Genomic DNA, 57,671 nt, shown 5'->3' with positions numbered 1-57,671 from the left:
AATGGTGCGGTTAGAATTGAACAGAGGTTTTCTATTCGATTCACTCATACGCGTTCGTATACCCTAAGCTTTGCAGAGCGAGCCCTGCTGTTCTTTGCAATTTCTTCGTTAGAGGGCAGAATCGGCTTGCGATTCACCTTCTTCAGGCGCTGGTGATTGCCTCCGCACGTGCACACGGGCAAGTGTTCGGGGCAAATGCAGGCCTTTTCAAATTCAGCGGCCGTTTCCTTGACGCAGCGGTCTTCCACGGAGTGGTAGCTCATAACCACCAGTCGACCGCCCACCTTGAGGCAATCCACGGCAGCGCGCAGGCTATCTTCGATTTCCTTAAGTTCGCCATTCACTTCCATGCGAATCGCCTGGAACACGCGAGCCAAAAGGCCATTTACTTCGCGACGCTTATCGGGGAACACAGATTCCACCACCATCTTCACGTCAGAAGGCAAAATTTCCTGGTCACCCTTGGCTGCAGCCATTTCAACAAGGCGAGTCGCCAGTTTGAAGCCGCGATCCATATCGGCATTCTTGCGGAGTGCAGCGGCAAGCGTATCGGCATCTACCGTCTTGAGCCATTCCTGTGCCGAAACACCTTCGCGGCGGTCCATACGCAAATCCAGCGGATTATTGCCCACAAAGGTAAAGCCGCGGTCAGAAGCGTCTACCTGATGGCTGCTAATGCCCAAATCGTAGAGAATGCCGTCCAGGGTATTCGGCGCAATTTCATTCTTCAGTTCACCGAAGCGAACCGGGTGCACAATAAACTTGGGCTTCACGCCTGCAAGGCGCTTGGTCGCAAAGGCAACGGCTTCTTCATCGCGGTCAAAAGCGTGAAGCGTCCCGTTTTCATCTAGTTTGTTCGCAATAGCGTAGGAATGTCCGCCACCGCCCAGCGTGCAATCGCCGTAAGTACCGTTCGGCTTAATGTTCAAGCCTTCAAGGCATTCCTGAAGCATCACCGGATCGTGATAGAACACGCCGTTTTCGACACCGGCAAGGGCTGCTTCGGAATGAGCCGCCGTAGCACGGCTGTTCAAAATTTCATTTGTATGTAATTCGTTCTTGCGGAGGCTATTTGTTGCCATCGGACCCCTCCGTCAAGCTTTCACCATAGAACGCGGCATCGAAGGCGGCAATTGCATCTTCAGTCTGCAAGCCGAACTTTTCATTGAAGCGTTCAGGATTCCATAGTTCAAGAGTTTTTCCGCTAGCTTGTACGTAAAGGACTTCACCCTTAAGACCAGTATACTCCAACAAAATCTTTGGAAGTAAAATGCGGTTCTGACCATCGAGCTCCACTACCGTAGGAGCGAGGCCTCTCCGAACTAGGTCAGCTTGACGGCGGTCGGACCTCGAGTCCAAGTCCGCCATGAACTTTTCGTATTCCGGCAAGGTAAACAACCGAAGCGTTTGATTCGGACCACGCGTGATCACGAATTCTTCGCCCTCGGTTGGCCCGAGCTGACGACGGAATTCCCTGGGGAAGGAAGACCTTCCCTTTCCATCGATAGCCGTTTGGGCTTGACCTATGAAAGACGTAAAGTTCATACTAGTTTGACACATTTTACCACAACACAGTACAAATCTACCATTTTCTACCACTTTGGCAAGATAGAGCCGACATTTTCAACCCGAAAGCATACAAAAAGCATACCTCGGATCCAGGTCCGAGGTAAAATAAGTGAACAAAGGTTCACTAACGATTTTTAGGAATAAATAGTTGTGCTAACGTAGCACTACTTCACATTCACTTTCTGCAAGTACCTACCCTGACGCACAATATAGGCGCCAGAGTTTCTGAATTTAGCACGGAGCACTTCGGCTACGGAGCCGAAACGAAGCTGCTCGGCCTGCAAGATTCCCAGGTATCGGCCCTGCATGTCGAACACGAATGCAGTACCAGAAAATTCCACAGGATTAGCGCGGGTCATCACGATCGAAGGCTCGCCATATTCGAATGCACCCAAGCCTAATTCTAAGGCGCGGCTTCCCTTCTTGAGTTTCAAGAAGTCCACGTTCGGCAAACTGCCGTCCGCGTTGCGCGGGCCAAGTATTCCCGGAAGCGTTGAGAGATCTTCGCCGGTCACGGTCATGCTCGGGTCATCAAGACTTACAAAGTCATCTTCCGTCAAATCAAGATTCAAATTCCACGTATTATTTTCGCCAGCTGGGCATTCCACATAATGGTCGATGTTCTGGCTCGAAATTTTTTCCCAGCATTCCCCGATTTGCGAATTCTTGTTCGGGAAGGCAATGTTATTCTTGAGCACGTGCGCGTTGTCGCCCGTCAATGGCACCACTTCGGCCAGGCGGGTCTTTCCATCTTCGGCATAGAGCGCCGATGCCATGCTGAAGGAACGGTCGCCATTCATGTAGGCCGTGTTGTTGAGCCACGTGCTTCCGGCATTGGTATAGTTTGCATAAAAGCCCGACGCCTTATTTTTCCAAGCGGCACAAAACTTAATGAGGTGATGCCCGGTGCCAAACGTACTTTGGCCCATCTTGATGCCGTATCCGTTGCCGTTTTTCGGGCTACCTCGCCCAAAATCGCTGTAGCCGTTCCCCATGGCGTAGCAATTTTCCAGCACCACGGGGAATTCCTGGTTAATGAAATCGAAGCCGTCGTCACTGTTCCACCACGAGCGACACCCGATGAACTTGGTGGTATCGCCCTGGCCGGATTCCTGATAGTGCGCGCCGAAACCGTCGGCATTCTCGCCATCGCCCTGCCAATCCGTGGGGTCATAATTGTCGTGCGCATCGCAGTTCAAAAAGAGGTGCCCACCGCCGCCTGACGCTCCGTCGTGCGCAAAGAATCCCGGTCCCGCGTTGTGGTGACTGTCAATCTGTTCCAAGAAAATATGCTTACTCGCGTACAGGAAAACGCCTGAATTGGAATTGTGTATCATGGGCGTATTGCGAACATCAAAGCCTTTCAAGTGCAGGTATTTTGCCGCAATCACGATAGGCGAGGTGTACATTGCTCCTTCGGGAGTGCCGTCGCCATGCTCTTCGCCCGCGGCCACGGGGAGGTTGGCTGCGTCAAAAATCGGGCGCTCGCCCGGATAGGCAAGATAATGGATACGGTTATCGTCACTTTCGCCGCTTGCTGTGAGGAGAATGCCCGCCGTCATCTTGTATCGTGTGTAAAAGACTGTATCGTGCAGGTCGTAAATGCCGCCGCGAATCCAAACGGTATCGCCCGCAGTCACCACGGTATTCGCCTTGTTGAGCGATGCGAAGGGTTTCTCCTTTGTGCCCGCCGCATTGTCGCTGCCATCAGGCGCCACATAATACACAGCACCAAACGCTTGTATCGCTGAAAGGGCAAGCCCCAATGTCAATAAAATCTTTGCTCCCATATACACCTCAAGTAAGTACTTTTAATATACTCTTTTTTGAGGCAAATGGGAAAAAACTGAATTATTCAGCCCAATGATTGCCGTTGTAATTGCGGGCGGTATCGGCGTCCATGCCAATCTGGCGCACCAAATCGTCCAAGCTCGGGAACTTCTGTTCGGGGCGCAGGTACGCCATCAAGTCAAGCGCCATCGGGCGACCGTAAATGTCTTCGTTAAAGTCGAGCAGATATGCTTCGATAGCGAGACGCTGGTTGCCGGTAGAAGGCTGCGTACCAATGTTCACCACCGCACGGAAACAGCGTTCGTCGTGTGCACCGTCTGCATCAACACCACCCGGGAGGCGAGCGGTTGCCACATACACGCCGTGCTTAGGCAAGAACTTGTACTTTTCCACCTGAAGGTTCGCGGTCGGGAATCCGATGGTATGGCCGAGGCGTTTGCCTTCGACAATCGTTCCTGACAAACGGTACGGGCGGCCCAGATAAGTCTGCGCGCGCGACACATCGCCATTCAGCAAGGCATTTCGCACAGCAGAAGAACTCACACGTTCACCCTTGTGAAGCACAATCGAAAGCATGGCCGTCGAAAGTTCCGGGAAAGCAGCGGTAATGGTTTCGTAGTTGCCCTTGCCGCCAGCGCCAAAGCAATGGTCGTGTCCAAAGAACATGGAACACACGCCGCGCTTTTCAATCAGTTCCTGACGGACAAAAACATCGAACGGAAGCTTCGCCACCTCGGGCGTAAATGGAAGCACCAAAAACTCAAGACCCAGGCTTTCAATAAATTCGCGCTTTTCTTCGGTAGTCGTGAGGAGCAGCGGATCGCCAGGAGTGCGCAGCACATAGTTGGAATGCGGTTCAAAGCTAATGACGGTAGGCTTCAAGCCGTTCACTTCAGCAACAGCCTTGAGCGTGCGGAAAAGCGCCTGGTGTCCCAGGTGGCATCCGTCAAAATTACCCATCGTCACAGCACGCTTCATTTTTCATCCTCACCCAAATAAAATTTCGGCTTAATACGCCCCGGCTCATAAAAACACAAGCTCAAGACTTCGCCTTGCATATTTGCAGCAAACACATGGCCATCAGGACCCACGCCCTCGACTTTCTCTTTCCACGGGAGCCAATTGCCCTGTCGAATCACGGCCACCTGTTCGTCGGTAAGGCGCACCACCGGAAAGTCGAGCACCGCATCGACCGGCAACAGATTTTCACGAGTCAAGTTCTCGCCACGCACCGCCTTATCGAGCGTCACATTGCCGATGCGGTGTCTGCGTATCTGCGATACGCACGCGTAGGTTCCAAGCGCACGACCAATATCGCGACCGAGCGCACGAATGTAAGTTCCCTTGGAGCATTCGCAAATCAAGTCGAAGGTCGCAAATTCCTTGCCGGAGCAGCCTTCGGTCACTTCGCCCTCGCCAATCACCTTGAGTTCGCCAATGTGAATCTTGCGGGGTTTCAATTCAATGTTGCGGCCACGTTCCATCAAGTCGCTGGCACGCACGCCGTTGATTTTCACGGCGCAGTACTTGGGCGGAACCTGTTCAATATCGCCCGTAAATTGCGGGAGAACGGCTTCGAGCTTTTCGCGGGAAATCGCGAGCGTTCTCTCATCTTGTTCTACGACCTCGCCGTCCCACTCCAAGGTGTCGGTTTCGTAGCCCAAATGCAGCCTAAAGCTATAGCACTTGTCCTTGGCTTCGATAAAGGGCAACAGTCGCGTGCAGCGGCCGGTGGCAGCAATAATCAAGCCCGAGGCACGCAAATCCAGCGTGCCCGCGTGGCCTACTCGCTTTGTAGAAAAGACCCTTTTCAGTGGGAAAAGGGCCTTAAAAGAAGTTTCGCCAGCAATCTTGTCCAAAAGAACGAAGCCGGAATTGCTCAATTACAAGTCCCCTTTCTGCTTCAGTTCGGCCAGAATGCTTTCGATATGCATGGCGTGTTCCAAGTTTTCATCCAGAACAAAATTCAGTTCCGGAATCTTGCGGATCTTAAGCGCCTTGCCTAAAACAGTACGGATATAACCCGCCGAATTCTTGAGGCCAATCAGCGAATCACGCTTTTCCTTATCGGTACCCATCACGGACACCATGACCTTGGCGTAGCTCAGGTCATCGGTAATCGTGACGCGCGTGATGCTTGCGAGGCTGCTCACACGAGGATCCTTCAAGCCCTTCTGCAAGAGCTTGCCGATTTCCTCGCGGAACTGTTCGTCCAATCTGTCAGTTCTACGACTCATTGGACTCCTCAGCCTTCTTGGCCTTTTCTTCGGCTTCTTCGCGGGCCACATCCTTCAGGGTACGGGCAACCTTGACTTCCTTGAAGAAGATCAAGCTATCGCCTTCCTTGATGTCTTCGTAACCCTTAAGACCGATACCGCATTCAAAGCCACGAGCGACAGACTTGACGTCGTCCTTCATGCGCTTCAAGGACTGGACCACGGTCGTACCGAGTTCCACACCGTTGCGGTACACGCGCACATGGCTGGTACGGTCGACTTCGCCGTCGGTAACCATACAGCCTGCGATGAGACCGATCTTCGGAATCTTGAACACCTGGCGGATTTCGGCTTCGCCGGAGAGTTCTTCGCGCATGGTCGGCTTGAGGAGGCCTTCCACAGCGTTGGTGATATCTTCAATGCAGTCGTAAATCACGCGGTAGTTGCGGATTTCGATGCCTTCCTTCTGGGCCATTTCGCGGATAGAGAGCGACGGCATCAAGTGGAAGGAAATAATGATTGCCTGTGCGGTCGTAGCGAGCAAGATATCGGATTCCGTAATGGTACCCACACCCTTGCGGATAATGTTGACGCGCACTTCCTTGTTGGTAAGCTTTTCGAGGCTTGCTGCAAGAGCTTCTGCAGAACCGCCCACGTCGGCCTTAACAATAAGGTTGAGTTCGGAGAGCTTACCTTCCTTACGATCGTTGAAGGTATCTTCCAAAGTCTTCACGTTACGAGAACGCAGGTCGCGTTCACGAGCAGCCATACGGCGCTTGGAGGCAATTTCACGTGCGGTCTTTTCGTCTTCGACCACAATAAGATCGTCACCGGCCTGCGGAGTACCGTCAAAGCCGAGCACCTGACACGGAGCAGACGGAGGAGCTTCCTTCATCTGTTCGCCACGTTCGTTAAACATAGCACGGACACGACCAGCGTAAATACCGCAGACAAACGGGTCACCCACATGGAGCGTACCGTTCTGCACGAGGATCGTGGCCATAGAACCCTTACCCACGTCGAGCTTAGATTCCACCACGGCGCCGCGAGCGTGAGCATCGGGGTTAGCCTTGAGTTCGAGCACTTCGGCTTCGAGGGCGAGCGTTTCCAAGAGGTCGTCCATGCCCTGGCCCGTACGTGCAGAAACTTCGATACAGCTGGTAGAACCACCCCACTGTTCCACTTCCACGCCGCGTTCAGCGAGCTGGGCGCGAATCTTGTCGGGGTTAGCGGTCGGCAAGTCGATCTTCGTGATAGCCACGACCATCGGCACCTTTTCGCGCTTGGCAAGTTCAATAGATTCAACCGTCTGCGGCATCACCATGGAGTCGGCAGCCACCACGAGCACGATCACGTCGGTCACCTGAGAACCGCGAGCACGCATAGCACTGAATGCTTCGTGACCCGGAGTATCGAGGAAGGTCACCTTACCCTGCTTGGTCGTGACTTCGTATGCACCGATATGCTGCGTAATGCCACCCGATTCGCCGGACACCACATGGGTCTTACGAATCCAGTCGAGCAAAGAAGTTTTACCGTGGTCAACGTGGCCCATCACCGTCACCACCGGGTGACGCGGCTTCAGGTTTTCAGAAGATTCTTCTTCCACGCCGAGCACTTCTTCTTCGTATTCTTCCATCAGCTGGGCTTCGTAACCGAATTCGTCAGCCAAGAGCTGGATGGTTTCAAAATCGAGGCGGGCGTTGATGGTCACCATCATGCCCATTTCCATGCACTTCGCGATCACGCGGGCCGGCATCTGGTCCATAAGGCCAGCGAGTTCGCCCACGGTAATAAAGTCGGAAGTCTTGAGGATTTTCTTTTCTTCGCCCGGAGTATTGTCGTTATGCTCCTTGCGGTAAACTTTCTTGACAGGCTTCTTGGACAGGTCAGCCATCACGCGGGAAACGTTCTGACGAACGACTTCCTGCTGGATTTCCTTCTGCTGGTCCTGACGGTCCTTGCCATTGCCGCGACGGTTCTTGTCGTTCTGGCCGTGGCGACCGTTCTGCTGCTTGCCACCCTTGCCGCCCTGATTCTGGCCGCCAAATCCCTGGGCGCCACCATTGCTAGCATTGAAGGCATCTTGCATAGAACTGCCGGTAAAGCCACCGGTGCGACCAGTAAAGGTACGGCCACCGTTATTGTTCGGGCCACCGTTTCCGTTACGGTTGTCGTTACGGCGGTTTCCGTTACGGTTGTCGCCATTGTTCGAAAGGCGACCGAATGTACCCGTATAACCCTGCTGGTTACCGTTGTTGTTACGGTGACCGCCGCGGGATGCCTGAGCCTGTTGCTGAGACTTCTTGATACGGGCGAGAATAGCTTCATCAGGTTTGAACACCTGAGCCTTCATCGGGGGCTGCTTAAGTTCCATACCCGGGGTCACCATGGCAGGCTTGGCAGCGGCCGGTGCGGCAGCAGCGGGCGCTGCGGGGGCTGCCGGTGCGGCAGGCTTTACAGCAGCCGGAGCAGGCTTCGATTCCACCGGAGCGGGCTTCGGTTCAACCTTAGGTGCTGCAGGCTTTTCTGCGGCAGCAGCTGCGGGAGCAGCTTCAACCTTCGGAGCAGCAGGTGCTGCGGCGGGCTTCACCTCGGGAGCCTTCGGAGCTTCAACGGCAGCCGGTGCGGGAGCAGCGGCAGGCGTTTCGACCTTCGGTTCGACCTTAGGAGCAGCAGGCTTTACCACTGCGGCAGGCTTTGCAGCAGGTGCTGCGGCGGCAGCGGGAGCGGCGGCCGGTTTTGCAGCCGGCTTCTTCGTCCTGATCAACTTGGCCTTCAACTTGCCGTCGCCAGCCGAAGAAGATTCCTTCTTCTTGTCGGAAGAGGCATTGGAAGTTTCGGCGGTAGACGCCTTTTTCAGGTTTTTACTGCGGGCTTCAGCCTTCTGGCGTTCAGCATCAACAGCGGCTTCGATCTTTTCGTATTCGGAGGCGTTCACCTTCGAAACCTGGGTCAAAACCTTGACACCGTTCTCGCGCAAAAGCTTGATCACGAGGTCACTCTTGACTCCGTGTTCCTTCGCCCAATCTACTGGTTTAATTTGTTCTTCATTAGCCATGAATAGCTTCCAATGTTCCTTTTTTAAAATTAGCGAGCAGCCTTACGGTTCTGGTTCAAATCGGCAGCGGACGGAGAAGTAATCTTGGCCTTCGTTTCGTCGTCCTTCTGGTTCCATTCGTTTTCACCGAACACATCGAGGTTGCGCTGCACGAGTTCTGCAGCAAGCTTCACGTTCTGGCCGTTCTTGCCAATTGCCAGAGCGAGGTTTTCATCACTGATAATCACCACCGTGCGGCGAGTATCGGGCACGTGAATCAGCTTGATCACGTTAGCCGGAGTAAGAGCACGGGTAATGAAGGTATCCAGATCCGGGTTCCACTGAACGATGTCGATACGTTCGTTGCCGAGTTCGCGCACAATCGTCTGCACGCGGGCACCCTTCATACCGACGCATGCGCCGACCGGGTCAATCTTTTCGTCACGGGAGTACACGGCAATCTTGGCGCGGAAACCCGGTTCACGGGCAACGCCCTTGATTTCGACAGTACCTTCGTAAATTTCCGGAACTTCCTGACGGAAGAGTTCCTTGAGGAAGTCGCCATTGGCGCGGGAAAGCACTACCTGGGCACCGTTCTTGGAGGATTCTTCCACGCGGGCGATCACGGCCTTGATGGAGTTGCCCTGAGCCCAGCGTTCGCGACGGATCTGTTCACGAGCCGGAATCATAGCTTCGGTCTGCTTGCCGAGCTTCACGATGATATTACTTTGTTCAAGGCGGAGCACTTCGCCGCTCACCATGGTACCGATACGGCTACGGTAGGTGTCCATGATCTTCTGGCGTTCGGCATCGCGGATCTGCTGGTTCAAGAGCTGCTTTGCAGTCTGGATGGCCTGGCGACCGAATGCAGAAATAGGAATTTCCATTTCGAGGAAGTCACCCGGCTGAGCGTCTTCGTTGAAGTCGCGGGCTTCTTCGACCAGCATGTAACCCTTGTCGAGTTCTTCCACTTCGGAAGCGGTCATGTTCGGGTCGTAATCCGGATAGTCATCCACAACGGCCACGCGCAAGAACACATGGACTTCGTTGGTTTCAGTATCGAAATCCACATCGATTTTCTTTTCGATGTGCAAGTACTTGCGTGCTGCCGTCACCAAGGCTTCCTTCAAAGCGTTGATGACAATGGAATCATCCATATCCTTGGCTTCGACCACTTCTTTCAGCACATCGAGCAAGTTAACTTTCGGTTCGTTCTTCATAAAATGACCTTCCTATTATATTTGTACATCCACTTTCGCCACCAGCACTTCGCTGCGGGGCACGACCACGTCACCGGCATTGCCTTTAAGGGTGAGCGTCAAATTTTCTTCGTCAGCAGAAACCAGCTTGCCAACAACAGGCTTACCGGTACTGCGAGTCACCCGCAGGAATCGTCCAATATTGCGGGTAAAATCGGCAACCGACTTCAGGGGGCGGTCTAACCCCGGCGACGACACTTCCAAAGTGTAGGCACCTTCGATAATTTCAGGATCCAGGTCCAAGGCATCGGACAAGTGACGGCTCACGTTAGAGCAGTCGTCGATTGTCACCCCTTCGGGCTTGTCTATGTAAAGGCGCAGAGTCTTACGTTTGCCTGCGCGGAACATGTCCTGTTCCACCAATGTCACGCCAGCAGCTTCGCATGCCTGGGCGATAAGTGTATCCAATTTCTGGGCTACCAAATAGACCTCGTATAATAAACGGCGTTCGCATACGGCCCCGAAATCTGCTCATTTAAGCCTAAATCGGGTCCACGAACGTCAAGACAGAACAAATAGAGAAATTTTTTAGGGTCTAGGCAACCGGATTTTCAAGAAATGAGGGCGAAAACAGACGATTATGGATGTGGGATGACTAATGTTTATCCCACCGCCTACATCCAACTTCCTACTGTCTACTTCTTACTGCCTACTGTTCCATAATTGCTACATTTACACCATGGCTTACGTACTTTTGATTCTCGCTTCACTTATCGGTCTTGCTGGCTGCGCTTATTTTCTGCGCAAGAACATCCTTATCATTCGCGAAAAGAACAAGAATGAACCCAAGGCCTACAAGCGCAAGCTCAACTACGTGCTTACGGGACTCTGGTACGGCTACCTGACGGTTTTCTTCCTAGGCCTGACGATAAATAATATCGGGAACTGGTAACGAGCAATCAGCTCATTCCTCAGAGGCGCCTTGCGCCGAGCTCACACCTCGTTTCTCTTGAGCCAGCGTTCGTACAAGAAGAGCGCAATCAGATTTTTTCCATCGATAAATTCGTGGGCGGCCTCTTCGTAAGGCATCACCACGGTCTTAATCCACTCGATTTCTTCGGTATATTCCTGGTCCTTGCCGTCCATCGCCTTAAGCTGTTCCGGCGTCACGTCGCGTTCAATGGCGTACAGGCGAATGCGTTCATCCAAGAGCCCGCAGCTGGCGGCAAAGCCGTCACTTTTGCCCTTGTACCAGAAATCCATCAAGTCAATCAGTTCAGAATCATCGGCCTTGATTTGGGCTTCTTCTTCGAGTTCGCTAAGAGCTACCTTGCGGTAATCGCCCGTCCAGTCTAAAATTCCCGCCGGAATTTCGAGAGATGCCTGTTCGCTAATCGCAAATCGCGGCTGCTTTACCAGCAGCAAATACTTCTTGCCTTCACAGCGGAGTACCACCAAGACACCCACGGCATTGCCACGCACCAGCACGATTCCATGCACCGGGCGGCCATCCGGAAGTGTTGCCGTCGCGATAAGTTTAATGAATAGCGGCTGGCGGCCTTTACGCAAAAAATCCACCGACGAAAAGTGGACTTTGGTAACGATAAATTTCTTTTGAACGTTTTCGAGCCATTCCTTGTAAATGCGAGATTCAAGGATAATCGGGCGGTCCGCCTCGGCAATTTCAGGAGAATAGGTATATTCGATCATTTTTCTATCAGCGTATCAGGCGCAACGGTTGCGTCATTCCAAATTTTAGACAAAGTATCCAGCACCGTAACGCTATCGGAATCCGTTACCATTCCACCTGCCGACAAACTGTAGACCATCCAATCTTTCTTGGAATTCGGTCCGCAGAAAGTTTCTTCATCGTCTGGTGTAAACAGTTCTCGAATAAAGCGCGCACGGTTACCTACCGTAAAGTTGCTAATCGCAAAAGAGCTATAAGTTCCGCATTCCGGGATTTTCTCGGTATAGTAAGTGCTGTAATGCCAAATGGTATCAGGGCGATCCTGAACCTTTCCCAACGCCGTCGAATCGTTTTCCCACTTGGAATTAATGCAGTACGTCAGTTCGGAATCGGCACAGGAGTAATGCACCGGCACCAAGTTGGTATCGTTAATTTTCCAACTCGTCGGGTAAATGGTGTCGGCATTCGTTTCATCGCACACATCCACACGGTGCGTACAGGTCGACTTCATGGTACGCCAGTAGAACACTCGAGGCGTGAGCGAATCCAGCACGCGAAGGATCGTAGGAACGTCCTTGCCGTTCTTCTGGTCTTTTGTACGCAGGGGATATGCATGCGGATCAGCAAAAGAGGAATCCAGATACACGTAGAAGGTATCCTTCTTGATGTTTCCGCGGCGAAGAATAATGGAATCCAGCGCCGTATCCGCATCGTTTTTCACCTTGATGACGCCAACACCTTTCATCTGTTCCGACGTTAGCTGCATTTTAAGAGTCGTGTCGGGGCGGTAAAAAGGTGCGGCACAATCTTCGGCCGTTGCATGAATCGAAAGCGTCGGCGCAATCCACAGCACCGAATCGACCTTGTTGAAGGACAAATTTATGTCCTTCAGCGCACAGTTCGAAAACGTATACATCTTTCCCATGTCCAAATACAGAGTATCCTTGGACAAGTGAATCGTCTTGCCAGAATCTAGACGCGCATACGCAAAGAAACCATCACCATCGTAAGAAAAATCGTCTTCAGATACTTTCAAGGGACCGTCGGTACCTTTTTCGCAGCCCACAAAAAACAGGACGGCGCACAAGATCCACAGCAATCCAAAAAACATGTATTTAGAACGAAGACGGTTCATGAGACCAAAGGTATTAAAAACCGTTCAACTTTTCAAATGCCGCAATGGAATCTGGAGAGACCGGATGGGTCGAAGTGTAGAATTCATTCCAGCGAACGAATTGTCCATTCAGGCGGACAGACAAAAAGAAGGTGGCACTGTCTTTCGGCGAAAGCCTGCCGAGTACCGATTGAACGCCAACGGTATCGCCCACCGACAAGGAGTCATTCAAGGCGCCCATACCCGACGTTTTGCTGGTCACATTGTATCCGTGATCAATTTCAACAAAGTAACCTAAAGAATCTTTGCCCGATTCAAGAATACGGCCGGAAAGTACCGGATAAATCGGAGCCTCTCCAATACCGCTAAAGACATCCATAGCCAACAGGGATTCCTGGCCTTCGAAGTCAAAGCCTTCATCAATGGAAAGCGCAGACCATTCCAACGGAAGACGCGGGCATACCCCCGGGAACTTGCAACCCGTCGTCTTGGACACCCACATATAGGTGGAGTCTGGTTTCATATAACGTAAATAGACAGAGGTTACGCTGTCTTCGTGCATCACCAACAAGGGGCTTTCAATATTTTGCACCGGGGCAATCCAATGGAGTTTGGACTTTTCGGACTTGCGAAGCCCAGCCACGTAACGCAGGAAGGGGTTCGGCAAACGATGCACCGGAACAGAATCCACCACGATCCAGGAACACTGGGCAAGGCCCAGTTTTAACTGGAAGGGAGTTCCTCCGTAAGCCGCACAACGAGTCTCCCAAGTTTCAACGGGAATTTCTTCCTTGTTGCCCGGAAGCGGAAGTGCATCGGCGATTTTAGAAACAAGACCCGACCAATACGCCATAAAGGCGGCTACGGCTACGAGCACCAGTCGGATTAAAGGAAACTTATGTTGGTTATTGAAAGATTTACGCTTTCTTTTGTATTCTTGAAACTCAACAGGCATCGGACTAGATGCAGAAGAACGCGAGAATTCCGCCCACCGCTGCAAGCAACAAGAGTACTACAATAATAACAGTCTTTGCCGAAGACGGTTCGTCATCGAACGGAACGTCGAGACCCTTCTTATTGGAAGTATTTTCCTCGGGTTCTTCTTTAGCAATAGCGTTGAAGCTCTTGGTAAAGCGACGATGTGCGCCTGTATGACGATCCAAGTGTGCAGACGGAGCGCCTTCGATAGAACCCATGGTGCTACCCATATTCTGGGAGGCAACCGGAGCCGGTTCTTCAGGAACCACTTCGACTTCGGGCTTGCTTTCGGCGGGAGCGCTAGCCTGCAGCGAGAACGACATCATGTCTGCTTCATAAGCAAAAACCTTGATGTTCTTGTCGAGGCCGGCCTTCTTGAGGCCATCCAGAATCGTCTGGTTGTTTGTCAAAATGGCAAACATACCCTTACGATCGTCCATTTCCTGCTGGAACTGGATAAATGCATTATAAGCATCGCTATAGACAAAGTCAAGACCAGTCAAATCGACTGCCAAAAACTTTTCATCGGTCTTTTCAGCGAGTAAAGCGCGAACGTCTTTCTTAAACTGTTCTGCGTCAAAAGCCCCAATCGGATTCAGGGGGGCAGACAACAAATCAAAAATTCCAACTTCGCGATAATTCTTTAATTGGGGCATGCTAAAAATATAGACTAATATTGACTAGGGTTCAAGGACTTCATCGTCCGTTTCGACGATATTTGGCTTTTCTGGCCGATTTTGCACCTGTTCCGGCGCCGGGACGAGTTCTTCCACGGCGCTCTCAGAAGGCGCAGAGGACTCTGTAGCGGCAGGAGTTTCAGCCGCGGCCGGCGATTCGTAGGATTCCCGTTCCATGGCCTCGTAGGCGGCGTCGCTTTCTTCGGGTTCCTCGGCCACGACGGCCTTGGAACTTGCCTTAACTTCGGGCGTACCCTGCCTCGGGGCATGAGAGAACAAGTAAGGACTGATGCTCACGCTCACGCGATGCACCGGCGAAAGCACCGGATGGGATTCAAACGCGTAATCGACTTTTACAAATTTTGCAATAACTAGACCCGCACCCGCGGTCACGCTCTGGAGCGTGGTAAAGCTAGAGAGGCCTGCGCGCAGAGAAAGGCCGAAGTCAAAGGTGTATTCAAGACCCCCGCGACCGCCCGAAAGCCAGTCCAGCGGATCTTCCCAAACACGCTTACCGCGGCTTTCGTCCGTTTCGAAATCCAAATCACGGGCTTCACGGTGGAACAGGCCTGCACCCTGCCAGTAAACATTCAGCTTACCGTACAAGTAAGGCACCGGAAGTCCATAGCTGGCAGCAAGATAAAACTCCGGCGAAGTGTATTCAAACTCCCCCGACTCCCAGCTGGTCGCCGAAGAAGTCCAACCCTTCAAGAGGCCCGATACATAAAGTTCATCTACGGCGCGGAAACGAAGTCCGGCATCGCCACGGAAGCCCCAACCGGTCTGGTCCATATCGCGGTAAAGGCCATGGAAGCCAACACCCAATTCCAAGCGGTCAGTCAGCTTGCGGCCAAAGGTTGCCGAGAACACCCAGTCTGCAATAGAAAGGGTATTGTAGTTGGAACCTTCAGGCAGGGGCTCACCTTCTTTAATGTAAGGGATATCGTCTGCACCGAACCTGGAAAAAGAAATACCCAAGCCCTGACCTGCACCTAGCGGCACCACCGCCGAGGCGTAGTCATACTTTGTATCTTCATAGTATTCGGTATGTGAGAAAGAAGCCCACGCGTAATTGACATTTGCAAGCTGGTAGGGGTTAGACATGAGCCCCAGGTAATCGCCATCAACAGCCATTGTCGCAGAACCCAAAGCGGCAGAGCGCGCACCCGGTTCAATATCCAAGGTCGCATTCGCACCTACCACACGGTCGGCGGCAAAAGAACTAGCAACAGCAATTAAAGCAATACAAACAGAATTTTTCGCAAATGTCATACTTTGACCATCAAGATAGATTATTTTTGTTCCGTAGACCACATAAGAAGCGCTATAAATGAATCTTTCTGAACACATCGCAGGCTATTTGCAGTATATCGCGGATAGGCGCCGCTTTTCGCCACGCACGGTAGACACCTATCGCAAGTCGCTTACGAAGTTCATCGAGCATCTCGGCGAAGGCGCCGCTGAATTTCCACTCAACGCTTTCTCGGAATCCAGCGTCAAGACATTCGTATGGGACTTGAAGATGAAGCAGAAGCTTGCACCTACAAGCATTTGCGAACACCTGGCCGCCTTGAAAAGTTTCGGCAAGTACCTGGTCAAGAGTAAAATCGTCGAAAAGAATCCGGCCGAAAACGTTCCCATGCCCAAGCGCCCCAAGCGCTTGGTAAATGTTCTTGGGCAAAAGGACCTAGCCGAAGAAAAATTTCCGGAGCTCCCTGAAAAGCCGACGCTGCAACAAGTGCGCGCCCGCATTCTGCTAGAACTGATTTACGGTTCCGGACTACGTATTTCGGAATGCCAGAACCTTACTTGGGACCGCATTAACGAACATGATTTCCTAGTCCGCGTTCTCGGCAAAGGCAACAAGGAACGCATCGTTCCGCTGACCGAAAGTTTTATCGCACGCATCGCAAATTACAAGCAAATGCAACTAGAGGCAGGACACCTGCCGACTGCCACGGGCTACGTATTCTTGAGCGACGACGGCAAGCCTTTCGGCCTGCGCACGCTACGCAACGACATCCAGCACTTGCTTCGAGAAATCGGCTGGGAAGGCAAGGCTAGCCCGCACGTGCTCCGCCATAGCTTTGCTACGCACCTGCTCGAAAACGGCGCCGAAATCATGAGCGTCAAAGAGATGCTCGGTCATTCGAACATCTCCACCACTCAGGTTTACACTCATGTAAATGCAGAACGCCTGCGCGCCGCCTTCAAGAAGACGCACCCTAGGGCGTAATTAGAAGAAACTTCCCTTGATGCCGACGGCGATGGTCCACTGCTGGCCAAAGTCGCTCCAGTCCGGAGCATCCCACTTGCGCATCGGGGATTCGTCGTATTCATCCTTCGGATCAGCGGCGTTGCTCTTGTCATGCAGCGGCACCGAAAGGGCGAGGAACACCGGGAAGTCGGCATTCGAAAATTCAATACCGTAGGCAAACGCCACGGACCACGCCTGATGATCAGGGTCCGGGCGGGGGTCGTAGGTCCCAGCCTTTTCGGAGTTAATCCAAGCGACACCGAGCGGTATGGAGAAATTCACACCGAAACTCTGAACGATTCCCGGACGACCGCGGTAGCCGTAAGCAATGGAGCCACCTACGGAAGGCGGCGTATAAGCGCCCAAGTCGTTTTCGCCATAAGGCTTGAAGCGGTACTCGAAGCGTTTGCCATCGTGGTCCATGTCCTTCCAGTAAGAATCGTTGAATTCATTTTCACCCGAAATCAAGTGCATCGCAAACGGATGCGTGTAGCTTAAGCCGTAAAGCCAAATGCCCTTATCGGTATCGCGGCTGTAATCCCAGCCGAGCGTGAGCGAATACAGACCCGAGCCCTTCTGGAAGCTACTCGGCAAGATTTCTTCGGCAGCGTCGGTTCCGCGCTTGATATCGTACTGACCCGTCGGAATGGTGAGGCTTGCCGAAAGCGATGCGGCTCCCCCGCTACCGATGGTCTTGCTAAAGTCAATGCTGACATCGCCCAAGCCGCCCGTCGTGCGGTCGGTCGGAATCTGGTTGCTGCGGTACTGCACTTCGCCGCTGTGGCTCATCCACGGAATGGACACGCCAAGCTTGGTGGACCAAGTAGGCTTAATCGACAGATGCGGCGTAAACGACACGCCCGTAAAGTTTTGGCCTACGTTATACTTGGTAAAGACTTCGGCCTCAAGATAACCGCCAGAAACACCCTGGCCAATCCACTTGATTCCATCGCCAGAACCACCGCCGGAACCACCTGCACCGCAACCACCGATAGACTCCCACGGCGTTGCAACTTCTACAGGCGAATTAAAGCCAACATAAAAGGCTCCCGCCACAGCTGCAACCGCAGCAAAGCCCGACAAAATCCCGCTAAATAAATTCTTCTTCATCGTTTACCTCACGGGAGTTCCAGCAAAAATCCATTGTTTGTACCGGTCGCCAAATAACGGCCGTCGGGCGAACGCCCACCAATCATCGGTATCGGAGCAAGTTCAACGACATCGCCCACCCACGCAAAAGCAAGGTCAGACGGAGCTCCTGCCGCAAGCGAAACTTCGCGCATGGCAGTACGGCCGGCGCTACCGTTTTGCACAGACGCTTCGGACAAATCGTTCTTGTTCACGAACTGAGAGCCCTGCGGAAACTCAGTCCATTCCACGAACAGGCGACCGGCAAAGCTAAACCAATGGGGTTGCACCGGTTCCGAAATCATGCCCGTCGTTTTTTCAATTTCAATAGGCTTAGCGTTTCCTGACAATTCCTGGACAAAGGACTTCCAGCCGGTCATCGCGGAATTGATCATGTTGTAGACCACAAAATTTCCATCCGGAGAAATCAGCGGGCTATCCATCATCCAGCCATCTACGCCAGACGGTTTCTTGAGCGTCTTAGCACTCTTGGTTCCGCCGTTTGCGTAATCCACAAATACAATTTCATCTTTCTTGTTCACATAGACAAGGCGAACTTGATTCGTGCCAAAGAAGCCTTCTACCTTGGAATCGTCAGCCGAGGTATCACGCACCGCTTCCGGATCCACCCAAAGGTGCGGTGTAGCAAATTCGCTTATGTCTTTATCATAGAAGGAGAACTTCTTCTTGTCTGACACACGAACGGCAAACACGCCGTAATCCAGATTTTCACATGCGGCATTTCCCTTGGTGTCAAACGCGCGGAGAGCCACGATGTAGTTCGGGTGCGTACTCCATTCGGGATCCTGGAACTGGCAATCGCCCGCCTTGGTGTCGCGCATCAAGTACCAACGAACCTTGCCCGACGTATCAGACACCGAAAGACGGTCATGCTGCACCACCTTTGAAGTGGTGTACACCGAATCGGGAGCGGTTACATTCAGCTTGCCGCCAAAGTTCAACCAAAGCATAGATGCCGGATAATTCACCGTATCTTGCGACACCGACGGATTACAAATCTGCTTGCCGCCATTTACGGCAAAAAGAGCGCCCATTTCGGTAGTCGAAGAATTTTCTTTGGATTCTTCTTGGGCAACAAACTGTTCCGGCTCGTAAACGCAAGCCGAAAGCGCAAACAATAAAGACAATGAGGCGAATTTTAAATAACGCATTGTCCGAAATATACTAAAACTTGGTACGCCTCACGTGGTAGAAATAGATTCCCATAATCACAGAAATCGTAAGAATCCAGCTTATCGGGTAAACCACCATGAGCGAAGCGAAGGATTTGTACTTCGGGAACACGAAAATCACCCAAAGAATGCGTATTCCGCAGACGCCCACCATGCAGGTAAGGGCCGGAGCCAAGGACTTGCCCATTCCCGAAAGCGCCCCCGAAAACACGTCCAGGAACACGTTAATCGCCAAAAGACCCACCACCACATACATGCGGATAGAACCGATTTCAATGATTTCGGCATTAGACGTAAACACGCTCAGCATGGGTTTGGCAAAAATGCAGCAAAGGGCACTCAGCACGATCGTAGAAGAGCAACCCAACAGGAGCGTCCAGCGGACCGTACGGCGGCAGCGTTCCATATTCTTTGCTCCATAGTTTTGCCCGACAAAGGTAACACACGCCTGGGAAAAAGAACTCAGCCAGTAATACACCACAAATTCATAGTTGAGTGCCACAGCCGAAGCCGCCACTGTAGCAGAACCGAGGCTATTGATAGCCGACTGCAGGCACACATTGCTAAACGAGAATACGACGCCGCGAAGCCCCGTCGGGATTCCCACCCGCAGAATACGACTCAAGAAGAAAGGCGTTACGCGAAGTTTCCAGAATTCAAGTTTGAAAGGTCCCACCTCGTTTAACAGGAGATAGAACAAAGTAACGCCACTGATGATGTTGGCAAACACCGTCGCAATCGCCACGCCCGACACGCCCATGTCAAAGCCTGCCACCAAAATCAGGTTCAGCACCACATTCACCGCACCCGCCACCATAAGTACGTAAAGCGGGCGTTTGGTATCGCCCTTGCTACGCAAGACGGCCGACACAAAGTTGTAGACCATCACGAAGGGCATGCCCGCAAAATAAATTTGCAGATAGCGCACCGCCATATCCAACACGTCGGACGGCGTCGAAATCAGTTCGAGAATCGGCCTCGCGAAAAAGATTCCTACGAAAGAAAGGAATATTCCGCTAAAGAAAGCAACCATCACCGACGTGTGCACGCTGCGGGTCACGGAACGGTAACTGCGCTCACCAATGGAATTGGCCACCACTACGTTCGCCCCTACGGAAAGGCCAACGAACAAGTTGATTAGCAAGTTAATAACGAAGGTGTTCGCACCCACGGCAGCCAAGGCCTTGTCGCCCGCAAACTGTCCCACCACGGCAACGTCTGCCAAATTGAACATCTGCTGGAAAATGCTACTCAAGGCAATAGGGATGGCAAACCTCAGGATTTTTCTCCCGAGGGGGCCATTCAGCATATCTATATTCGTCTTTGACGAGCGCCCAGCCATACCTTACCTTAAAAACGGGCGTAAATTTAGATTTTCATAGGACTGCCTACAAGGGCATTTTTCTACCTTTACATCGCAAAAAAACGAGCGGCAGATAGGTAGCCGCCAAAACTGGAGATTATCATGGGTTTTAAATGCGGTATCGTAGGCCTCCCCAACGTGGGCAAGTCCACCATCTTTAACGCCATCACCAACGCCGGCGCCGAAGCAGCCAACTATCCGTTCTGCACCATCGAACCGAACGTGGGCATGGTGAGCGTGCCGGACAGCCGCCTCGACGAACTGGTCAAGGTCTACAATCCGAAATCCATCGTTCCCGCCGTTACAGAATTTGTGGACATTGCAGGCCTTGTAAAGGGTGCTGCCCAGGGCGAAGGCCTCGGCAACCAGTTCCTGACCCACATTCGTGAATGCGAAGCCATCATGGAAGTCATCCGCTGCTTCGACGACGAAAACATCGTGCACGTACACGGTTCCGTGGATCCGGTCCGCGACGTGGAAATCATCGAGACCGAACTGATTCTGAAGGACCTCGACTCTGTCGAAAAGCGCCTCGCCACCGAAGCCAAGGCTGCCCGTATGGGTGGTGCCGAAGCCAAGGCCCGCCTCGCCGCTTGCGAAAAGCTCCGCGACGCCTTCCAGGAAGGCAAGGCCGCCCGCACCGTGATGCACGACAGCGAAGAAATGGAACTCATCGTGAAGGACTTGGCTCTCCTCACTGCAAAGCCGCTCTTCTACTGCGCCAACGTCAAGGAAGACGACATTCTGACCGGCAACGCCTACGTGGACCAGCTGAAGGAATACGCCGCCAAGAACGGTCACGAAGTCATCATGATCAGCGGCAAGATCGAAGAAGAACTCTCTGCCATGGAACCCGCCGACAAGGCCGAATTCCTGAAGGAACTCGGCATGAAGGAATCGGGCCTCGACTCCGTCGTTCGCAAGGGTTACGAAATCCTCGGTCTCCGTACGTTCTTTACCGCCGGTGAAAAGGAATGCCGCGCTTGGACGTTCCACGCCGGCTACAAGGCTCCGCAGTGTGCCGGTGTGATTCACACCGACTTCGAACGCGGCTTCATCCGAGCCGAAACCTTGAGCTACGAAGACTTCCTGAAGCACGGCAGCTGGAACGCCGCCAAGGAAGCCGGCCTCGTCCGCACCGAAGGCAAGGACTACGTGGTACAGGATGGCGACATCATGTACTTCCTCTTCAACGTGTAATACACGAAAAAAAATTTAAAAACGCGGGCAATTCGCTCGCGTTTTTTCTTTTTCCTAATTTCTTTTTGCACCGACAGGCGCCCACGCAAATAATCCGTTCTAACTATAGGACACTACTTAAGGGAAGCGGATTATTAAGTGTCGGGAGGGTCTTAGGGAGGGCGTAGCCTTCCCTAACCTTTTTTCTTAGCGGCGCGTTTCGCCTTGATTTCTTCAATAATCGGGCGAACGATACTGGCAATGTTCATAGCCGTTCCAATCAATATCAGGAACGATGCCGCATGAATTCCCGGACCGGGTTCCACCTTCAACAAGGGCACTCCCATGGCAGAATTGATTTGCGCAAGTCTTGAAAGGAAGAACCACATGGACACCATCGTCAACATTCCCATAGTAATGGAGCCCAGCGGAGTCAGCCAAGCGAACAGGCCCGCGATAATGGCGCCCACGACAATTGCGTACAAGAAGGGCACAGGTTCCATCTTAGGGAAATGAGGCATGGTCTGCCGGAACTTTTCCATAGCGGTGGGGTTTCCGGTTTCCATCTTCTTCAAAATGCCCAAGGCCGGTTCCTTCAATTCCTGTTCCAGATCAAGACCCATGGCGAGTTCATAGAGGTTGGGCTCGGCCACTACGTCCTTTTCAGCACAAGAAACATTTGCCAGCGGCAAGAGCAAAGCCACAATAACAAGCAAATAGGGAATCGCGGTCAGTCTTTTGAAAAGGCGCATTTCGCGTGCGCCCTTAACAGGAGCTTCTTTTACATTTTGGCTTTCAGCCATTATTGTTTTCCTTCAAAGAGGTTTCTAGGGAATGCACAGCGGAAGCCGAGCCAGTCTGCCCAGTAACGCGGATCTTCGTCGTCGCGGTCAGTCAAGTTCAGAAGGTCTTCCTTATCACGCCAAGAGCCACCCTTGTAAATCTTGGTAGAGCCCATCAAGGCACCCGTCGGGTTGGAGCTTTCGACCCAGACAGAGAACATGAAGTACTTGTCCTTAGTCCATTCGGCAACGTTACCCGACATGTCGAAAATGCCCCAGGCGTTGGACTTCTTGGTGCTTACCGGCTGCGGGCCGTATTCGGGGCTCTTCTTGCCGCGGCTATAGGAGTTAGCCTTGTAAATAGCGTATAAACCCGGATTCGGGTCGTCGTCAAGATTCCAGAGGGCACCTTCGTTATTGTCGGCACGACCGGCAAATTCCCACTGGGCTTCGGTCGGCAGGTCGCCGCCAATAGCCTTGCAGAATTCCTGAGCGTCGGTCCAGGTAATATTGTGCACCGGATGACGGGGACCAGTAAAGGTAGAGCGGTCCTTAATGCGCTTCGTAGAATCCACCTTGGCCATCACATCCTTGAAGAACTGCTGGGTCACTTCAGTGGTATGGATTGCATAGGGGGACAGTGCCACGACCTTGCCCTTGTAACGGAAAGAACCGGAATCGATCAGGGCCACCGTACCACGGTCGCGATCGCGAATGACGCGCGGGACCTTCATGGAAACATCCATAACCACGCCACTTTCGTCAACCTTGAGAACCTTGGGCTTGGGTTCCTGCACCTTGTGGGCCGTTTCTTCCACCGGGCGGTTCAGCCATTCCTGAACCTCGGGTTCGTCAAAAATGTACTGCGGGAGTTCAAAGGCTCCTTGGCTCTTGACAGGCTTATCATTCACCACCAGTTCATGCTTGATATAGCGGTAATGGTGACGGCCCCTCAGATCGCCTTCATGGTAAATCCAGACGGGCTTGTTCCTTTCGATAGAGAAAAGAGCTCGAGAAGAGGCACCTGAAGTAAGCAGGGCAAACAGGGAATCGGCGGTATAGCCTTCGGCATTGCCAACCCAGGACACATCGTAACGATCGCCCTTCTTACCATAGTTAATGCGGACGGCAGCCATTCTGCACACACGCTTCGTAATTACAGGAGCTTCTTCTACCTTGGGCTGTTCGGCAGGGGCCGGGGCGGCAGCTGCTACAGCGGAATCCTTAGCTGTCGAATCCTTGACCGTAGTATCCTTGGGGGCATTAGCCTTTGCAATGGAATCCTGCTTGGCGCGTTCGCGCATAGCGACAGAATCGATTACATCTTCGCAGAGATTTTCGTCGTTAACCGCTTCAATAGACGTGGGCACGAGGGAAACGCTATGAGGAAGAGCCTGTAAGCTGTCGATTTTACGGCGCAGGGCCACATTCACCACGCTGGCAGAGCCCATTCTGTTCATGCGCCAGTAAAGTTTGGCTTCGTCACGCTTGCCTTCATAACGTTTGCGATACTGGACATAAACGCTATCATCAGAAGAGACTCCCAGCAGGAGGGGCTTGCGGAGTTTCGGGTACATCTTGTCAAATTCGTTGGTGTCCACCTTTTCAATAGAGTTCTGGACATCATGAGTCAGAACATCAAATAGGTGTTCCGATTCTTCGAGAGTCTTGGCGACGGCAACCGCATGCAACGTGACCGTGGTCGTAGCCTTGACCTTGGAGGCGGTATCTACAACCGGCAACTGCGGTTTAAGTTCCACCATGGAACCGCCAGGGACGGAAATAGCATCCACATAGGGCAGGTAATTCGGAGCAGAGAAAGAGAAAGCATACATCCCCGGATTCATGGGGTACAGCAGAGACGGGACTTCTTTCATAGGAGTCGTCAGAGAAATCGCTTCTAGCCCCTTGATATCGGACTTGATAGAAACGATACCCGGGCGATCCGTTTCCTGGATAGTCTGCCACTGGCCATTTTTTCTGAAATAAAGTTTGGGCACGCGTGGAGAATACAGATATTCCTTATCGAAGTAAATATCGGCTTCGTCCTGGAAGGCTCTGGAGGTCTGAGAGCCGTAGAAACGCAGAAGCATGACTTCGGCCGGTTTCAGGTAGTTGTCTGCCAGGCTAAAGGCATGGAGTTTTTCGAAATTCTTGACATTGATAGGACCGGAGAACCAGAGGTATTCCTTAGGGCCCTTCTTATGACGCATGAACATAATGTTCGGGCGGAGGGGAACCATCGGAGCTTCCGACAGGATCATGGTTTCCTTTTTGACAATCGCCATATTGGCGACAGGCTCCATCAGAACACCCTCTTTAAACATAGTGGGAGGAATCCTGAAATTCTTGTCGCTATCAGCCGCCCAAATCATCATCGGCATCAGCAACAGAAGCGGAAGCATTCGTGTAAAGGACATATTTTCTCCTATTTTCATATCAAATTGAAATATAAAAATATTTCAATTTTCTCACATAAAGACACCAATACTAGCCTTGATTCGCCCCCATTTTGAGCAAATAGCCGCCTTCGGAGCCTCCGACAGGGCCTAATTCCACCTTCCAGTCCGAAAGACGGATGATATCCGGGTGATGTTCGATGACGATGACGGTATCGCCACGGGCAGAGAGTTTACGGAGCATATTCCAGAGAATTTGAATGTCCTTAAGGTGGAGTCCCGTGGTCGGCTCATCGAGCAGGTAAACCATTTCTTGAGCAGGTTTGCGGGCAAGTTCTGCCGCCAATTTCAGGCGCTGGGATTCGCCGCCGCTGAGCGTCGTCACAGATTGTCCGAGTTTCACGTACGGGAGGCCCACATCGCGCAGGCATTCCAGCTTCGGCAAGATTTTCGGCTGGTCCTTGAAGAACTCGCAGGCTTCGGCCACGCGCATGTCGAGCACGTCGGCGATATTCTTGCCCTTGAATGTCACGGTGAGGGTTTCCTGATTGTAGCGCTTGCCGCCGCAGACATCGCAGACTTCCCACACATCCGAAAGGAAGTGCATTTCTACCGAGATGGCGCCGCGGCCTTCACAGGCCTCGCAGCGGCCGCGAGCCAAGTTGTAACTGAAGCGCCCGTAATCGAAGCCTTTCAACTTGGCTTGCGGCAGTTTGGCGAATAGCTTGCGTATGTCGTCAAACACGCCCGTGAAACTCGCGGGCGTGCTGCGAGGAGTCCCCGAAATCGGGCTCTGGTCAACCAGCAGAACTTCGCCGTTCTGCTTTTTGCGACCGCGAGCCTGGAATTTCTTCTTGAGCCGCGGATAGATTTCGTCCATCACCATGGAACTCTTGCCCGAGCCAGACACGCCGCAGACGACGCTGATGGCGCCCTTTGGGAATTTTACAGACAAATTCTTAAGGTTATTATGATTCAACTTATCGAATTCGTAGAATTCCGTGGAATCGGTAATGGGTTTTGCCGCAATCTCGTTCGCCATCGGAATGGTATGCGTCAGGTACTTGACCGTTTCGCTGCGCGGGAACTGTTGCAAGGCATAAGGCTTGGCAAGCTGTTCCGGAGAGCCTTCGGCAACCACTTCGCCTCCGAACTCGCCCGCCGCTGGGCCCATATCGATAATATGGTCCGCCGCCTGCATCATCTTCATATCGTGTTCCACGACCACCAGCGTATTGCCGAGGTCGCGCAAGCGATAAAGCGTATTGAGCAACATGGCTGTATCGCTTTCGTGCAAGCCTACCGTAGGTTCGTCAAGCACGTAGAGCACACCTTCGAGGCCGCTACCAATCTGGCTAGCCAGGCGAATGCGCTGAGATTCACCGCCGGAGAGCGTGTCACCCGCACGGTCAAGGCCGATATAGCCGAGGCCCACACCCTTCAAGAAGTTGAGGCGGCCCACAATTTCGCGGAGCAAGGGTTCGGCGACAGTCATCTTGCCATCGGGATTTTTATCCTTCCCGAAGTTGTCGCGTTTGAAGTTTTCGTTGCTGAACCATTCGAGCGCCTGCGCGATGCTCATGTGGTTCACATCCATAATATTCTTGTTGCCGATGCGAACCGCCAGATATTCCGGCTTCAAACGTTCGCCGTGACAATCCGGGCAAACTTCGCCATCTTTAAAATGACCGAGGCCAAGACAGGTCTCGCAGGCGCCCCAGTGCGTGTTAAAGCTGAAATGCTTGGGATTCAAGGCTGAATCCATGTACCAGCCGCATTCAGGGCAGCCCGGCTTTTCGGAGCAGGCCAAGCGACCGCCCTTTTCGTCTTCCACATAAAGGATTCCGTTGCCGTCGCGGTAGCCGCGTTCAAAGGCTTCTACCAAGCGGGCGCGGTTTTCTTCCTTGACCACCACCGTATCAACGACGGCGAATAGTTGCTTTTCACGGGTCGGAATTTTCGGCAGCGGGAGTTCCACGAGCTTGTTGCCGAGGTAAACCTTGCGGTAGCCTTTTTCCGTGAGAATCTTGGAAAGCTTCAGCACGTCCTTGATTTCGAACGGTGCAAGCACCATGACTTTCTTATTCAAGTCGCGGTCAAAGGCGTATTGCATCAGGTCGCCCGCGCTATACGAAGACACAGGCTTCCCGCATTTCAAGCAATGCGGGGTGCCGACCCTCGCCCAGAAAATGCGGAAGTAGTCATAGATTTCGGTGAGGGTCGCGACCGTACTGCGCGGACTCTTGCTCGCACTCTTCTGGTCGATGGCAATTGCCGGCGCGAGGCCCGAAATGGAATCGATGCTTCCGTGGTCGGGTCGTCCGAGGAAGCGACGAGCGTAAGTGCTCAAGGTTTCCACAAAGCGGCGCTGGCCTTCGCTAAAGAGCGTATGGAAAGCGAGGCTCGACTTGCCAGAGCCCGAAACGCCCGTCACCACCGTAAGCTTGTGCCGCGGAATCGTCACGTCGATGTTCTTGAGGTTATGCTTACGGGCTCCATGCACCTCGATGTCAAGCGACAAGTCTTCGCCGCCCTTGAGCGTGCGGTCAAAGTGGTGGTTTTCGCCATGCTTTTTCGCAAGTACTGGCGCAAGGTACTTACCCGTTTCCGACTTCTTGCATTTGGCAATCTGCTCCGGCGTACCCGTCGCAATGATTTTACCGCCGTGGATACCCGCATCAGGACCCAAGTCAATAATCCAGTCGGCGCACTTGATTACGTCCAGGTTGTGTTCGATAATCACGACGCTGTTGCCGAGGCTACGCAGGCGATTCAGGCAATCCATAAGCTTGCGGATATCCTCAAAGTGCAAGCCCGTCGTCGGTTCGTCGAGCAAGTAAAGCGTTTTGCCTGTACCCGGGCGGCGCAATTCGGAAGCAATCTTGATGCGCTGCGCCTCTCCCCCGCTCAGTGTCGTCGAAGGCTGACCCAAAGTCAGGTAGCCAAGTCCCACTTCCACGAGCAAGTTCAGCGGTTCTGCAATCTTCGGAATATCCTTGAAGAATTCCGCCGCATCGGCGATGCTCATATCGAGAATTTCGGAGACGTTCTTGCCCTTATAATAGACTTCGCGCGTAGCATCGTTAAAGCGCTTGCCGCCGCACACATCGCAAGTCACCTGCACGCTCGGCAAAATGTGCATATCCACGATTTTCACGCCCGCGCCTTCGCAGGCATCGCAACGGCCGCCCTTCACGTTAAAGCTGAAGCGACTCTTGCTGTAACCGCGAATCTTACTTTCTTCCATGCTCGCGAAAAGATCGCGCACATCGTCCCAAATCTTGGTGTAGGTTGCCGGATTGCTTCGCGGCGTGCGGCCAATCGGCGTCTGGTCGATTTCAATCACCTTGTCGATATTCTCGAGGCCTTCCAGATGATCAAACTTGCCGACCGGTTCTTCAGAATTGTAGAATACACGGGCCAATTCGCGGCGCAGAATCTGATTAATCAGCGTACTCTTGCCGGAGCCCGAAACGCCCGTCACCACCGTCAACGCACCGTCCAACGGAATTTCCACATCAATATTCTTGAGGTTGTTTTCGGCGGCGCCACAAATCTTTAATTTCGGCGTATTCTTGTCAATCTTCTTGCGGGTCGCAGGAATTTCAATCGCCTTGCGGCCGCTCAAGTATGCACCCGTCAGAGAAGCCTTGTTCTTTTCCAGCTCTTCAACAGTTCCCGCCGCAATCACGCGACCGCCCTCTACGCCGGCACCCGGCCCCACGTCAATCACGCAGTCCGCATGGCGCATGGTATCTTCGTCGTGTTCCACGATAATCAGGCTATTACCCTGCGCCCTCAAATGCTCCAGCATCCCGAGCAGTTTATCGTTATCGCGGGGGTGGAGCCCGATGCTCGGCTCGTCAAGCACGTAAAGCACGCCTTGCAAACCGGCGCCCACAGCGCTAGCAAGCCTGATTCGCTGCGCTTCGCCGCCACTCAAGGTAGACGCCTTGCGGTTAATCGTCAAATAACCGAGCCCCACCGCATTGAGGAACGAAAGTCGCCCGCGGATTTCCTTCAAGATTTCCTTGCCGATTCGCTTTTCCTTTTCGGACAAGTCAATCTTGTTGAAAAATTCCACCGACTTCTCGACGGACCATTCCGTCATCTCGGTCAGATTCACTCCATGGAACGTAACCGCATTTGCCGTGCGGTTGATTCGCGTGCCGTGACATTCGGGGCAAACGCCAATCTGCATATACTTACGGAAGTGGTAAATATGCCACATGTCCCACAGTTCCTGCATAATCGGGATAATGCCACGCTCCGATTCGCTCGGCGTTCCGTACAAGACGGCATCCTGTTGCGCCTTCTTGAGCTTGTTCCACGGCGTGTCCAGCGAAAAATGCATCTCGTTTGCGATATTACGCAAGTTGCGGCGGCCGAAGTCGCTGAAAATCAGCGTACCGTCGTCCTTCTTGATGGTCGCAATGCAGCCATCCTTAATAGACTTCGTCTTGTCTGGGATAATCAAGTCCAAATCGAACTTGTAGCTTTCGCCCATGCCCTTACAAGCGGGGCAACGGCCCTTCGGATCATTAAAGCTGAAGAATCGAGGTTCCAATTCTGGAATAGAAATGCCGCACTTGGGGCAAGCGAGCAGCGTACCCTGCAGGCGATATTCTTCCTTCGCTCCAGTCTGCGACGCCTCCCCCGCACCTGCGGAACCGCCCGCGGCCAGCAAGAAACTCACGAGTTTTCCGTCGGTCAGTTTCAACGCGCCTTCCAACGCCTCGCGCAGGCGGCTCATATTCTTGCGTTCCAGCGTCAAGCGGTCAATCACCGCTTCAATGGTATGCTTCTCGTAACGCACCAGCGCGGGGACATCTTCCAGACGGTAAATCGTGCCATCCACACGGGCACGCACAAAGCCGTTTTCCTTGAGTTCGGCGAGTTCCTTGCGGTATTCACCCTTGCGCTCCTGCACAATCGGAGCCATCACCGTAATCTGCTTGCCCTCGTCACTTACATACAAATTATCGACAATCTGGTCCACCGTCTGCGCCTGAATCACACGACCGCAATCGGGGCAATGCGGCACGCCCAAGCGCGCAAAAAGCAAGCGGTAATGGTCCAAAATCTCGACAACCGTACCCACTGTGGAACGCGGGTTGCGGTTCACAGTCTTCTGGTCAATCGAAATCGTCGGCGAAATGCCGCGCACGCTTTCCACCTCGGGGTGCTTCATGCGACCAATGAACTGGCGCGCATACGCCGAAAGCGACTCCACAAAGCGCCTCTGGCCTTCCTGGAACACCGTATCGAACGCAAGACTCGACTTGCCCGAGCCCGAAACGCCGGTCACTACCACGATGGAATCGCGGGGAATAGAAAGGTTCACATGGCGGAGGTTATGTTCGTGCGCATCGCGGATTTCAATCGACTTAGTCATGATGCGCAATATAGAAAAAGACGGCCCAGCCGTCTAATTTTTAGTGAACATTTGTGTATATTTTTAAAGAAAGGTTCTACTCCGCCAGGATTTCGATACAGCGGACCGAGAACGCCATGGTTTTGTAATGGTAAGACTCATCGACCCTGTCCGCAGAGTACATAGACACATAGTCGCCATAGGTATCGCCAGAATTTTTCCAGAAGTAGGCGCTTTTGCCTAATTCGCTATACTTACCGTCATTGTTTCTTGAACCTGCAGGAAGTGCCGAAAAGCCTAGCGAATCCGTACCGTTTCCATCGTTACCGAAACCGTCCTTAAACCACCCAATCGTTGATTTCAGGATCCGGCCCGCTGCACTGGTACCACCACAAGAATCAAGCAACTCCTGCCATTCTTCCGGATAAGGCAAACGCCAGCCCTCAGGGCACGCAACCTTTGCCGCTTTCCACGTATAAAGACGGCCCAATACATTGCAACGTTGTTTTACATCTTCATAGCACCAGCTTTCGTCTTTTACCGGATCGCCGTTATAGTTCAAGTTTTGCGCCATCCACCTGCGGTTTGCTATATTCACGACGTGATATACTTGCCAGTCACGTACATCAACTATCAAATCGTAAGCAATATTGGGATTCAAATAGTCTTTTGCCAGAATACTCCAGTCCCACACATTGATAACAGCATCAGCAGATGAAGATTCCAGAATATCAGAAGATGATGCCGGGGTGGCAGAAGACGAACTTGCAACAACCGAAGAGGATGACATAACCGGATTAACGGCAGAAGACGAGCTCGCTACAACCGAAGAGGACGACTCCAAAACAGCAGATGAGGATGACGATTTCCTTTTGGGCATTGAAGTTGAAGTCCCTGGCTGCTGGAAATACAGAACACCGTCTTTTGCCTCGGGGATTCCGTCAAGTTCAGAAACTTCGGAGGAATCCGGCAGTTCGCCCTCGGGGTCGACTTCATAAATTACAACGGAATCAACATCGTGCGCATAATCGTTTTCACTGGAACACGCCCAAAAAAGCAGTGAACCCGAAAGCGCAAGCAGCGATATTCCAAACAAATAGTTTCTCAAGTCCCCACCTACCAAGAGCTAATCTATTTACGACGCATCCAGAAAGCGAGGAAAGCCAACACTGAGAGGATACACACGGCGATAATCAGCCAGAAGGCCATCGGCGAACCGACTGTCGCATCTCCGTTCATGCCGAAAGGCAACTTTACGTTCATGCCGAACAAACTAGCGAAGAACGTCGGGAGAGAAATAGAAATCGTCACGATCGTCAAGTTCTTCATCAGCGTGTTCACGTTATTGCTGATGACGCTTGCGCGGGCATCCATCATGGACGTCAAAATGTTGGCGTAGATTTCAGCTTGCTGCAAACTCTGACGGTTTTCAATCACGATATCGTCCAGCAGTTCCCGTTCGCTTTCGCTCCAGTTCAGGCTGCGGCCAATCTGCAACTTTTTCAGGAGCGTATCGTTACTGTTCAAGGCGCTCACGTAGTAAATCAAGCCCTTGTTCAAGCTGAACATCGAAAGCAGGTACTTGTTTTCCATGGCGGTACGCAGCTTCTGTTCCAACTCGTCGTTGATGCGGTTGATAATCTTCAAGTGTTCATTGAAGTGGAAGATAGCGTAGCTCAATACGCGGAGCACAAAAGTGTTCAGGCTATCAATCTTCGAGAAGCGCTTTTCGTCCATCACCGGGATGTCAGAGTCGGTCAGGAGCAGCACCCAGTCCTTGAAGATGAAGATACCGAAAGATTCTACACGGAACTGGAAGTTATCGCTTGCCGAATAGTTCTTCGGCTTTTTAAACACGATGGTCGTAAAATCGTCGTCGTACTCGATACGGGAAAGTTCGTCCGAGTCGAATGCAGAGGCTATAGTATGTTCAGTAATCTCATACTCTTTAACGAGCACACTTCGTTGCTCTTGGCTCAAGGAACCCATCATCACGATGTCGGCTGCGTCTTCGTTCGGAGCGCTGGCGAGGCGCCCTGATTCGATTCTGTAATACTTCTTGAGCATAGGAGCCCCCTTTATCGAACGGCCTCAAATATATAAAAATTAGCATTCATTCCCAATAATTTTATATATCTTTATATCGTAAAAAAAGAGGTTTTTTTTGAGCCAGTTGAAATTGAATGGAAAGTCCGAAACTCTCTGTATTTTTGGACATCCTGTTGGGCATAGCAAATCGCCATTGATGCATAATGCCCTTTTTGAAGCATTAGGTATAAATGCGGCCTATTTGCCCTACGCCCCGGAGCCCGAAAACCTGGCCGACGCCATCAAGGGTTTTAGAGCCATGAAATTCCGCGGGGCAAATGTCACGATTCCGTACAAAACCCCGGTCATGGACCTTGTGGACGAACTTTCGAACATTTCGAAGTTTACCGGTAGCGTCAACACGCTGTACTGGAAAGATGGAATTGCCGGCGGAACCCTGTGCGGGACCACGACCGACCCCTATGGATGCATCCGCAACCTGCAGGAATCGGGGGTCAACCCCTCAAGCAAGAATGTTGCCCTGCTCGGAAACGGTGGAGCAGCCAAGGCAATCGCCTACACGCTTGCCGAAATGCAGAACAGGCTCACCATCGTATGCCGCAACCGCGAAAAAGGAGAGGCACTCGCAGACAGCCTGAATCAGTTCTTTAATGGCAAGGCTCCCCAGGTCCAAGTCGCCACTTTCGATGAATTCCCTGCCGTATCCAAGAGCATCGATATCATCATCAACGCGACTTCCGTGGGCATGACACCCAACGAAGACCAGTCTCCCCTTACCGAAGAATCATTGCACCAAGGCCAAGCCGTGATGGACATTGTCTATACACCGCCCATGACCAAGCTGTTAAAGACAGCTCAGGCAAAAGGCTGCAAGGTTGTGACCGGCGAAGGCATGCTGGTGCACCAGGGCATCGAAAGCTTTAGAAAATGGTTCCCCGAAGAAACTAAAAACAAGACGAACGACGAACTCGCACAGATCATGCGTAAAGGAATGCAGGGCTAACATGAACAAGCACATCTTTTTCACCGGATTCATGGCAAGCGGAAAATCCCGCACCGGACGCGCCCTGGCAGAACGGCTCAACCGCCCCTATGTAGATACCGACGCCGTTATCGTCGAACGCGCTGGCAAGACCATCAGCGAAATCTTTGAACAAGAAGGCGAAGCCAAGTTCCGCGAAATGGAACGCGATGTCGTCGCCGAATTCGCCAAGAAAGAAACCCCGCACATTATTTCCTTGGGCGGTGGCGCACTCACGCAGCCGGACAACCTGAAGGTCATCCGCGAAAACGGCACCATCATTCGCCTTTGGGCAAAGCCCGAAGTGCTCTCGGAACGCATCGGTCGCAAGAACACGCGCCCGTTGCTTGCCAACTTGAGCGACGAAGAACGCCTCGAAAAAATCAAGGTGATGCTCAAGGAACGCGAAAAGAACTACGCAAACGCCGACTTCAGCGTCGAAAGCTCCGACGAATACACCGAAGACCACGTCATCGAACGCATCCTGTACATCCTGAACTTCTGGAACAGCCATGCACTGGACGTGTGCCCGAGCAGCGGCGGACGCTACCCCATCTTTATCGGCAAGAACATCATTCCCGAAGCAGGCGTGCTGCTGGAATGCCTCAAGCTTGCCCCGAGCCACGAGTTCCTGGTCTGCACCGACACGAATATTGCCAAGGTCCAGAGCCAGATGCTCGGCGAACTGAGAGGCCAGGCCGGACGTTGCCCGATCTTCAAGTTCCAGGCCGGCGAAAAGAACAAGACTTTGCACAATCTGAACCAGCTGTTCAGCTTCATGCTGCACCGCGGTTACACCCGCAAGAGCTGCTTGTTGCAGTTTAGCGGTGGTGTGGTCGGCGACATGGCAGGCTTTGGTGCCGCCACCTACCAGCGCGGCATTCCGTTTATCCAGTTCCCGACAACGCTTTTGAGCATGGTCGACAGTTCTGTGGGCGGAAAGGTGGCCGTGAACCATCCCGAAGGCAAGAACATGATTGGCGCATTCTACCAGCCGAAGGCTGTGGTCTGCGACCTCGCGGTGCTCAGCACCTTGCCCGAAACGGAATACCTGGCAGGCCTTGCCGAAATCGTGAAGTACGGCGTGATTTACGACGAAGAATTCTTCCGTTATATGGAACAGAACGTCGAAAAAATCAAGGCCCACGACCTCGACGTACTTAAGCACTTGATTTACCGCAGTTGCGCCATCAAGGCCGAAGTTGTCGGCATCGACGAAAAGGAAGCAGGCCTGCGCGCTATTTTAAATTACGGGCATACCTTCGGGCATGCGATTGAAAACTTGACGCATTACAGCATGTTCACGCACGGCATCGCCGTATCGCTTGGCATGCGCGTGGCCGCCCGCGCGGCAGTTCTCCTCGGCAAAATCAGCGCCGAAGAAGAAGCTCGTCAGAATAAACTTTTGGACGACCTCGGATTCCCGAAGAAATACGATATCGACGTGGAAGCCGCATGGGACGCCATGGCTGTTGACAAGAAGGCAGAAAAGGGGAAACGCGTTTACATCTTGCCCACGAAGATTGGCGCCGTGGAAAAGGTGGTAAACATCGACAAGGACATTATTTCTAAAAGCTGGGGAGCTATTAAGTAATACAATAGGAGCGTGTATAAAATGAGTATTCTTGTAACAGGTGGAACAGGGGCTTTAGGCTACCACATTCTGTCAAGCCTTGTGGGAACGACCCACGACTTGTTCAGTTTTAGTGATGAACAGCCGCAGCCTTGGCAAAAGGTCGAAGGGGTGGAATACCTGAACGGCGATCTTTTGAATTTCAAGGACGTGCAGGACATGATCCAGCATGTACAGCCCACCCACATTTACCACCTGGCAAGCCAATCTTCTGTAGGCCTCAGCTACAAGAAACCCTACGAAACGCTGAACATCAACCTGCTGGGTACGCAGAACTTACTTGAAAATGTTCGCAAGCACTGCCCCAAGGCAAAAGTGATGCTCTTGAGCTCCAGCGAAATCTACGGTCGCACCGACCACCAGCTCACCTATCTGCACAAGGAAACGGACCTTCCGAACCCGCTGACGCCTTACGCCACCTCAAAGGCCTGCATGGAACTCTTGGGCAACCAGTTCAAGAACGCCTACGGACTCCATGTGGTATTCGTGCGTCCCTTCCACTTTACGGGTCCGCACCACAGCCGCCGTTTCGTGATTCCCTCGATTACCTACCAGCTGGTTAAAATCAAGTATTACGGCACCGAGCCCACCATCTATTCGGGCAGCCTCGACATTAGCCGCGACTTTGTGGACGTACGCGATGTAGCCCGCGGCATGATTCAGCTTTTGAACCAGTCCGAACCGGGCGAAGTCTACAACCTTTGCTGCGGCAAGTCTTACACTTTCCGCGAACTCACCGAAATGCTCGTCGATATCGCCGGCGTAAGCGTAGACTTTAGATTTGACCCCGGCTACGAACGCAGCAACGACATTCCGCTCCTGATTGGCGACCCCACCAAGGCAATGAACATGGGATGGAAGCCGATGATCAGCATCGAAGACTGCCTGACCGACTTGTTCAACGAAATGGTATTACGCCGTCGTACAGAACTCAAGCTTGGCATGGGACAGGACTTGAGATTGTAAAAAGTAGACAGTAGGCAGTAGGAAGTAGACAGTGATTTGGGATAAGTGACGTGGGGTAACCGAATGAAAGTTCTTGTTTCGATTTTGGCGTTTTTGTTCTGCGCATCGTTTGCTTTTGCAGGCGATGTCGTAGCGCCGCAGGGTTCCGTGCGTAGCGTATCGGTCGATGACTTTATGCCGCACAACAACAGCGCCAAGGAATTCAACGAAACGTGGAGCTATCAGTTCGTTTTCGACAACGGCACCCGTGCCTTCATCAACTATTCCACGCTCCATATTCCAGGCTCCGGTAAAAAAGTCGCTTGCGATATGAGCTTCTGGAATTTCAAGAGCAAGACCTATACTGTGGGCCGCCAGTATCCGCCCGAACGCCTGAAGGCCGACAAGGCCTCAGCCACCATCGACATCAAGGGCGAATACAAGATGGAACACAAGCCGGGCAAAGATCACCGCGTGTACTTCACCGCCGACAAGGGCGGAAAATTCCTGCTCGACGTAACCTTTGAATCGGCTGTAGTAGGAAAGGTAACTGGCAACGGCGTGTGGAAAATCGGCAAGGAATCCTTTGGACAATACGTTCACATTCCGTATGGCCGCGTCACCGGCAAAATCGCCTACAACGAAGACACCATTGCCGTCAAGGGTTACGCCTACATGGACCAAACCTGGCAAACGGTGCAGGCCACCGACATGGCGGCACGCTCCATCAACTTTAGCACAAGTGCCCGCAGCCCGTTATTCGCAGGCCGCATCTCTATTTCTAAGAGCGGCGAACCTTTCGGGTACGCGCTCTACAACGACGAAAACGGAATCAAGGTCGCTCAGCCTAAAACAATCAAGGAAGGCGACGACAACTACAAAGGCAAGAAATTCGCAAACGGCGACTTGAACTTCGACTGGCAAGACGCAAGCGTTCCCGCGCTCAAGTTCAACGTCGCAAAGACGCTTCAGAAAGCAAGCCTTTTGGACAAAGTAGACGGTTGGATTGCCAAGAAGGCATTCAAGATTGCCGCCGGTGGTGAAGTTCTATTTTACAGGGGTAGGAGCGACGGAAGCCACGGAAAAAAGATTGATTGGTGTATTACCGGAGTTAAAGACTGATGACTAAGTTTCGCCCATGCATTGACCTGCACGACGGACGTGTTAAGCAGATTGTAGGCAGCTCGCTGAATGACAGCGGCACGGGTCTCAAGACGAATTTTGAAACAGACCGCTCCCCCGCTTGGTTCGCAGAACTCTATAAGAAAGACGGAATCAAGGGCGGCCACGTAATTATGCTCGGCAAGGGCAACACCGAAGCCGCAAAGGCTGCACTTGCGGCCTACCCTGGCGGACTTCAAGTAGGTGGCGGCATCACCGCCGACAACGCAAAGGAATACTTGGATGCCGGTGCAAGCCATGTGATTGTAACGAGCTGGATTTTCCCCGAAGGTAAACTTGACCGTGAACGTCTGGAATTGCTCTCCAAGACCGTAGGCAAGGAGCACCTGGTTCTCGATTTAAGTTGCAAACGCGTGAGCGCGCCCGAAGAAGAACCTCGTTGGAAAATTGCGATTAACCGCTGGCAAACTCTCATTGACATCGAAGTCAACAAAGAAACTCTCGAAGATCTTTCCCGCTACTGCGACGAATTCTTGATTCACGCCGCCGACGTCGAAGGAAAACAGCAGGGCATGGACGACGAACTGATTATGTTCCTCGCCGAGTACAGCCCGATTCCCTGCACCTATGCCGGCGGCGCAAAGTCGCTTGACGACCTCAAGCATTGCAAACAAATTTCTAACGGAACGATTGACCTCACCATCGGATCGGCCTTAGACCTGTTCGGTGGAAAAGGAGTGAAATATGCCGACTGCGTCAAATTCAACAAAGCTTAAGCCGACCGACGTTTTAGACACGCGTCCGGCTATCTTTGGACGCACCGTCACGAGCACCTTCAAGAAGATGTTCGGTTTCAAGCACCAGCCCCCCGGAAACCTGCGTACGGGAATGATTCCGCCCATCGTTTTCGGCTCGCTGATTTTGAACATTCCTAAGCTTTTAAAATTGCGCTCTTATCTCAAGAAAGAACGCAAGCAACACCCGGCCGATGACGTTCGCGTCCTTTTCTATTCCGACAACTTGGACGAAACTAACGGAATCGCCAACAACTTGAGAAACGTGATTCCCTATATGCGAGCCCACGGCATGCACGCCTTCCTCGCCGGGAACGCCTTCAACACGCGCCCCTGCGGTGTCGTGGAAAACGGCTACTGCATTTTGCTTCCGCGCATGTTCAGCATGGAACAGCTCGGATACGCCAATAGCGAACTTGCAATTCCGCGCGTAGGCCCGGTGCTTCGCCTGCTCAAGCGCTACCCCGTCGACTTGATTGAATTCGAAACGCCGAGTCCAGGCGCATGGCTTGCATGCTTCTGTGCAAAAGTCGCAGGTATCAAGGTCTTTAGCCATTACCGCACCGACGTTCCGACTTATACCAAGACGCTCGTGAAAGCCAAGTGGATGTTCCACTTTGTGCTTTGGCTCATGAAGATTTTCTACGGCATGACAAAGCCCGTGGTTAGCCCGTGCAAGGACTACGCCGACATTCTGACTTCACAGCTGAAAGTGCCTGAAAACCAGGTACAGATTTTGCCTCGCGGGCTCCCCTTGGAAAAATTCTCTCGCGACTTGCGTGGCAAGGGCGTCTGGGAAAAGTACAACGGTGCAACCGAAACCGTTCAGAGCGAAAACCGCAAAGTGCGATTCTCGTTTATCGGCCGCATTTCCAAGGAAAAGAATCTGGAATTCTTGAACGGCGTCTGGAAAAAGTTTGCCGCCAAGCACAACGATGTAGAACTCATGTACGTGGGCTACGGCTGGTACCTCGAAGAAATCAAGAAGTTCTTCGAAGGCGACAACAGTGTGCATTTTGCCGGCGAACAGGGCGGAGAAACGCTCGCAAGCCTTTATGCCGATTCCGACTTCTTCTTGTTCCCGAGCGTCACGGACACCTTCGGAAACGTAGTCGTCGAAGCCATGTCTACAGGCACGCCCGCGATTGTCAGCAATTACGGCGGGCCGCATGACATTGTGATGGATGAAGCCGCCGGTCGAATTTTGCCGATTGATGAAGACGCCTGGCTGAACGCTTTGGAAGAAGCCCGCAAGCTGTACCTCGAACAGCCCGAAGCCTACGCCAAGATGCGCGAGGTCGCCCACGAACGCAGCCTCAAGTACACCATGGAATCTTCAACCAAGGCCCAGTTCGAATTCTTCCGGAAGCTGAAACGCGAAGCGTATGGATTATGAGCAATGAGGTCGGTGCTACGCACCTCTGAGGTATGAGCGCTTCTAACATATGGATACGCAATCCTTAAAAATTCTAAGAGATTGGTTTAGGAAAAATGCGGCAGAATTGCCGTGGCGCTTGACCGACTTGGACGCCCTGCGCGATCCGTACGCGGTATGGATCAGCGAGACTATGTTACAGCAGACGCAAGTCGCTACCGTCCGCGACTATTTTACGCGCTGGATGAAGCGGTTTCCTGATGTAGAAACACTTGCCAAAGCATCTGAAGAAGAAGTCTTTAAATACTGGCAGGGGCTCGGCTATTACAGCCGCGCAAGAAACATTTTAAAGACCGCAAAAATTGTTGCAGAGTGCAAGGAATTTCCGCGCACCCGCAAGGAACTTGAAGCATTGCCCGGAATCGGGGCGTATACGGCTGGGGCAATCTTAAGCCTCGCCTATCACGAGCGCGAAGCGATTCTTGACGGCAACCTGGTGCGCATTTTTTCGCGACTTTTCACACTCAACTTTTTGCCGACGGAATCCAAGGACGCCCTAAAAACCTATTGGGATTACGCCCGCGAAATTGCGGACTCGCCTAAAGCCTACATGCACAACGAAGCCTTGATGGAGCTTGGCCGCACCGTATGCAAAATCAAGAATCCCGATTGCGCAAATTGTCCCCTGCAAGCGACCTGCAAAGCCTTCGCAGATAACCGCGCCGCCGAATTTCCGCCCAGCAAGAAGCACATTCAAAAAGACTGGCACGGCACCGTACTCGTTATCGAAAGCGCCGACCACAAGATTTTAGCAGTACACGGTGGGCAAAAGTTCTTCAAGAACCAGTTTACGCTGCCGCATTTTGAATCGCCGCGCAACGCAACTGCAGGCGTTCCACTGCAAGCAGAAGCCTACATTAATGCAGACCTCGTCAAAAGCGTTCAAATCATCGGGAATTTCAAACACAACATCACCGTCCACAAAATGGATTGCGATGCTCTGCACATACGCCTAAAAACAAAAGCCCCGCAGCATTCTGCGCCGGAGCTTCGATGGGTCAAGATTTCACAAGCCCATGATTTTTTCGCTAACAGCTTCTGCTTGAAAGCGCTGGCTCTTCTAAAGCCTTAGAAAGTTTTCTTCGCTTGACAAATGAAGCGGATGCGGTCATATCCACCGTTTACCGTTTCCATTTCTTCGTCCGCAAGCACATGCATCAAAGTTCCCGTCAAAGAAATTCCGTACTTGGGGAACTGTTGCGAGAAAGAGGCATCCCAAGTCCAGTCGCCCTTGACCACCATGGGATCTTTGGAGCGCAAATTCCACTTGGCATCGCTCCTGTAACGCAGCGAATGGGAAATCTTGAAAGTCTTGTTTAAGAGCCAGTCACCCATAAAGCCCGTGTAGAATTCAGCCGGAGTCACTTCAGCTTCATCAATCGGGCCATCGATATGTTCAAAGCCCGCCATTGCCGTAAACTTGAACATGTCACGGTACCAAGTATTGAGGCTCATTTCCGCAGACAAGCCCTTAATCCAGGCGTCAACGCGAGAAACATTTCCAAAACGGGTATTCAACCCATATTCTTCATTATAATCGTATTCGTCTACATCAAACGTTTCGGCACCATGTTCAGCCCAAATGCTGCCACGGCCACCAATCGAAACGAATCCACCCAAAGTATCCACATAAGAGGCGTAGGCCTGAATCAAGTTCATCTGGCCATCTGCAGTCAAGTCTATTTCGCGCCCATCATAAAATTCCTTCGTATCGGCAAGCGGATTCAAGCGAGAACCAGAAATATTCTTGACACCCACGACAACACCCATATTTTCGGGAGCAGGAGCCAAGTACTGAATGCTATCCTGAACAAGCCAATCCCTTTCGTTTACGCCGAAGGTCACGTCGGCCGTCAAGCGTTGCAAGGGCTGCACACGCATTTCCAAGAAAGACCACATCACACGATCTTCCTCAAGTTCCGTATACACCGTACCTTCGTCATCGACCGCACGGAATGCGACACCGGCTGCAATCTGATAGAATTTCTGCTGACAAGCCTTGCCGCACTTATAGTAAACGGAACCGTTCACTTCCTTACGAGCGCCTTCTTCTTTCTTGTGCAAATTTTCAAATTCGATATCTTCATAAGCGACCGTCACCGACAAATCCTTGATGTCGGCACGGGCTTCTACACGTGGTTTGTAATGGGCCGGAACCCAGTGGGAACTTGCCGTATAGAACCACAAGTATTCTTCGCCCGCCAAGACCGAGGCATTCACCAACGAATTCGTGTAGCCGAGGCCACCATAAGCCGTACTGAACATCGCCCAGTTTGCACCCAGATGAGTGTAATTACCATCTACCATATCGCGACGATAAGCGTAGGCTCCACTGCAAAAGTGGTCATCCTGGAAAAATCTTGCAGTCGCCCACAAGCCTTTGTAGCTAGGAGAGCGAAAACCGCCTTCTAAAATCGGCGTCCTGTTTTCGGGACGATCATCATTTTCGGTAATAAAATCCTGATAAATCAAGTCGCCCAGTTCATTACCCGTCTTCACCCAAATACCCGGTTCAAGCGGAGTCCACGAAGGCGTTCCCGACCAGCGATTAAACAGCAGACGGTCCCGCATCTTCGCAGGAGTCCAAAGTTCACTTTCGGAATGCAATCCACCCGCACTCATCGGTCGATCAAAGGCATAAGTCGGACCACCAATCAAGAACGTTCCATCGGCACGGGTTTCATATTCCATGCCATCCATTTCGGCAGGAATCTGGGCAAAAGCAACAGAAGCCGTCAACAAAGATACAAGAGCAAAATTCTTCATTACCAAAGCTTCCTTTCTATATAAAGGCCCGCATACAACATATTCGAACGCTTGGGCAATGTCCAAATTTCTTCCCACATGATATTAAAGCCGGCACGATAATTTTCCGTATTAAAAATCGCCAAATTTAAACGGGCAAACCAGCCAAATTCAGTTTCATTATCGCCCAGCGTTCCACCCGGCTTGTGGTAGATGTGATCTTTTACCATATCGTCATCCAAATCGGCACGGGTCCAGTTGCAGGCAAAGCCTCCGCCCAAAACAACGGGATGAATCGCAGGGAATCGCCAATCCAAGCCCAACTTTCCCGAAGCCTGGTGGACACCATCATAAGGCACTTCATCCGGACGGGGTTTAAAGTAGGCGTAATGAAACATCACGATTCCATCTACATTTTTCCAATAAGAATAACGGAAATTAAGGCCACCATACAACGTATTAGAAGTCGCATCTTCCAGATCGCCAAACGGATAAATTTCGCCACCTTCAATTCCGAGATACGCTTTCGAGAAGGCAATATCTTCCACATTTTTCGATTCACTTTGAGCAAAAGCCAAAGCTGCAAAGCCCAAGACGAATAAAACAATCTTTTTTAAATTCCCCATAATTTCCTTTTATTCTCAAGCTTGTTTAAAACGCAAGGCTTGGGCAAAAAATCCATCAAAACGAGAATCGTCTAATCCCGGATACACAGGCTCACCCGCCTTTTCAAATTCGGGGTGTTCCTTGACAAAACGGTTAATGACCTTGGTGGTTTCTTCAGGATCAGGACTGCAAGTTGCATAAACGACAATTCCGCCAGCCGTAAGAGCCTGCGAAGCGGATTCCAACAAACGGTACTGCAGCTCGGCCAGTTCCTTGACCGATTCCGGCGTGATGCGGTAAACCGATTCCGGACGGCGCGCAATCACGCCCATGTTGCTGCAGGGCACGTCGAGGAGAATTCGATCGAAGCGGTTTGATGCACGAGACGAGAGAGCGTCAACACATTCAACGCGAACGTTCGTGAGTCCCAGGCGGTCCACCACATCCTGCATCTTGAGCACACGACTTTCAGAAACATCGCTCGCCAAAATCTCAAGCGAAGAATCCATCTCGGCCATAAGGGCAGCCTTGCCGCCGGGAGCCGCGCATGCATCCCAAACCTTAAGGCCAGACTTCAAGTCCAGAAGCTTCACGACTTCGTAAGCCGAGGGATTCTGCATGCTGAATTCGCCCTTCGCAAAAGATTCCGATTCCAGAATCGGTTTGAGTTTTACGTCGGCAGGCACTTGAATGTAGCGGTCGTAAAGAATGCTTGCTCCCGTGATTCCAAGCTTTTGGGCCAGCACCGGGGCAGATGTCTTTTGCATATTCACGCGAATCCATTCTGCGGGGCGCGTGAGCGTCGCCTTGGCGAGCGCTTCGGCGCGTGTACCGCCATAAATATCGAACCACCTGCGCACCAGCCATTCGGGCACCGAATTCTCGATGGACACGCGCCGCACCTTTTGAGGTGGGAGCGCCGGCAGCCCGGACCTGCGCGCGGCATGCAGCACGGCATTCACCAGCCGCGCGGAACCTTCTTGAAGGTTCGCCGCCTTCGCAAGTTCCACGCTTGTCGAAACGGCGGCATGGTCCGGGATTTCCATAAAGAACATCTGGAAAATTCCCATCTCAAGCACCGTCGCTACTTCAAGCGAAGGCATTTTCTTTACGAGGGTCTTTAAAAAGTATTGCAGGTACAAATGCCTACGGCATACGCCCAAGGCAAGTTCCATCGCGAAAGGCGAAAGTCCGCTTTCCTTGATAAAGCTACCGTCCTTCTGCCAAAGCACAAGAACGCGGAACGCATCCATTCTCTCTTTCAGCGATTCATCTAGCAAAAGCAAAGTCCTTCACGCTTCTGGATTCCGCGCATAAAGTCAGCCACCGGCATCGGCTTCTTGCCTTCGGCCTGAATTTCAATCACTTCAAGAACGCCTTCGCCCGTGCCCACGTAGAACCGGTTATCCTTGAATTCCACCGCGCCCGGGGCCAGTTTCGGACCATTCTCCGGAGTGTCCGTCTTGCGCAAGTAAACCATACGGCCACCCAGCTTTCCATAGCCACCCGGCCACGGATTGAAGGCGCGAATGCGGTCATGAATCACCTTTGCGGGCAAATTGAAATCGATCAAGCCTTCTTCTTTTTTCAGTTTCGGAGCGCCACTGGCCTGCGCATGATCCTGCGTCAAGTCCTTTTCGCGGCCTTCGAGCAACTGGTGAATGGCATCGTCCAGCGCTTCGCAGCCAGGAGCCACCATCTTTTCCAGGAGGCTTGCCGTCGTATCCTGATGGTCAATCACCACCGTCTTCTGGGCAAGAATCGGGCCGTGGTCCATCTTTTCATCTAGGCGGAAAACGGTCACGCCCGTTTCGGGCAGACCATCGGCAATCGCACGCTGCACAGGGGCTGCCCCGCGGTACTTCGGCAACAAGCTACCGTGTACATTCACCGCGCCATGCTTTGCAACCGCCAAAATATTCTTCGGCAATATCGAATAGGCAACGACCACAAAGAGGTCTGCGTCGAAAGCACGCAGGGCGCTCTCGAATTCGGGCGCCTTCAAATCAGTCGGCTGGAGTACGGGGAGCCCGTATTCGAGCGCCAGTTGTTTCACTGGCGGCGGCGTTAACACGCGCCCGCGCCCTGCTGGCCTGTCGGGCTGAGTCACCACAGCCACCACGTCAGCAAAGTCCGATTCCTTGAGATGCTTCAAAAAACAAGCCGCGAATTCCGGCGTTCCCATAAATACGATTTTCATAATATGAAATATAGAATATACTTTTCTACATTTACGCCCGAAATGAGAATACCGCTCCAACTTGCCGTCATTTTCGCCATTTGCGTCGCCGGGGAGTTCCTCCACCGCATCGTAGGCGTTCCCCTTCCGGGGAATATTATCGGCATGGTCCTTCTCCTGGCGTTACTTTGTACAAAAGTTATCAAGCCAGAGCAAATTTCGGGCGTTTCCAGTTTTTTCCTGAATCACCTGGCGCTCTTCTTTTTACCGCCGAGCATCGCCATTATGGCTGTCGGTGACGAAGTCCTTTCGAAATGGCCCCTGCTCCTGTTTTTGTGCATCGCCTTCACGCTCGTCACCATCGCTGTTGGCGGCCGCGTTACGCAACTGTTCATCCGCAAGCAGGAATACCGCGAAAATTTGGCATTGCGTGCAGAACGCCTCGCCAAAAGAGCTACTCATAACGAAACAAACGGGGGCGAAAAATGAACGCCATTATCAACTCGCCCCTCTTCGGAATTTTGCTCACGCTGGTCGCCTTTGAAATCGGAGTCACCATCAGCAAAAAGTTCAAGTATTCCTTCTTGAACCCGCTCCTGATTGCAAACATCTTAATCGTAGGATTCCTGCTTCTCACGGGTATTAGCCTCGAAAGCTACAACGTAGGTGGCGACTACATCTCTGTCATGCTTTCGCCCGCCACCGTGGTGCTTGCAGTTCCCCTCTACCGACAGATTTCCAAGCTCACGCAATTCTGGAAACCGATTCTCGCCGGAATTTTTGCGGGGAGCCTCACCTCGCTCGCCTGCGTCATTGTAATCAGCAAGTTGATTGGCCTTAGCGAAACCCTGATGCTTTCACTTTTGCCAAAGTCCATCACGATTCCCATGGGTTCCGTCGTATCGGCACAAATCGGAGGCATCCCCTCGGTCACTATTATCGCCATCACCATTACGGGAATCACCGGAGCCGTAGCCGCCCCTGCCGTCTGCAGATTCTGCCGTATCAAGCACAAGGTGGCCCAAGGAATCGCTATCGGTACCGCAAGCCATGCGCTCGGCACAACCAGGGCTATGGAAATGGGCGAAGTTCAAGGCGCCATGAGCAGCCTCTCCATTGGAATTGCAGGATTGTTCACTGCAATCGTCGCACCCATTATTTTAAACTTGATTGCCTAAATTGCTAGGCCTTTCCCACTAAAATTTCAGCCACGATACTTTCGTTTTCGGGGATTTCGCACAATTCTTTCAATTCGTCTTGATAGAAGAACCTTTCACTACGCACGGTTCTGCGAAGCAATGTTGCCGACAACGTCATGGACTGCGCAAAATAGCCTGCATTCAAGTTCATATAACGGTAAGCACGTTCGCCTAACAAGTTGCAGGATTCATTCAAGTCCGCCGTCAGAATCACCGCATAGGCCGTATTCTCAGCCGTTTCGGGAGCCAAATGGCACTTGGCAAACTTCTTGACATTCAGCATGCCCGACTGCATGTAAATAGACTTACGCACAGGCACGTAACGATACACGCCCGGGTAGACAAACATCACGTCGAAAGAGACTATCCAGATTTTTAGAAGTCCCGCACCGAACAAATTGATTTGTCCCACTTCAAGCCAGCGAAGCATACTGGAGAAATCATCCAAGTCCAGCCCCGCCTTCTTAAAGGGCAAATGATTGTTCAAGGGAGTCTCAATATCCGAAATTTTGTCCAAGTAATGGGCAGCATCGAACTTTGCGGGCGTCAGCGGGAATTCATCGCCCGGATAAGCCTGCGTCGAAAGCCTACGAATGCGAATGCACTTCAAAAGATCCGTGATATTTTCCACGCGGTTCTGGCGCATGAATAGCGACGGATAGCGAGCTGGATCATAAGCAACTACATTGTCTGCCGCCTGCAATTCCGTCAAGTCGCCGGCAGAAGCATCCATTTCGCTACGGTTTGAATAAGCGGTTTCGCCTACACCACCGTCAACCGAATCAAATGCCAATTCGCAATATTCCGGGAACACCGCAAGAGCTGCCAGGGGAATCTCTGTAGAAGGCAAATTCAAAGCGATTGCAATTTGGTCATCGACAAATCCGCTCAAGGCAAAAACCTTAGCCCCCTTGAACCTTGAATGCAACAAGACGCTGCCCGCACAGGCGCCCACATCTTGCATCACCTGCGCATAAGCAGATTCTCTAAAGCGCCAAACGGCACGTTCTAAAAGTCCCGTAAAAATGTAGAGCATCGGAGCTTCTTCGGCAAAATCCTTGTCCGGGAAGGCGGCCACGATTTTCTTCATTTCGTCCTTGCCGCCAATACGCACCAGTTGCCCCATTGCATCGGGAGTATTGCTTTTGCCGGCAGCATCGTACACATACACGCCATCGGGAATCTTTCGCCCACGCATGACAACGTAAACGCCCACCGGCTTCAGGTTATCGCCAGAAACGTATCCGTAAGAGGGGACTTCCCCTTTCTGCAAATCAATGCGGTTGCATCCGGCATAGCGCCTATCAACCATTTTCTGTGATTCCCAGCACAAATCTATAGGCTTTTCCTTGCGGACAAAGCTAATGGATTTATGGTAATTTTCAGAAAAAAAGCGCATTTATGAGAAAAAATAGCAAAAAAAGCCAAAACAAGGCACGACACACCCGATACACCTGCGCAAAAACAGGCCAATTTACTAAACTCATTACGCCCTTTTAATAATAGATTAAGGGTAAAAGGGAATTGGGACAACCCAAGGTTTCAAACAAACGAGGTCAAGATGAACTTCAAAACCAAGACCAGCCTAGCACTTTCTGCCGCAGCACTCCTCTTCATGAGCGCCTGTAGCGACAATTCTTCCGACAAGACTACCATCACCGATCCTGAAGTTACACCAACGGATTCTACCAACACAACCACTCCGAGAAACGATCCTAGCACAACGCCTGCAGATTCTGTCGTCACCCCCAACGACACCACTGTAGTGCCCACCGATTCTACCGTGCCCACCACAGAACCCACCCCCGAGCAGGGCAATATCACACCCGCCGCAGGCAAGGGTCTCCTGGTTGACGACTTTGAAGACGGCGACAACCATTCGAGCGCTCTGGACGATTACTGGTACACTTACAGTGACGTCGACAACGACGGAGCCTCTGTCATCACGACTCCCGTAAACGAAGACGGAGACATCATCGCCGGTGCAGTCAACAACGGTTCCAGCTACGCATTGCAAGTAAATTACACTCTCGATCAAGGCGATTACGAATACGATCCGTATGTAGGCTGGGGCATCCAGGTCGCCGTTGACGACGAAAACGGACGCTTTGGCGGCATTACCTATTGGTATATGGGTGGTGCACACGAAGTCCACATCGAAGTTAATGACGTCAAGGACTATGACGTTCATTTGGCCAAGGTCAGGGCATCTCGCACCTGGACACAGGCTGTCATCCGCTTCAAGGACCTCGTTCAGGGCGGCTGGGGCAAAGAAGTTGCATTCGATGCCAAGAACATCAAGGCCATTAGTTTCCAAGCCAAGGGAACCAAGGGCAAAATCATTACGGACTCGCTGTTCATAGACAACGTTTATCTGCAAGACACTTCTGAAGTTGAAGCAGACAAGCCCGATATGGAAATCAAGGACCCGGTGATTCCGACGGTCGAATTCACCGAAGCCGAAATCACGGTCACGAACCCGCTGCAAGAAAAGGCCATGAAGTACCTGAACAAGGGTATCAACTTCACGAACTGGCTTGAAAATGCCGACGGCAAGTTCAAAGAATTCGTCTTTGACGAAACCGACATCAAGCTTTTGGCCGACAACGGAATCAAGAGTCTTCGTTTGCCGATTGACCTTGACCTGTACGCCACCAACCGCGACGCATTTGTCAAGGACACCACGGGAACCGTCGAACTCGCCTTTGACGACAGCACGCTCTTTACCGTTCTCGATTCCTTCGTAGAATGGACCGGCAAGCACAACATGTCGTTCGTGATTGACTACCACGAATACGATAACAGCTACAACGCTACTAGCGCCAAGAACAACAAGTACATCCAGATGATGGCAGAAACCTGGAAGCATGTGGCCGCCCACTACGCCGAAAATACTCGCGAAGACCTGTTCTTCGAACTGCTGAACGAGCCCGATATGTCTAACGGCAAGGTGCCCGCCGCAACATGGACCATTGCAGCACAGGCCATGATCGACTCTATCCGCACGGTCGACAAGAAGCACACGATTCTCTTCGGTGACGCACAGTGGTATTCCATTGCACTGCTCATCAAACGCACCCCGTTCACCGACGACAACATCGTTTACGTGATTCACACCTACGAACCGTTCGCCTTTACGCACCAAGGCGGTTCCTGGACGGACTACGCCACCATCAAGGGAATTCCGTTCCCCTACGATCCGGCCAAGTGGTCCACGGTTTCCGGCGACTTCGGTGTTACCAAGAGCACTCAGTCTTACGTGAAAGCGGCCATCAAGAACTACTACAAGACCGGCAGCAAGGAAGCCATCATGGCTGAAATCCTGAAGGCCAAAAAGTGGGCCGCCACCAACAATGTTCCGGTGATCATCAACGAATTCGGCGCTTTGAACCTCAAGTCTACCGCCGAAGACCGTTTGAACTACCTGACCGCCATGCGCGAAATCTGCGACACCCTCCAGATTCCTTGGACGCACTGGGGTTACACCGGCAACTTCTCGCTGTTCGAAGGTGAACTCAAGGGCACCAAGCTCATCGATGGCATCGACAAGGCCCTTGGCCTCGGCGTTGCAGAATAATAAATAAGCTTAAACATCAACTCCTTGGGGTCTCCCTATTCTACTTGAATAGGGAGACTTTTTGTACCCTGGCATTTTTGTATATTGTACTTTACTATGCGCGCGTCTATTTCGAGCTTTTTATCGGTTTTAACGGCAACGGTCTTATCGGCAAGTGTTTCTACCTTCGCCGTAGGCTTTTACGGCAACAACAGCGACATCCGTTGGAAAGCCGCAAGCACCGACCATTTCAACTTCATCTATCCCGCCGAATATAGTTCGCACGCCTCCAAAGTTTCTGCTTACGCCGAAGCGGTTTATGATTCCGTAGTCAACCGTTACCACCACGATCTGCCTGGCCGAGTGAACGCGACTCTCAACAACGCCCTCTACAGCAACGGCAATGCAATCCCTAGCGAGAACTCCATCAACCTTTGGCTCACCAACTGGGACTTTAAAATTCGCAGCAGCCATGGTTGGCTTTCGGACGTGGTGACTCACGAATTCAGTCACTTGGTCAGTATCGAAAACGCAAGCAAGTTCAAGCCGAGCATTTACGGTCTGCAGGTCAGCTATACCGACTACTATAACGAACGTACCACGCAAGATTTTGCCACCCTGATTCCTTTTACTTTGCAGCCGCTTTGGCTCGCCGAAGGTACCGCTCAGTACGAATCCAGCCGTATGGGTTTTGACGCCTGGGACACCCACCGCGACATGTTGCTTCGCGTGGCAGCCTTGAACGACAGCCTGCTTACGCTCCCCTACATGCACGACTTCTCGGACAATTCCCTGTTCGCAGAACTAGGCCCTTACACCCAGGGTTTTTCGCTGGTACGCTATATTAGTGCGACCTATGGCGAAGACGCCATGCCCAAGATTTGGCATGAAATGTCCAAATACCACCGCCTCACTCTGGACGGAGCAATCAAGAAGGTCCTGGGCATTAGCGAACAGGAACTTTACGACAACTGGAAAGCGGAAATCACCAAACATTACCGCGCCCAACGCGACAGCGTCGGCCATCTCATTGAGGGCATCAAGCTCACCGAAGGTTCTTTCTGGCAAGACTTCCCCGTTGTCGCCGGCACGGAACTTTACGGCGTTTCAAACTTCGGCGGACTCTGGTTCGACGGCGGACTCTTTAAAATGAAACTCCCCAGCGCCGACAAGGCGGACTCCAGCGCCAAGGACTCCAGCAACAATATCGACGGCGTAGAAATCGGCGAAATTGAAATCGAGAACGAATCCGACCTCATCGACATTGGCGACTACGCTAAGCACGGCTTTAAAATCAAGAAGGGATGGATGGACAAGGGTATCGACGTCCATCAGGATAGTGTCCAAGGTCCCATTCTTGCCTACGTCAGCTACCAGAACCGCGACAAGGACGGGCACGCCCATTTCGACATCGCCGTCAGCGACACCAACAAGCACGAACTTTACGTCACTTACCTCGCCGACGCCGTTTACCCTGCCATTGACGCCCAGGGAACGACCATTATCTTCGCCATGCGCGAACCTTACAGTACCCGATTCAAGCTGGCCAAGGTTCCATACCCCAAGGATTTCACCGACTACACTTCCGAAGATCCCGTCGACATTTTCGTACCTGACGCCAAATTCGACTACTACAATATATACAGTCCGAAATTCAGCCCCGACGGCAAGCGCATTGCATTCGGTTTCTTCGATAACGAGACTCGCGGCATCGCCGTCATTGATAGCGACGGCAAGAACTTCAAGATTGTCAGCACAAAAGGTTTCGACGAACGAGACGTCAACTGGCTGGACAACAACAAGATTGTCTTCGCTAGTAACCGTAACGGGATTTTCAACCTGATTGAAAAAGACTTGACCTCCGGCGCCGAGACACCACTTACAAACGTTATCGGCGGCGCCTTCACTCCGGTTCTCGCCGGAGACACGCTCTACTTTACGGAATACGACAAGGACGGTTTCTCGCTCTACAAAATAGCCTACACCACCGTTCCCATGATCGACGACACCACAGTCACCGTCAGCGAGCGAGACAGCATCATTCAGGTTGCCGACACCACATGGAATTGCGAGAACTCTACCGCCACTGATTCCTGCGCCAAGGTTCCCGCAGTCACACTCCGCGACTCCATCATTAAGGTCAGCGACACCACCCGCACCATTGCGCAAAAGCCCGCCCCTGCAGCCATTACCCTGCAGGGCAAGCTTCCCGAACGTATCGTAAAGCCCATTGAACTGACCGACATCGAACTGGCGGGCATCGAAAAGGATTACAAACCCATCCCCTTCGTTCCCCTGTTCGTTCCCATGGTCGTCTTCAGCGAAAATGCCCCCGACCTCACCGTCTTCGGCGATGGAAAGGTCAAGGCCAAGGCAGGTCTTGCCGCCATCCTTTCGGATCCGCTTAAAAAGAACACCATTCAAATCGGATTCTTGCTAGAACTAGGCGCAGGCTTCGACTACATCAACACCGACGGCCTCAACCCCGAACAAGAAAAAGAATTCTTCGTGGCATGGGAAAACAAGAGCACACCTCTGGACCTTTCCCTTAGCTACACCTACGCCAACTACACCAGCAAGGATACTTTGCGCTACGAAGACGTTGCCGCTCATGGTGGCGATAGCCTCGGCATTACCCACTACGCTATTCCCATGCAGGCCATTATGGCAGGCGTAGGTTACAGCGTCTTCAAGAGCATCGACACACTGCAAGTGGCCTTGGGTTACGACTGGGCAAACTTCAACCTGTACGAAGACAACTTCGACTGGACTTATCAAAAACGCTTAAGCCTGCTCATCGCCCTCGGCCTCTACGGGGACCATGCCGAAGGCTCCGAAATCAACGGTCAAGGCAACGGAATGCGACTCTACTTGCAGACCTCCAATTCCGACTTGTACCGCCCCGGCACTTTCGCCGAAAGCTTTACCGTCAACTCTAACGGCAAAATCACGCCCAAGTACCGCAACTTCCACATCAACGAATTCGGTATCAACCTTTACGGAAGCATCCAAAGCCCGCTTACCGGCGCCCGCCTAGCGGCCGGCGGAAAAATCGCAGGCATCTTCAAATGGTCCACCGACGCAGACCAGGACACCCTCGATTCTTACTACTACGACCCCATATTCCTCGAAGGCTACCCCTACCTGCGCAACTCCGAAAGTTACACGCTGGCAGGCACCAAAACTGCTATCGCAGAACTTCACTACTTGTTCCCGGTCTATGACGATTGGCGCAAGAGCTTATGGATTTTTGAGACACGCGGTTTCTACATCGACGGGTTTGCCCAGATTGGCGCCGCCTGGAACAACAAGTGGATCGATACCGACAAGCTGACCGACCACAACTTCTGGGACCGTTCTGTAGGTCTATCCTTCCGTATGAGCAACCGCATCTTCTACGGCACTCCGTTTGACATTTCGCTTACGTTCGCCCGCGGTCTGAACCGCATCGGCGAAGACGAAAACCTCGAAGGCGGTAGGAAGCTTACACCTATCGATGTTCCGGGCATCCCCGAAAGCATCGCCCCCACCCGCATCAAGTTCTCTATTGGAATGGGGTTCCAGAATAGTTGGCAGTAACTAAAGTTCGCCGTATTTTTGTTTAGGCTTGACTTCGCCGGGCAAAAGCTGTCCGGGACTAGTGCGTTCCGCGTCACGTCCAGTGAAATTCGGATTATACTGTTTGACCTGCGCCTTCTTCTGTTCGGCCTGCAGGTCCAGCATATGGCGTTCCCACTCCTGCATAGCCTGGTCCAGTTCGTTGCGGGCATTCAGCATAAGTTCCTTGAGTTGCATTAACTCAAGCATCTTGTCACGCTTCATGATCCACAACTCTTCTTCTTCAGGCATACGCTCGATGTTAAAGAGCAGGTTCAGGTATTCTTCTTCCGCCGTGCGGTAAGCCTTTTCCATTTCCTTGTAGACCATGTAACGGTCATCGACCATCGTCTGTTGCGGCGACGGGTGCGTGGAGCAGCCCGCAAGAGCGAGCGCGCCAGAAATTAAGGATATATAAAAAAGCCTGCGCATCATGCCCGGAATTATTCCTTAGCTTCTTCCGCTTCAGGTCTCTTCACGGTATAAAGACGTTCAAGGGTAATCTGACTCTTGAAGGTGGTAGTATCCTTGGTTTCAGGGTTCACCATCGTGTGCGTTCCGACCTTGACTTCGCGTTCCTGACAGGGGATGCCCGTCGTCGGGTCGATCATCACTTCAAACTGAGTCTGGTATTCCGCCTTAAGTCCCTTATTGTAGTGTTTGAACTTTTCAGGGACAATGTTGCTATTCACGTGCTGTTCCCAGATGTAGTACGGGAAACTTTCCATTTCCCACAAGTACACGACGTAATCCAGGCAACGGCGGTGATCACGGTTTTCAAAGCCCTTCACCACCACGGAATCCACCTGAATCAAGGCAAAGTTCAGACGACCCTGATCCTTAAGCATCTGCGTAATGTTGCCCTTGGCAGGCACATCGCCCAACAGCATGTGGTCCATTTCCCAGCGGTGCTTTTCGAGGCGTCTCAAGTGCGGTTTGTATTCCGGGTTCAGAAGCTGTTTACGCCAGACTTCGGGCATGGGAATGCGGGCCAGCAAGGAATCGTAGCCATTGTCGAGGCCATCTACGCTTTTTACCTCGCGGTCAATAGCCTTCAAGTCCACCGACTTCACGCGCCAAGCCAGTTCCGAAGGCATGTAGTTCTTAAGATAACCACGAGACTTGTCCATCACGTAATCGCGGTGAACCTTCAGGGTGTCGCCCGAATTAGAATAGGTCAAGTTCGCATAGGCGGCAGTCACCGTCCCCATTTTTTCTTCACCCTTCAGGTCTATCGTCGAAAAATAGCCTTCGGCATAAAGTTCTACCGTAACAGGGGCGTCCACCTTGTAGCTAACGTTGACTTTTGATTCACCGCAACCGCCAAGGATAAGGGCAGCTGTGACTGCGCATAAAATTTTCTTCATGTGTTACCGATTTTTAGTAAGGAGAATCTGTTTAGACAAAAGCACCTTGCCGTCGCCACTGACTTCAATGACAACCGGACCCGGTTCTTTTTTACGACATAGTTCGCGAGCAGTCATCACACCCATATGATGGCGGGACTTGCCCTGCAGCGTGTAGACCCACTGCTTGTCACTAACGGCCACTTCGTGATCCCAAATCTTTTCACCCTTGTGGGCAATCGTACCTTCGTAGAAGGATGTCTTGAGCATCGAAAAGTCAAAGCTCTTTCCGTAACGGAACTGCACTATCAGCGGGTCTCTCATTTCGAACTCGCTCATGGTATCGGCCACGACATCGAGGGCCGGGTTCCATTCCCTGCCGCAAACGATTGCGGTTTCTTCGACCGAACACCCAGCAAACAGGCATGCGGTCACTATCGCAAACAACCATTTTTTCATACTCGCCTCCATTGCTTACCGAATAAACTAGAAAAAACTCTTTTTTTCGGCTATCGCGAAAGGATGAACATCATCTCCAAATGGGGCGTCTGGGGATAAAAGGCGAATCCTTCCGCCTTTTTGAGGCTAAACCCCGCCTGCGCAAATTTTGCATAGTCACGGACAAGGGTCACCGGATCGCAAGAAACATAGATCAGTCTGTTAACAGAACTTTTCACAATGGCGTCAAGAGCTTCTACAGGGAGGCCGGTACGGGGCGGATCCACAATCAAGGTAGCAGGCACATCCACCACATTTTTCACAAGCCATTCTTCAGCCGCAGCCGAGACATTCTCTACGTTTTTCTGAACGGCTCCCCCGTTTAAATTCAAACGGGCATGTTTCAAGCAGCCTTCTTCACGTTCCACCGTCGTAATCTTTTTAAAGCGGTCTTTCAACAGGGCCGCAAAGAATCCGACTCCACTGAACAAGTCAATGAGCCATGCGTCACTGGCCTCGCCGCTTGCAATACCTTCGTCAACGGCAGTCTGCACGGCACTCACAAGTTCCGGCAAAAGGGCCAAATTGCTCTGGAAAAATACCGATGCGTCCGAGCGGATTTGAGCACCCGCAATATCGACAACACTTACGGCGTTCTTTTCAAAATCCTTGGCGGTCATTCCCTTGTAATAGAAACTGACATCGCCCTTTCCATTATCGAAAAGATTCACGTCCAATTCAAAATTCCTGGGCGGACGCTTATTGTTCTTTACCGATTCTTCAAAAATCTTCGCCGCATTTTCTTTCAGGAATGCATTGAGCGCAGGCGTCAATACTGGGCAACTTTCAAAGGGGATAATTCCGTTGCTTTTTTGCATACGGAAACCGAAGCTGACGTTGCCATTTTTTGCACGGGCAATTACCACGCGGGCACGATTCCTGTAGCCCCACGCAGGGCCAACATGAATCTTGAAATCTTCGGGCAATTCCGCATGAGCCAAGCGCCTAAAATTTTCACGTTCTACACGAGCCAAATACGGCGCCTGCTGTTCGCTTGCCAAATGTTGCAGGCTACAGCCGCCGCACTTGCCAAATAAGGGGCATTTCGGTTCCGCGCGATCGGCACTCTTTTCAAGTACTTTAACAACCCGACCCCGCGTGAAATCTTTCTTGTTCTGCGAAAGTTCGACTTTGCACAATTCACCCGGCAGGCCCCCCTGCACAAAGCAAACGCGACCATCGGGCAGGCGGGCCATTCCTTCGCCGCCCTGCACCATTTTTTCTATGCGGAGTTCGTAATTCACATCACAAATATAGCTAACTGCGTAGTTTTCAAGTGTAACCACTTTCTACCTCGCTCCCCCTACCTTGCCGTCGCGAAAAGGTTTAGATTTATAAAAAAACAAACAAGGATGTTTTTATGGTGCTCAACAAGATTCTTCCCCCGGTTCTTGCGATTACGGCTCTTGGTACAAGCAGCCTGTTCGCAGCGACAGCCTACCACAACCAGGTCGGCTTCCTTACTAAGGGTCAAAAGCAGATGGCCGTTATCGGCGCCGAAGGCAAAGAAATCGTCTTCAAGTCCGAAAGTGGCGAAGAAGCTCTCAAGGTAACTGCTCCCGCCGCACAAACCTGGATTCCTGCTGGCGACACCGCCGCCTCTTTGGTCGATTTCTCTGAAATCCAGACTGCAGGCAAGTACCAAGCCTATGTCGATGACGAACCTATCGGTCACCCCATCACTATTGGTGACAACGCCCTCGAAGAAGCAGGCAAGGCATCCATCAAGTTCTTCTATTTCCAGCGTGCCTCTACGGCCCTCGAAGAAGAATACGCAGGCATTTACGCACGCGCCGCTGGCCACCCGGATACTGCCGTCAAGTACCACAAATCCACCGGCAAGACCGATCTCGACGCAACCTTTAACGGCTCCAAGGGTTGGTACGATGCTGGTGACTACGGCAAGTACATTGTGAACTCCGGTATTTCGACATACACCTTGCTGCAGCTTTACCAGCAGAACAAGGCCTATTACGATACTCTCAACTTGAACATTCCCGAAAGCAAGAACGAAGTCCCGGACCTTCTGGATGAAATCCGCTGGAATCTGGACTGGATGCTTACCATGCAAGATGACGATGGCGGCGTCTTCCACAAGCTGACCACCAAGCAGTTCGCCGGCACCATCATGCCCGCCAAGGCAACCGCCCAGCGCTACGCTATCGGTAAAGCTGTAGAAGCTACTTGGGACTTTGCAGCAGTCGTTACGCTTGCTTCCGAAATTTACAAGCCCTACGATCCTGAATTTGCAGAAAAATGCATTATTGCAGCCCAAAAGGCTCACAACTGGGCAATTGCTCACCCCTATGAAATTTACGAACAGCCCAAAGATGTCGGCACCGGTTCTTATACAGGAGCTACCGACTGGGCATCCAAACTTTGGACTCTCATCGAAATGTACCGCGTCAGTGGCGACACCACTGTTGCAGCCGCCATCAAGAAGCTCCCCATCAATAACAAGAAGGCCAGGCTCCAAAGCTGGCAGAACAACTACATGTTAGGAATTTTCTCCATCGCTATGAGCCCCGACGCCTTCGAGCCCGAAATGGTGGATTCTGCAAGCGCCATCATCATTAACATGGCCGACAATTTCATCAAGTCCCTCGACAACAACGGCTACGGTATCGCTCTCGATAAAGACGACTTCTACTGGGGATCCAACGGCGTTGCCGCCAACAAGGGCATGGTTCTGATTCACGCCTACATTCTGACCAAAGAAGAAAAGTACATGAACGCAGCCCAGAGCATTGTGGACTACATCTTGGGTCGCAACCCCATTGACAAATCATACCTCACCGGCTACGGTGTCAACCCGGTCATGAATCCGCATCACCGCATAAGCCAGGCTGACAGCATCGAAGCCCCTGTTCCGGGAATGGTTGCCGGCGGCGCCAACGCTTCGGCTACGGATTGCGCCAAGCAATACAACAATGCAAATGCTGTTGCCAAGTCCTATTACGACAATTCTTGTAGCTACGCCACCAACGAAGTGGCCAT

The 57,671-nt window shown here is 52.1% G+C and carries 47 protein-coding genes (2 of these 47 cut by a window edge); 15 read left to right on the top strand and 32 right to left on the bottom strand.

Annotated elements, in window-relative coordinates; translation table 11 throughout:
• From BUA40_RS08270 to rimP, 10 genes are all read right to left on the bottom strand, one after another.
• A protein-coding gene (locus BUA40_RS08270) for a hypothetical protein (protein ID WP_072800173.1) crosses the window boundary here: on the bottom strand, window positions 1-48 show its 5' end (the start). The gene continues 261 nt to the left of window position 1, outside the view; the window shows 48 of its 309 coding nt (coding positions 1-48); it begins with the start codon at window positions 46-48; its stop codon lies off the left edge, out of view.
• Complete coding sequence (rsmH, locus tag BUA40_RS08265) at window positions 45-1,082, bottom strand: 16S rRNA (cytosine(1402)-N(4))-methyltransferase RsmH (RefSeq protein WP_072800172.1); 1,038 nt, start codon at window positions 1,080-1,082, stop codon at window positions 45-47. The genes BUA40_RS08270 and rsmH overlap by 4 nt, the downstream gene beginning before the upstream one ends.
• On the bottom strand, window positions 1,069-1,545 hold the full coding sequence (locus BUA40_RS08260) for a division/cell wall cluster transcriptional repressor MraZ (protein ID WP_072800192.1): 477 nt from the start codon (window positions 1,543-1,545) through the stop codon (window positions 1,069-1,071). Before BUA40_RS08260 ends, rsmH begins: the two co-directional genes overlap by 14 nt.
• A 188-nt stretch (window positions 1,546-1,733) precedes the next feature.
• Entirely contained in the window at window positions 1,734-3,359 is a 1,626-nt protein-coding gene (locus BUA40_RS08255; protein ID WP_072800171.1) for a right-handed parallel beta-helix repeat-containing protein, read from the bottom strand.
• Between the two features lie 61 nt (window positions 3,360-3,420).
• Window positions 3,421-4,338: a riboflavin biosynthesis protein RibF gene (ribF, locus tag BUA40_RS08250; RefSeq protein ID WP_072800170.1), complete on the bottom strand. Its 918-nt coding sequence runs from the start codon at window positions 4,336-4,338 to the stop codon at window positions 3,421-3,423.
• On the bottom strand, window positions 4,335-5,243 hold the full coding sequence (gene truB / locus BUA40_RS08245) for a tRNA pseudouridine(55) synthase TruB (protein WP_072800169.1): 909 nt from the start codon (window positions 5,241-5,243) through the stop codon (window positions 4,335-4,337). The genes ribF and truB overlap by 4 nt, the downstream gene beginning before the upstream one ends.
• Window positions 5,244-5,597 (bottom strand): 30S ribosome-binding factor RbfA, encoded by a 354-nt coding sequence (rbfA, locus tag BUA40_RS08240; protein ID WP_072800168.1) that lies wholly within the window; start codon window positions 5,595-5,597, stop codon window positions 5,244-5,246.
• Complete coding sequence (infB, locus tag BUA40_RS08235; protein ID WP_072800167.1) at window positions 5,587-8,637, bottom strand: translation initiation factor IF-2; 3,051 nt, start codon at window positions 8,635-8,637, stop codon at window positions 5,587-5,589. Before infB ends, rbfA begins: the two co-directional genes overlap by 11 nt.
• A 29-nt stretch (window positions 8,638-8,666) precedes the next feature.
• Window positions 8,667-9,836 (bottom strand): transcription termination factor NusA, encoded by a 1,170-nt coding sequence (nusA, locus tag BUA40_RS08230; RefSeq protein ID WP_072800166.1) that lies wholly within the window; start codon window positions 9,834-9,836, stop codon window positions 8,667-8,669.
• Between the two features lie 15 nt (window positions 9,837-9,851).
• Entirely contained in the window at window positions 9,852-10,298 is a 447-nt protein-coding gene (rimP, locus tag BUA40_RS08225) for a ribosome maturation factor RimP (RefSeq protein ID WP_072800165.1), read from the bottom strand.
• Between the two features lie 256 nt (window positions 10,299-10,554).
• Here rimP and BUA40_RS08220 point away from each other — a divergent pair, with 256 nt between their 5' ends.
• Window positions 10,555-10,767 (top strand): hypothetical protein, encoded by a 213-nt coding sequence (locus BUA40_RS08220; RefSeq protein WP_072800164.1) that lies wholly within the window; start codon window positions 10,555-10,557, stop codon window positions 10,765-10,767.
• A gap of 41 nt (window positions 10,768-10,808) precedes the next feature.
• Here the strand turns inward: BUA40_RS08220 and BUA40_RS08215 are convergent, their stop codons facing one another.
• The 5 genes from BUA40_RS08215 to BUA40_RS08195 all read right to left on the bottom strand — a co-directional run bounded on the left by BUA40_RS08215 (window position 10,809) and on the right by BUA40_RS08195 (window position 15,546).
• Window positions 10,809-11,525, bottom strand: coding sequence for an NUDIX domain-containing protein (locus tag BUA40_RS08215; RefSeq protein WP_072800163.1), 717 nt, complete (start codon window positions 11,523-11,525; stop codon window positions 10,809-10,811).
• Complete coding sequence (locus BUA40_RS08210; protein ID WP_255369249.1) at window positions 11,522-12,640, bottom strand: hypothetical protein; 1,119 nt, start codon at window positions 12,638-12,640, stop codon at window positions 11,522-11,524. The genes BUA40_RS08215 and BUA40_RS08210 overlap by 4 nt, the downstream gene beginning before the upstream one ends.
• Window positions 12,641-12,653: 13 nt before the next feature.
• Entirely contained in the window at window positions 12,654-13,472 is an 819-nt protein-coding gene (locus BUA40_RS08205) for a M23 family metallopeptidase (protein ID WP_255369248.1), read from the bottom strand.
• Window positions 13,473-13,578: 106 nt separating this feature from the next.
• Entirely contained in the window at window positions 13,579-14,253 is a 675-nt protein-coding gene (locus BUA40_RS08200) for an STAS domain-containing protein (RefSeq protein ID WP_143149741.1), read from the bottom strand.
• 24 nt (window positions 14,254-14,277) lie between these two features.
• Window positions 14,278-15,546 carry a PorV/PorQ family protein gene (locus tag BUA40_RS08195; protein ID WP_072800160.1) on the bottom strand — a complete coding sequence of 423 codons (1,269 nt, stop codon included), beginning with the start codon at window positions 15,544-15,546 and terminating at the stop codon, window positions 14,278-14,280.
• Between the two features lie 58 nt (window positions 15,547-15,604).
• On the opposite strand from BUA40_RS08195, the gene BUA40_RS08190 reads away from it, so the two are divergent.
• Window positions 15,605-16,510 carry a tyrosine-type recombinase/integrase gene (locus tag BUA40_RS08190; protein WP_072800159.1) on the top strand — a complete coding sequence of 302 codons (906 nt, stop codon included), beginning with the start codon at window positions 15,605-15,607 and terminating at the stop codon, window positions 16,508-16,510.
• On the opposite strand, the gene BUA40_RS08185 is transcribed toward BUA40_RS08190, so the two are convergent.
• From BUA40_RS08185 to BUA40_RS08175, 3 genes are read right to left on the bottom strand one after another with little or no spacing between them, the layout of a single operon-like run.
• Window positions 16,511-17,641, bottom strand: a complete 1,131-nt coding sequence (locus BUA40_RS08185) for a hypothetical protein (protein ID WP_072800158.1) — start codon at window positions 17,639-17,641, stop codon at window positions 16,511-16,513. It abuts the gene before it with no gap.
• 8 nt (window positions 17,642-17,649) lie between these two features.
• The gene (locus tag BUA40_RS08180) at window positions 17,650-18,831 is read right to left on the bottom strand and encodes a hypothetical protein (protein WP_072800157.1); all 1,182 of its coding nucleotides are present in this window, start codon (window positions 18,829-18,831) and stop codon (window positions 17,650-17,652) included.
• Window positions 18,832-18,844: 13 nt separating this feature from the next.
• Window positions 18,845-20,161: an MATE family efflux transporter gene (locus BUA40_RS08175; RefSeq protein ID WP_255369251.1), complete on the bottom strand. Its 1,317-nt coding sequence runs from the start codon at window positions 20,159-20,161 to the stop codon at window positions 18,845-18,847.
• 156 nt (window positions 20,162-20,317) lie between these two features.
• On the opposite strand from BUA40_RS08175, the gene ychF reads away from it, so the two are divergent.
• Window positions 20,318-21,415: a redox-regulated ATPase YchF gene (gene ychF / locus BUA40_RS08170; protein ID WP_072800155.1), complete on the top strand. Its 1,098-nt coding sequence runs from the start codon at window positions 20,318-20,320 to the stop codon at window positions 21,413-21,415.
• Window positions 21,416-21,588: 173 nt separating this feature from the next.
• Here the strand turns inward: ychF and BUA40_RS08165 are convergent, their stop codons facing one another.
• The 5 genes from BUA40_RS08165 to BUA40_RS08140 form a co-directional block, all read right to left on the bottom strand.
• Window positions 21,589-22,197, bottom strand: a complete 609-nt coding sequence (locus BUA40_RS08165) for a hypothetical protein (protein ID WP_072800154.1) — start codon at window positions 22,195-22,197, stop codon at window positions 21,589-21,591.
• Window positions 22,197-24,596, bottom strand: a complete 2,400-nt coding sequence (locus BUA40_RS08160; protein WP_143149740.1) for a formylglycine-generating enzyme family protein — start codon at window positions 24,594-24,596, stop codon at window positions 22,197-22,199. Before BUA40_RS08160 ends, BUA40_RS08165 begins: the two co-directional genes overlap by 1 nt.
• Before the next feature lie 70 nt (window positions 24,597-24,666).
• The gene (gene uvrA / locus BUA40_RS08155; RefSeq protein ID WP_072800190.1) at window positions 24,667-29,970 is read right to left on the bottom strand and encodes an excinuclease ABC subunit UvrA; all 5,304 of its coding nucleotides are present in this window, start codon (window positions 29,968-29,970) and stop codon (window positions 24,667-24,669) included.
• A 76-nt stretch (window positions 29,971-30,046) separates the two neighbouring features.
• On the bottom strand, window positions 30,047-31,057 hold the full coding sequence (locus BUA40_RS14230; protein WP_143149739.1) for a fibrobacter succinogenes major paralogous domain-containing protein: 1,011 nt from the start codon (window positions 31,055-31,057) through the stop codon (window positions 30,047-30,049).
• A gap of 23 nt (window positions 31,058-31,080) precedes the next feature.
• Window positions 31,081-32,016 carry a magnesium transporter CorA family protein gene (locus tag BUA40_RS08140; RefSeq protein ID WP_072800150.1) on the bottom strand — a complete coding sequence of 312 codons (936 nt, stop codon included), beginning with the start codon at window positions 32,014-32,016 and terminating at the stop codon, window positions 31,081-31,083.
• A gap of 97 nt (window positions 32,017-32,113) precedes the next feature.
• On the opposite strand from BUA40_RS08140, the gene aroE reads away from it, so the two are divergent.
• From aroE to BUA40_RS08105, 7 genes are all read left to right on the top strand, one after another.
• On the top strand, window positions 32,114-33,001 hold the full coding sequence (gene aroE, locus BUA40_RS08135) for a shikimate dehydrogenase (RefSeq protein WP_369827612.1): 888 nt from the start codon (window positions 32,114-32,116) through the stop codon (window positions 32,999-33,001).
• 1 nt (window position 33,002) lies between these two features.
• Entirely contained in the window at window positions 33,003-34,613 is a 1,611-nt protein-coding gene (gene aroB / locus BUA40_RS08130) for a 3-dehydroquinate synthase (RefSeq protein ID WP_072800149.1), read from the top strand.
• A gap of 21 nt (window positions 34,614-34,634) precedes the next feature.
• Window positions 34,635-35,618, top strand: coding sequence for a GDP-mannose 4,6-dehydratase (locus tag BUA40_RS08125; RefSeq protein WP_072800148.1), 984 nt, complete (start codon window positions 34,635-34,637; stop codon window positions 35,616-35,618).
• A 63-nt stretch (window positions 35,619-35,681) separates the two neighbouring features.
• Window positions 35,682-36,719, top strand: a complete 1,038-nt coding sequence (locus BUA40_RS08120; protein ID WP_072800147.1) for a hypothetical protein — start codon at window positions 35,682-35,684, stop codon at window positions 36,717-36,719.
• A complete protein-coding gene (hisA, locus tag BUA40_RS08115) occupies window positions 36,719-37,495 on the top strand; it encodes a phosphoribosylformimino-5-aminoimidazole carboxamide ribotide isomerase (RefSeq protein WP_072800146.1) in 777 nt (258 codons plus the stop codon). Before BUA40_RS08120 ends, hisA begins: the two co-directional genes overlap by 1 nt.
• Window positions 37,464-38,909 carry a glycosyltransferase gene (locus BUA40_RS08110; RefSeq protein ID WP_072800145.1) on the top strand — a complete coding sequence of 482 codons (1,446 nt, stop codon included), beginning with the start codon at window positions 37,464-37,466 and terminating at the stop codon, window positions 38,907-38,909. Before hisA ends, BUA40_RS08110 begins: the two co-directional genes overlap by 32 nt.
• A gap of 49 nt (window positions 38,910-38,958) precedes the next feature.
• Window positions 38,959-40,020, top strand: a complete 1,062-nt coding sequence (locus BUA40_RS08105) for an A/G-specific adenine glycosylase (RefSeq protein WP_072800144.1) — start codon at window positions 38,959-38,961, stop codon at window positions 40,018-40,020.
• On the opposite strand, the gene BUA40_RS08100 is transcribed toward BUA40_RS08105, so the two are convergent.
• From BUA40_RS08100 to fmt, 4 genes are read right to left on the bottom strand one after another with little or no spacing between them, the layout of a single operon-like run.
• Complete coding sequence (locus BUA40_RS08100) at window positions 40,017-41,714, bottom strand: hypothetical protein (protein ID WP_072800143.1); 1,698 nt, start codon at window positions 41,712-41,714, stop codon at window positions 40,017-40,019. The two genes, BUA40_RS08105 and BUA40_RS08100, sit on opposite strands and share 4 nt — an antisense overlap.
• Complete coding sequence (locus tag BUA40_RS08095) at window positions 41,714-42,319, bottom strand: hypothetical protein (RefSeq protein WP_072800142.1); 606 nt, start codon at window positions 42,317-42,319, stop codon at window positions 41,714-41,716. The genes BUA40_RS08100 and BUA40_RS08095 overlap by 1 nt, the downstream gene beginning before the upstream one ends.
• Window positions 42,320-42,334: 15 nt before the next feature.
• Window positions 42,335-43,579, bottom strand: coding sequence for a transcription antitermination factor NusB (locus BUA40_RS08090; protein ID WP_255369247.1), 1,245 nt, complete (start codon window positions 43,577-43,579; stop codon window positions 42,335-42,337).
• Window positions 43,573-44,499, bottom strand: coding sequence for a methionyl-tRNA formyltransferase (gene fmt / locus BUA40_RS08085; RefSeq protein ID WP_072800140.1), 927 nt, complete (start codon window positions 44,497-44,499; stop codon window positions 43,573-43,575). The genes BUA40_RS08090 and fmt overlap by 7 nt, the downstream gene beginning before the upstream one ends.
• A 42-nt stretch (window positions 44,500-44,541) precedes the next feature.
• Between fmt and BUA40_RS08080 the strand changes: the two genes are divergently transcribed.
• A complete protein-coding gene (locus tag BUA40_RS08080) occupies window positions 44,542-44,967 on the top strand; it encodes a CidA/LrgA family protein (RefSeq protein ID WP_072800139.1) in 426 nt (141 codons plus the stop codon).
• On the top strand, window positions 44,964-45,656 hold the full coding sequence (locus BUA40_RS08075; RefSeq protein ID WP_072800138.1) for an LrgB family protein: 693 nt from the start codon (window positions 44,964-44,966) through the stop codon (window positions 45,654-45,656). The genes BUA40_RS08080 and BUA40_RS08075 overlap by 4 nt, the downstream gene beginning before the upstream one ends.
• A gap of 4 nt (window positions 45,657-45,660) precedes the next feature.
• Here the strand turns inward: BUA40_RS08075 and BUA40_RS08070 are convergent, their stop codons facing one another.
• Window positions 45,661-47,076, bottom strand: coding sequence for a nitroreductase family protein (locus BUA40_RS08070; RefSeq protein WP_072800137.1), 1,416 nt, complete (start codon window positions 47,074-47,076; stop codon window positions 45,661-45,663).
• Between the two features lie 162 nt (window positions 47,077-47,238).
• On the opposite strand from BUA40_RS08070, the gene BUA40_RS08065 reads away from it, so the two are divergent.
• Together BUA40_RS08065 and BUA40_RS08060 are read left to right on the top strand one after the other, a co-directional pair.
• The gene (locus BUA40_RS08065) at window positions 47,239-49,254 is read left to right on the top strand and encodes a cellulase family glycosylhydrolase (protein ID WP_072800136.1); all 2,016 of its coding nucleotides are present in this window, start codon (window positions 47,239-47,241) and stop codon (window positions 49,252-49,254) included.
• Window positions 49,255-49,350: 96 nt separating this feature from the next.
• Window positions 49,351-52,812 carry a PD40 domain-containing protein gene (locus BUA40_RS08060; protein ID WP_072800135.1) on the top strand — a complete coding sequence of 1,154 codons (3,462 nt, stop codon included), beginning with the start codon at window positions 49,351-49,353 and terminating at the stop codon, window positions 52,810-52,812.
• Here BUA40_RS08060 and BUA40_RS08055 read toward each other — a convergent pair whose 3' ends face one another.
• From BUA40_RS08055 to BUA40_RS08040, 4 genes are read right to left on the bottom strand one after another with little or no spacing between them, the layout of a single operon-like run.
• Entirely contained in the window at window positions 52,813-53,265 is a 453-nt protein-coding gene (locus BUA40_RS08055; RefSeq protein ID WP_072800134.1) for a hypothetical protein, read from the bottom strand.
• Between the two features lie 8 nt (window positions 53,266-53,273).
• A complete protein-coding gene (locus tag BUA40_RS08050) occupies window positions 53,274-54,197 on the bottom strand; it encodes a hypothetical protein (RefSeq protein ID WP_072800133.1) in 924 nt (307 codons plus the stop codon).
• A gap of 3 nt (window positions 54,198-54,200) precedes the next feature.
• A complete protein-coding gene (locus tag BUA40_RS08045; RefSeq protein WP_233247782.1) occupies window positions 54,201-54,635 on the bottom strand; it encodes a hypothetical protein in 435 nt (144 codons plus the stop codon).
• Window positions 54,636-54,685: 50 nt separating this feature from the next.
• Window positions 54,686-55,918: a class I SAM-dependent RNA methyltransferase gene (locus tag BUA40_RS08040; protein ID WP_255369246.1), complete on the bottom strand. Its 1,233-nt coding sequence runs from the start codon at window positions 55,916-55,918 to the stop codon at window positions 54,686-54,688.
• 116 nt (window positions 55,919-56,034) lie between these two features.
• On the opposite strand from BUA40_RS08040, the gene BUA40_RS08035 reads away from it, so the two are divergent.
• Window positions 56,035-57,671, top strand: the 5' portion of a protein-coding gene (locus BUA40_RS08035) for a glycoside hydrolase family 9 protein (protein WP_072800130.1). Its footprint extends 259 nt past the window's final position; only the first 1,637 of its 1,896 coding nucleotides appear in the window; the start codon lies at window positions 56,035-56,037; its stop codon lies off the right edge, out of view.

Source organism: Fibrobacter sp. UWT2 (assembly GCF_900142545.1).
Lineage (GTDB): Bacteria > Fibrobacterota > Fibrobacteria > Fibrobacterales > Fibrobacteraceae > Fibrobacter.
The sequence above is the reverse complement of the archived record's forward strand: the minus strand, read 5'-3'. Positions and strand labels throughout refer to the sequence as shown.

Coding starts and splice junctions, on each gene's coding strand:
- rsmH (WP_072800172.1), bottom strand. CDS start 1,082: ATGGCAACAAATAGCCTCCGCAAGAACGAATTACATACAAATGAAATT.
- BUA40_RS08260 (WP_072800192.1), bottom strand. CDS start 1,545: ATGAACTTTACGTCTTTCATAGGTCAAGCCCAAACGGCTATCGATGGA.
- BUA40_RS08255 (WP_072800171.1), bottom strand. CDS start 3,359: ATGGGAGCAAAGATTTTATTGACATTGGGGCTTGCCCTTTCAGCGATA.
- ribF (WP_072800170.1), bottom strand. CDS start 4,338: ATGAAGCGTGCTGTGACGATGGGTAATTTTGACGGATGCCACCTGGGA.
- rbfA (WP_072800168.1), bottom strand. CDS start 5,597: ATGAGTCGTAGAACTGACAGATTGGACGAACAGTTCCGCGAGGAAATC.
- infB (WP_072800167.1), bottom strand. CDS start 8,637: ATGGCTAATGAAGAACAAATTAAACCAGTAGATTGGGCGAAGGAACAC.
- nusA (WP_072800166.1), bottom strand. CDS start 9,836: ATGAAGAACGAACCGAAAGTTAACTTGCTCGATGTGCTGAAAGAAGTG.
- BUA40_RS08220 (WP_072800164.1), top strand. CDS start 10,555: ATGGCTTACGTACTTTTGATTCTCGCTTCACTTATCGGTCTTGCTGGC.
- BUA40_RS08215 (WP_072800163.1), bottom strand. CDS start 11,525: ATGATCGAATATACCTATTCTCCTGAAATTGCCGAGGCGGACCGCCCG.
- BUA40_RS08210 (WP_255369249.1), bottom strand. CDS start 12,640: ATGAACCGTCTTCGTTCTAAATACATGTTTTTTGGATTGCTGTGGATC.
- BUA40_RS08205 (WP_255369248.1), bottom strand. CDS start 13,472: ATGGCGTATTGGTCGGGTCTTGTTTCTAAAATCGCCGATGCACTTCCG.
- BUA40_RS08200 (WP_143149741.1), bottom strand. CDS start 14,253: ATGCCCCAATTAAAGAATTATCGCGAAGTTGGAATTTTTGATTTGTTG.
- BUA40_RS08195 (WP_072800160.1), bottom strand. CDS start 15,546: ATGACATTTGCGAAAAATTCTGTTTGTATTGCTTTAATTGCTGTTGCT.
- BUA40_RS08190 (WP_072800159.1), top strand. CDS start 15,605: ATGAATCTTTCTGAACACATCGCAGGCTATTTGCAGTATATCGCGGAT.
- BUA40_RS08185 (WP_072800158.1), bottom strand. CDS start 17,641: ATGAAGAAGAATTTATTTAGCGGGATTTTGTCGGGCTTTGCTGCGGTT.
- BUA40_RS08180 (WP_072800157.1), bottom strand. CDS start 18,831: ATGCGTTATTTAAAATTCGCCTCATTGTCTTTATTGTTTGCGCTTTCG.
- BUA40_RS08175 (WP_255369251.1), bottom strand. CDS start 20,161: ATGCTGAATGGCCCCCTCGGGAGAAAAATCCTGAGGTTTGCCATCCCT.
- ychF (WP_072800155.1), top strand. CDS start 20,318: ATGGGTTTTAAATGCGGTATCGTAGGCCTCCCCAACGTGGGCAAGTCC.
- BUA40_RS08165 (WP_072800154.1), bottom strand. CDS start 22,197: ATGGCTGAAAGCCAAAATGTAAAAGAAGCTCCTGTTAAGGGCGCACGC.
- BUA40_RS08160 (WP_143149740.1), bottom strand. CDS start 24,596: ATGTCCTTTACACGAATGCTTCCGCTTCTGTTGCTGATGCCGATGATG.
- uvrA (WP_072800190.1), bottom strand. CDS start 29,970: ATGACTAAGTCGATTGAAATCCGCGATGCGCACGAACATAACCTCCGC.
- BUA40_RS08140 (WP_072800150.1), bottom strand. CDS start 32,016: ATGCTCAAGAAGTATTACAGAATCGAATCAGGGCGCCTCGCCAGCGCT.
- aroB (WP_072800149.1), top strand. CDS start 33,003: ATGAACAAGCACATCTTTTTCACCGGATTCATGGCAAGCGGAAAATCC.
- BUA40_RS08125 (WP_072800148.1), top strand. CDS start 34,635: ATGAGTATTCTTGTAACAGGTGGAACAGGGGCTTTAGGCTACCACATT.
- BUA40_RS08120 (WP_072800147.1), top strand. CDS start 35,682: ATGAAAGTTCTTGTTTCGATTTTGGCGTTTTTGTTCTGCGCATCGTTT.
- hisA (WP_072800146.1), top strand. CDS start 36,719: ATGACTAAGTTTCGCCCATGCATTGACCTGCACGACGGACGTGTTAAG.
- BUA40_RS08110 (WP_072800145.1), top strand. CDS start 37,464: ATGCCGACTGCGTCAAATTCAACAAAGCTTAAGCCGACCGACGTTTTA.
- BUA40_RS08105 (WP_072800144.1), top strand. CDS start 38,959: ATGGATACGCAATCCTTAAAAATTCTAAGAGATTGGTTTAGGAAAAAT.
- BUA40_RS08100 (WP_072800143.1), bottom strand. CDS start 41,714: ATGAAGAATTTTGCTCTTGTATCTTTGTTGACGGCTTCTGTTGCTTTT.
- BUA40_RS08095 (WP_072800142.1), bottom strand. CDS start 42,319: ATGGGGAATTTAAAAAAGATTGTTTTATTCGTCTTGGGCTTTGCAGCT.
- fmt (WP_072800140.1), bottom strand. CDS start 44,499: ATGAAAATCGTATTTATGGGAACGCCGGAATTCGCGGCTTGTTTTTTG.
- BUA40_RS08080 (WP_072800139.1), top strand. CDS start 44,542: ATGAGAATACCGCTCCAACTTGCCGTCATTTTCGCCATTTGCGTCGCC.
- BUA40_RS08075 (WP_072800138.1), top strand. CDS start 44,964: ATGAACGCCATTATCAACTCGCCCCTCTTCGGAATTTTGCTCACGCTG.
- BUA40_RS08070 (WP_072800137.1), bottom strand. CDS start 47,076: ATGCGCTTTTTTTCTGAAAATTACCATAAATCCATTAGCTTTGTCCGC.
- BUA40_RS08065 (WP_072800136.1), top strand. CDS start 47,239: ATGAACTTCAAAACCAAGACCAGCCTAGCACTTTCTGCCGCAGCACTC.
- BUA40_RS08060 (WP_072800135.1), top strand. CDS start 49,351: ATGCGCGCGTCTATTTCGAGCTTTTTATCGGTTTTAACGGCAACGGTC.
- BUA40_RS08055 (WP_072800134.1), bottom strand. CDS start 53,265: ATGATGCGCAGGCTTTTTTATATATCCTTAATTTCTGGCGCGCTCGCT.
- BUA40_RS08050 (WP_072800133.1), bottom strand. CDS start 54,197: ATGAAGAAAATTTTATGCGCAGTCACAGCTGCCCTTATCCTTGGCGGT.
- BUA40_RS08045 (WP_233247782.1), bottom strand. CDS start 54,635: ATGAAAAAATGGTTGTTTGCGATAGTGACCGCATGCCTGTTTGCTGGG.